Below are 49,121 nucleotides of genomic sequence, written 5' to 3' on the forward strand. Positions count from 1 at the left end.
CCGGCACCGGACCCGGCCACGAGGACACGGCCTCAAAGGCCCCGCCGCCTCTTTGTCGCCGCCAAGAAACCCGCGCCACGCACTGCCCGAGAGCCGAGAACCAAACCCCGACCGCCCTCTCACCCTGCGGTCGCCGCCAGAAGACCGCGACCACGCACCGCCCGAAAGTCGAAGACCCACCCCCGGCCACGTTCCTAGATCGGACCCGGAACGGCATCACCCGAAGGTGGGAGAAATGACACGCATTCCCCTGCGGGACCAGGAAACACGAGCCATTCTCAACCATCAACCCCTCGGCTGCCAGCGGAACCGCTTCGCCGCCGCCCAGCACACCGCCGCGGCCACACCCGCGCCGATCGCCAGCGCCAGCACGACCTCGCCCGTCCAGTCCACCGGGCCGTCCCAGCCGGCCCGCGCCAGCGCCGTCGGCGCCGCCCCAGGGATGAGCAGCGGCAGCGGTCCCAGCGACGCCGCATCGGTCACCTGCACCCACGACATGCCGACCATGAGCACCACGAAACCGGGCATCACCGTGTACTGGGCCGCCTCCGGAGTCGAGGTGAACGCCGCGGTCAGGAACCCGAAGCCGATCATCGTCACCGACGACAGCGCGAACGAGGCCGCCAGCACCGGCGGCGACGCCGGCGACGTGCCGTTCACCGCCGCCGACGCCGCGTACACCAGCACCGTCTGCACCCCGGTGAGCGCCACCAGCGGCACCGTCAGGCCCGCGACGATCCCCGCCGTCGAGACCGGCGAGGTCCGCAGCCGCTTGAGGTACAGCCCGCCCCTTCGGGCCGCGAGGGTCATCGTCGCGGTCATGTACACCCCGAACAGCTGCAGGAACATCATCTGCATCGCCGCCAGCGCCCCCGGCGCGCCCACGAGGTACCCGACGTCGAAGAAGATCAGGCCCAGACCGAACGCGGCCGGGATCACCGCCGCCGACAGCAGCACCGTCCGGTTGCGCACGATCAATCGGGCCTCGGCGCGCGCCAGCAGCCACCAGGCCGGTCCTCCCGCCGGCCGCGCCGTCCGGTCGTCCTCCACGGTGGTCGTCCTCATCGCTCCATCCCCGTCTCCAGTTCGGCGAACACCTCGTCCAGCGACGCCGGCCGGGCCGTCAGGCCCTCCAGCTCGATGCCCTGAAAGTCGGCCCACGTCAGCAGCCGGTGCATGTCCCGCTGCAGCTGGGCGGTGCGGACGCTCAGCAGGCCGTCGGCGAGGGTCGGCCGCCCGTCGAGCACCGGCAGGTCCAGGCCGGTCACGGTGCGCGGCACCCGCGCGGTGATCGCGGCCTCGTGCTCAGCGGTGATCTCCTCGACGGTCCCGAAACGCACCAGTGCGCCGCCGTCCATGATCGCGACCCGGTCGGCCAGCTCGGCCACCTCGTCCAGGTAGTGCGAGGTCAGCAGCACGGTGGTCCCGGCGTCGACCAGCTCCCGCAGTAGCGTCCACGCCGTGCGGCGCGATTTCGGATCGAGGCCGGTGGTCGGCTCGTCGGCGAACAGGACGCGCGGGCGCACGGCCAGCGCCATCGCCAGATCGAGGCGGCGCCGCTCCCCGCCCGACAGGGCGCCCACGCGCTTGCCCGCGCCGCCGGAGAGGTCGACCCGGTCCAGCAGCGCCCCGGGGTCGCCGCGCCGCCCGTGCAGGTCGTTCCACAGCCGCAGGGTCTCCAGTGCGGTGAGCTCCTCGGCGAATCCGCCCTCCTGGCCGATCACCGCGACCCGCGAGGCGAGGACCCGGCGGTCGCGGGCCGGGTCGCGGCCCAGTACCCGCACCGATCCGGCGTCGGGGCGGCGGGCGCCGCAGCACGCGTCGATCGCGGTGGTCTTGCCGGCGCCGTTGGTGCCCAGCAGGGCGAACAGCTCGCCCTCGGCCACTTCGAAGGAGACGCCGTCTACGGCGGTGAACGTCCCGTACCGGCACGTCAGGTCCCGGGCGGCCACTGCCGAGCCCTCCGGTGCGGCGGGGCCGCTTCGCGTTGCGATGCTCATGCCACCAGCATCGCCGCCGCGGGGGCCGGTCCGGTAGTGCCGAAACAGCACCGGGCGGTGTGCGAATGTGAGGCGGCGGGATGACTTTTGTCATTTCGGGCTCGCGGGTGGTTCAATCTTCCCGTGCTCCGCGACCCGTCCCCGCCCACTCGCGACCTGGTCCGCATCCACCGCTTCACGTACTGGACGGTGCTGGCCACCGGCCCGCTCGTGCTGTTCACCGGCATGCTCTTCCTGGTCGGCGACGCCGCCGCCGACGGTTACGGCCCGGCCGCGATCGTCTCGGCGGTGCTCCTGCTCGCCGCCGGCGTCCTGGGCACCGCGGCATTGTGGGTGTTCCTGGAACGGACCGGGTCGCGGACGATGCGCCGGCTGCTGGCGGCCGGATGGGTCACCGTCGCCGCCGGTCTCGCCATCGGGGCCGTCGAGCGGGACATCAGCGGCGCCTGGGTGTCCTCGGCCGTGATCCTCGAGGCGGCGCGGCTGCTCCAGTACGGGCGCGGCCGCCACCTGCGGTCGTCGCTGCTGTCCAGCGGCGTGATCATTCTGGCCTCGATCGCGATCGCCGCCGCTGGACTGGCCGACGGCTCCATGGTCGTCTTCAGTCTCCTGTTCACCCCCTCGGTGCTGGGCGGCGTCATCGGGCAGTGGTGGTTCTACGAGATCGCCGAACGCCTCGACGACGCCCGCGCCGTCGCCGGGGAGCTGGCCGTCGCCGAGGAACGGCTCCGCTTCGCCTCCGAGCTGCACGACATCCAAGGCGGGCACCTCCAGGCCATCGCCCTCAAAGCGCAGCTCGCGCGCCGCCTGGTCGAGCGCGAACCGGCCCGCGCCGAGGCTGAGCTCGAGCAGGTCGAGGCCCTCGCCCGCCAAGCCCTCGACGACACTCGCGAGGTCGTCTCGGGCTACCGGAAGGTCTCGCTCGCCGACGAGATCGACTCCGCGGGCCGCGTCCTGCGTTCGGCCGGCATCCAAACGATCGTCCGCGCCGATGCGCCCCGGCTGCGGGCCGGCGCCGAGCGCCTCCTCGGGCTCCTCGTGCGCGAGGCGACCACGAACATGCTGCGCCACTCCCGCGCCCGCGCCGCGGAACTGGCCGTCGCCGCCGACGGCACGGCCGTCACCGCGACCGTCGCCAACGACGGCGCCGCCGAAGCCGAGCATCCCTCCGGCAACGGCATCGCCATGCTCGCCGAACGGTTCGCCGAAGCCGGCGGCACCGTCACCGCCGCGCTCGAGGGCAGGCGGTTCACCCTCACCGGCACCCTCCCGCTCGACATCGAGGAACAGCCGTGATCGAACTGCTCATCGCCGACGACGAGACCCTCATCCGCGACGCGCTCGCCGCGCTGCTGGAACTCGAGGACGACATCACCGTCGTCGCCCAGGCCTCCAGCAGCACCGAAGCGGTCGCCCTCGCCGAGATCCACGCTCCCCACATCGCCGTCCTCGACCTCGAAATGCCGCCCCAAGACGGCCTGTGGGCCGCCGAGCGCATCCGCCGGGCCCGCCCCGGCACCAACGTCATGCTCGTGACCCGCCACGCCCGCCCCGGCGTCCTGCGCCGCGCCCTCGCCGCCGGCGCGGCCGGTTTCGTCCCCAAGACCGCGCCCGCCGAGCAGCTCGCCCGCATCATCCGCGACATCGACGCCGGCAAGCGGTACATCGACCCCGAGATCGCCGCCTCGGCGCTCACCGAAGACGAATCGCCGCTGACGGCCAGAGAACTCGAACTCCTCCGCGCCACCCGCGGCGGCGGCACCATCGACCAGATCGCCGCCGAACTCCACCTCGCTCCCGGCACCGTCCGCAACTACCTGTCCACCGCCATGCGCAAACTCGGCAAACGCACCCGGCACGCCGCCGCCCAGCACGCCTGGGAACAAGGCTGGATCTGAACCGAATCGGCGGCCTCGCCGGGTAGCGAGCCCGCCCCCGATCTGCGACCATGAGGGCATGAAGGTTCCCGGGAGCGGCCTCATCAGCGGTCTCGCCGCCACCGCCCGCACCGCCACGCGCCGCACGGTCACCGGCCAGTACCCCGAGCAGCGCCCCGACCTGCCCGAACGCACCCGCGGCGTCATCGCGCTCCTCGAACCGAACTGCACCTCCTGCATGCTCTGCGCCCGCGAATGCCCCGACTGGTGCATCTACATCGACTCCCACAAGGAGACCGTCGAGGAGGAGGGCGCCGCGCGGTCCCGCCAAGTCAACGTCCTCGACCGGTTCGACATCGACTTCTCCCTGTGCATGTACTGCGGCATCTGCGTCGACGTCTGCCCCTTCGACGCCCTGTTCTGGGCCCCCGACTTCGACTACGCCGAAGGCGACATCCGCGACCTCCTCCACGACAAGGAGCACCTCGGCGAATGGATGGACACCGTCCCCGAATCGGCGCTGCCCGACTCCGGCGGTGACCGGTGACCCTCACCGACCTCCTCCTGACCGCCTTCGGCCTGGTCGCGCTCGGCGCCGGCCTCGCCGTGGTCACCACCCGCCGCATCGTCCGCGCCGGGCTCTGGCTCGCCGTCGCCTTCGCGGGGATCGCCGGCGCCGCCCTGGTCCTCACCGCCGAATTCCTCGCCTGGGTCCTCGTCCTCATCTACGTCGGCGCCATCGTCGTCCTCCTGCTGTTCGCCACCATGCTCACCCACGCCCCCACCGACCCCTCCGACGAACTCGACCGCGCCCGGACCCCCGGCGCGCTCATCGCCGGCGGCGCCGGACTCGGCCTCGCCGCCGTCCTCACCGGCGCCTTCGGCTGGACCCGCATCAGCCTCGCCGAACGCGGCCGCGGCGACGCCGCCGCCGTCGGCGAAGCGGTCTTCGCCGACTGGGTCCTGCCGTTCGAAGTGCTCTCCCTGCTGCTGCTGGCCGCGCTGGTCGGCGCCGTGGCCCTCTCCACCCGCCGCACCGCCCGCGACGAACACGCCACCGACCGGCACTAGCCGGGCGGTAAGCTAGGGGCCATGACGTCACCGATTTTCGCGCTGGCCGACGAGTACATCACCTCGTTCGCCCGGCTGCACCCCATGGCCGCCGGCATGCTCGGGATCAAGGGCGACTTCGGCGTCGCCTCCGATCTGGGCCCCGGCGCCGAGGCCGAGCGGGCCGAATCGGCCCGCCGGACCTTGGAGCGCCTGCGAGGACTCGAGTCGACCGGGCCCGAAGACGATCTCGCGAGACTCCACATGGCCGAGCGCCTGGAGACGGAGCTGGCGCTGTACGACGCCGGCGAGTGGCGCCGGGCACTGCGGGTTCCGTACGGCCTCATCCAGAGCCTGTGCTCGTACGTCGACCTGGCGCCCAGGGGCACCGAGGACCAGTGGCGCACCGTCGTCGCGCGAGTGCGCGCCATCCCCGAGATGCTCGCCACCTGGCGCGAGACGATGAACGCCGGCGTCGAGGCCGGCCAGACCGTCGCGATCCGGCAGGTCCTCGAAGGGGCCGTGCAGGCCCGCCGCAACGCCGACTCCCGCGTGTTCGACAAGCACCTGGCCGCCTACGGCGACGGCCCGCAGTCGCGCGACCTGAGCGAGGCGGTCGCGGCCGCCTACGCCGCGTTCGGCGCCACCGCCGAATACCTCGAGAACGACTACGCTCCCCACGCCGAGAGCGCCGACGCGGTGGGGGAGGAGCGCTACCTGCTCCACGCCCGCCGCACCCTCGGCGCCGAACTCGACCCGCACGAGGCCTACCGGTGGGGCTGGGAGGAGCTGCACCGCATCGAGGACGAGATGGCCGCCGAAGCCGCCCGGATCCTCCCCGGAGCGGACCTCGACGAGGTCGTCGCCCACCTCGACCGCACCGAGGCGCTGGCCGACGACGAGGCCTACCTCGCCTGGCTGACCGAGCAGCACCACCGGGCGCTCGAAGCGCTCGACGGCGTCCACTTCGACATCGACCCGCGCCTGATGAAGCTCGACGTCGAGCTCGTCCACGGATCCTCGGCCGGCTCGGCCTACTACACCGGCCCCAGCGAGGACCTCTCACGGCCGGGCCGCACCTGGTGGCCGGTCGCCGAGCGCGAGCGCTTCACCGTGTGGGGCGAGCTGACCACCGTCTTCCACGAAGGGGTCCCGGGCCACCACCTCCAGATCGGCCAGACCAAGGTCGCCGGGGACCGGCTCAGCCGGTTCGCGAAGGTCCACGGCTCGCTGTCGGGCCACGCCGAAGGCTGGGCGCTGTACGCCGAGCGCCTCGCCGACGAACTGGGCTGGCACTCCAGCCCGGCCACCCGCTTGGGCATGCTCAAGGGATCGGCGCTGCGGGCGGCCAGGGTCGTCATCGACATCGGCTGGCACCTGGACCTGCCGCTGCCGCCGGCCGAGGCGAAGCGGCACGGCGAGCGGTGGAACTTCGAGGTGGCCCTCGAGGTGCTGCGCGAGCGGGGCCGCATCGCCGAGCACCGGGCGCACCCGGAGATCGTCCGCTACGCCGGCTGGCCGGGGCAGGCGATCTGCTACAAGCTCGGCGAGCGCGCCTGGATCGCCGCCCGCGACGAGGCCAGGGCCCGCGCCGGAGCGGACTTCGACCTCAAGGCCTGGCACACCAGGGCGCTGAACCTCGGGCCGATCGGGCTCGACAATCTCGCCGCGGTGCTGCGCGAGGAGTGACCGGGGGAGCCGCTCAGCGCCACAGCCGCGCCATCGCAGCGGCGGCCTCGTCGACCGTTTCGCTCAGCTCGAGCAGTTCGCGCCGTTCGAGGTCGAGCAGTCCGGCGGTGAGGCGCTCGGCCCGGTCGGCCGCGGGCAGCCGCAGCAGCCAGTTCCTGGCGATGGCCGACAGCCGGTACCGGCCGAGCAGGCGTTCGAGGTCGGTGACCGGGATGAGCAGGTCGTCGACGGCCCGGCCGAGCGCGGGGCGGACGGTCGCGGCCAGGTCGTGGGCTTCGCGGGCGGCCTCGCGGGTCCGCTCGCGGGCCGCTTCCAGGTCGAGGGCGTGTCCTTGGCCGGCGTGGGCGTCGAGCAGGCGGTGTTTGGCGCGGGTGAGGACTCCGATGAGCGATGAGGCCGGTTTGAGGCCGTCGGGCGCGAAGCGGGCGTGGTCGGCGAACAGCCGCACCTGCTCCAGGAGTACGGCGACCCAGGCCTGGGAGCTGATCCGGTCGACCTCGCGGTAGCCGTCGGTCCGGGCCGATTCGAGCGCGTGGTGCCAGCGCGGGTACTCGCCGGCGGCCAGGCCGGCCTGCGCGAACCGGTCGGTGAAGTGGTCGCGGAGCGCCTCGAGGTCTTCGGCGTGTTTGAGTGCGGCCTGGAGGCGGTCGAGTTCGGGTCCGCCGCGCGGGGAGTCGATGAACAGGTGCCGGAATCCGCGGACGGCGGTGCGGATGCGGTGGACGATGGCGCAGGTTCGGCCGACCGATCCGGTCTCGTGCCGTTCGGTGAGCGCGATCGCGCGGCCGAGGGCGTCGATCTGGTCGCCGATGTGGGAGCGGACGACGAAGCCGGCGCGGGTGGCGGCGTCCATCGGTTCGCCGCGGGCCGTGCCGGTCGGTGCTGCCGTTGACATGGCTCCTCCCCCCGAGTGCGCCTGCGTTCAGTATCGCAGTGCGTCCCCGAGAGGAGGAGCCGAAATGTGATGATTATTCGTTGATTTCGGTCAGGCCATGCAGTCCAGTTCCGGCATCTGCGTGAGCGATCCGTTCACGTTGAAGCCGAAGTCGATCGACTGGCCGGCGGCGACGCTGGCGTTCCAGTCGACCGGGCCGGCCATCTGCATGTCGCCCTGGCCCGAGAGCTCGGCGTTCCAGGAGTTGGTGACCGTGATCCCCGAGTCGGGCGGCCACATCCAGTGGATCATCCAGTCGTTCAGGGCCGAGGCGCCGTTGTTGGTGACCGTGATGGTGACCGTGGCGCCCGAGCCCCAGCTGTTGACGCTGGCGGTGGCGGTGCATTCGGCGTCGCTCGGGTCGGTCGGGTCGGGTTCGGTCGGGTCGGGTTCGGTCGGGTCCGGCTCGGTGGGGTCGGGCTCGGTCGGGTCCGGGTCGGTCACGCCGCCGTCGTTGCCGGGCAGGTTCGCGCCCGGGCGGATGCCGCTGATCTCGCCGTTGCCGCCGTCGAAGACCAGGTCTGAGCACGAGTAGAAGTTCTCGGTCGAGTCCGACCGCACCCAGTGGGTGAAGATGATGTGCTCGCCCGAGCGCTGCGGCAGGGTGAGGCTGCCGTAGTAGTAGTTCCCGTCGACTCCGGGGCCGCCGTTCTGGGGCGGGTCCTGGAAGGTGTGGAACTTCTCGAGGTCGCCCCAGCCGAGCGGCTGGTTCGGGTTCCAGCCGGGCTTGGTGATGTACAGGTCGAACCGGCCCGGGTGGGCCGCCCAGTTGTTGTGGCGCCATTCATAGGTCGCGCCGCTGGTCACGTGGGTCTTCGGCCAGTTGCCCGGGGTGTTGAACGCGGAGAAGTCGTACGGGCCCCTGCCGCCGCCGTCGCAGATGCGGCCGTCGGGGATGTACCCGGTGGTCTGGCCCGCGCCGTTGGAGTCGAGGTTGCCGAACCAGTTGTAGAAGGCGCCCGAGCCGCTCTGGTCGAGCGCCTGCTGGCACATCTCGTTGTACGGGTCGAGCCCACCGGTCTCGCTGAGCGCGTCGAAGTAGCAGAAGTACTGGCGCGATCCGGGGAAGACGTTGGCGCCGTGCGCTTCGGCGCGCTCCTGAGTGAAGACGGTCGACAGGGCGACCGCCAATGCCGATGCGACGGCAAGCGCCAGTATCGCGATGAGCCTGCGGCGCTTACTGTGCAGGCCCACGGCTGTTGCTGTGGACATGAGGTTCTCCTCTGTCGTCATGGAGCGCTCCCAACCTGGCTCTGTCGAACCCGCGCCTTACTGCTGTACTGGATGTTCCGGTGTGGCGACCCACACCGTACATGGCCATTGTAATATTCGAGTCTATCGATATAAACGGGGTATCCGCAAACGACCCCGCGTCCCGATGCGAGCACTGGCTAGACTGGCTTCCATGGATATCGGCGACACCGTCCCGGACTTCACGCTCCCGGACGAGACCGGCAAGCGGCGCAGCCTCGGCGAACTGGTCAGCGACGGGCCGGTGGTCCTGTTCTTCTACCCGGCGGCGATGACCAAGGGCTGCACGGCCGAGGCCTGCCATTTCCGCGACCTCGCGGCCGACCTGGCCGAGGCCGGCGCCTCACCGGTCGGCGTCTCCGCCGACGAGGTCGCCAAGCAGGCCGAGTTCGCCTCCAAGCACTCCCTGGGCTATCCGCTGCTGTCCGACGCCGACGGCGAGGTCGCCGAGATCTTCGGCGTCAACCGCAGACTCGGGATCATGCCCGCCCGGCGCCAGACCTTCGTCATCGGCGCCGACCGGACCGTCCTGGGCGTGGTCAAGAGCGAAGTGAACATGAACGCCCACGCCGACAAGGCCTTGGAGATCCTCAGAGGATCGCGCCCCTGACCGCGTCGACCAGCCTCATGGTGGGGCGGCCGATCAGGTCGGTCAGGTCCGTGGAGTTCGAGTCGAGGTCGCCGCGAGCGATGCCCTCGTCGGCGTCGGCGATCGCCGTGGCCGCCTCCAGCGGCAGGCCCGCTTCGACCAGCGCGTGCCGGTAGGCGTCGGGGTCCATGTTCTGGTAGACCACGTCGGTGCCGGCCACCTCCCCGATCACCGCGGCCAGCTCGGCGTAGGTGAACGGCTCGTCGCCGCACAGCTCGAACACCTTGTCGATCCCGTGGTCCTCGGTCAGGAGCACCGCGGCGGCCTCGGCGTAGTCGTTGCGGGAGGCGGCGGCGACGCGGCCCTTGCCGGCCGCGCCGTAGAGCGTCCCCGACTCCACGACCTGGTCGATGTTGCCGGTGTAGTTCTCCAGGTACCAGCCGTTGCGGAGGATCAGGTGCCTCAGGCCCGAGTCGGCGATGCGGTGCTCGGTGGCGATGTGCTCGTCGGCGAGCGCGATCTGGGAGGTGTCGGCGTGGAGGATGCTGGTGTACAGCAGCAGGCCCACCTCGGTGCGCTCGGCGGCGTCGACGACGTTGCGGTGCTGGTCGAGCCGTTTGCCGATCTCGTTGCCGGAGATGAGCAGCAGGCGTTCGACGCCGGCGAGGGCCGGCTCGAGCGTCTCGGGCCGGTCGTAGTCGAACTGACGGATGTCGATGCCGCGGTCGGCGAGGTCGCCGGCCTGGTCGACGTTGCGGGCCAGGCCGACGATCCGCTGCGGCTCGACCTGGCGTTCCAGCAGGTGCTCGATGACCAGGCGGCCGAGATTGCCGGTCGCGCCGGTGACTGCGAACATGGTGCCTCCCCTCGACGGTGCCCCCGCCCATGACAGCACAGTCGGCCGCGCGGCGCGGGGCATACGGGAAGTCTCGGAGCGGGGCCGCTCAGATGCGGCTCGCGAGCTCCCTGAAGGCCCTGCCGCGGTGCGAGATGGCGTTCTTCTCGTCGGGGTCGAGTTCGGCGCTGGTGCGGTCGTGGCCGTCGGGGATGAACAGCGGGTCGTAGCCGAAGCCGTTCGCGCCGCGTTCGGCGCGGGCGATGCGGCCGTGCATCTCGCCGTGGACGACCAGGTGGCTCCCGTCGGGCCGCACGAGCGCGGCCGCGCACACGAACTTGGCGCCGCGACGCTCGTCGGGCAGGTCGGCGAGCTGGTCGAGCAGCAGCGCGTTGTTCGCCGCGTCGTCCTTCGCGCGCCCGGCCCAGCGGGCCGAGAGCACGCCCGGCATGCCGTTGAGCGCCTCCACGGCCAGCCCGGAGTCGTCGGCGATCGTCGCCAGGCCGGTGCGGCGGAGGCCGTCGCGGGCCTTGAGCAGCGCGTTGCCGGCGAACGTCAACTCGGTCTCGGGGGTCTCGGGGTAGGGGTCGACCGCGTCGAGGCCGACCAGGTCGACCGACGGCGCGGCCTCGGCGAGGATCCGGCGCAGCTCGGCGATCTTGCCCGCGTTGCGGGTGGCCAGCAGGACCTTCATCGCCGCTACGAGACCAGGGTCCGGGCCTGCAGCGAGGCGAGCTCCTTGCAGCCCTTGACGGCCAGGTCGAGCAGCTGGTCGAGCTCGGTGCGCGTGTAGGTCGACTCCTCGCCGGTGCCTTGGACCTCGACGAAGTCGCCTTCGCCGGTCAGGACCACGTTCATGTCGACCGCCGCGGCGACGTCCTCCTCGTACGGCAGGTCGAGCACGGGCGCGCCGCGGACGATGCCGACGCTGACGGCCGCCACCGAGGTGGTGAGGACCTTCTCGGGCTTGCGGGCGAGCTTCTGCTCCTTGAGCCAGGCGACCGCGTCGTGGAGGGCCACGTAGCCGCCGGTGATCGCGGCCGTGCGGGTGCCGCCGTCGGCCTGGAGCACATCGCAGTCGAGGGTGATGGTGTTCTCGCCGAGGGCCTTGAAGTCCACGCAGGCGCGCAGCGACCGGCCGATGAGCCGGGAGATCTCGTGCGTGCGGCCGCCGATCTTGCCGCGGATGGACTCCCGGTCCGACCGGGAGTGCGTCGAGCGGGGGAGCATCGAGTACTCGGCGGTGACCCAGCCCTCCCCGGTGCCGCGCCGCCAGCGGGGCACGCCCGGAGTGACCGAGGCGGTGCACAGCACCCGAGTGCGGCCGAACTCGACGAGGACGCTGCCCTCGGGGTGGTCGGTCCAGGAGCGAGTGAACTTCACTTGGCGCAGCTCGTCGGCGGCGCGCTTGTCGGGTCGAGTCATCATCCACCAGCCTACGGGAACGAACAGGCGTGTGACACACTGGTTGCTGCTCACCGGAGCGGTGCCGCGGGCGCGCCCCGGCGCGGTCGGCGAGCACGAGTGGCGGAACTGGCAGACGCGCAGGATTTAGGTTCCTGTGCCTTCGGGCGTGGGGGTTCGAGTCCCCCCTCGTGCACACAGGGTGATTGATATTCGCTTCAGCGGGTATTCATACCGCCATGGAAGTTGCTCCATTGGCCGCCGGATCGATGCCCGGGGCCGAGATGCTCGCGAGCGTCGCCGGCGTGGCGCTGCTGGCCGTCATCCTGTACGGCGCGGTCCACTCCATGATCCACCCGTGGCGCAAATGCCTCTGGTGCGGCGGCACCGGAAAACGCTTCTCATGGGTGTGGAAGCGCCGCTTCCACCCGTGTGTCTGCTGCCAGGGATCCGGCAAGCACCGCCGCTGGTTCCTGCGCCTGATGGAACGGCAGGGCCGCAAAGCCCAGCAGTGACGGGCCGATCAGTCGACGCCCAGCTCCCGCTTCAACCGCCCCACGTGACCGGTCGCCTTCACGTTGTACTGCGCCAGCGCGATCCGGCCCTCCTCGTCGATCACGAAGGTAGAACGGATCACGCCCTGCACCGTGCGCCCGTAGTTCTTCTTCTCGCCCCACGCCCCGTACTCCTCGAGCACCTTGTGCTCGGGGTCGGACAGCAGCGGGAAGGTCAGGCCGTCGCGGTCGACGAACTTCGCCAGCGAGGCCGGCTCGTCCGGGCTGATCCCCAACACCGCGTAACCGGCCGCCTGCAGGCCCGCGAGGCTGTCGCGGAAGTCGCAGGCCTCCTTCGTGCACCCCGGAGTCATCGCCCGCGGATACGCGTACAGGATGACCTTGCGACCCTGCAGGCTCGACAAGGTCACGGTGTCGCCGGTATCGGCCGTAAGCGTGAAGTCAGGTGCTGCGTCACCAGGCTGAAGTCGTACGTTCACGCAATGGACCCTACCGCCCGTCCCTGACAATCGCCTGGGAGCCGGATGGACACACGCTGCGACCGACCCCCACTGGACAAGCACCCCCTTGCTATTGCAAAATTATTGCAATAGCCCAACGGCGGGCTCCATTCCACCGCCGGCGCCCGGCATCCAGCCCGGCCCGGCACCACCCCGGTCGAAAGGCAGACAGTGTCCGACCTCGCGCTCCACATACCCAACGGGATCATCGACATCCCCACCTCACTGGCGTTCGCGGCCGCCGCCGTCCTCGCCGTCGCCGCCTGCGTCGCCGCGGCCCGCCGCGGCCTCGACGACCGGCTCGTCCCCCTCGCCGGCCTCGCCACCGCGTTCATCTTCGCCGCGCAGATGCTGAACTTCCCGGTCGCCGCCGGCGTCTCGGGACACCTCGTCGGCGGTGCGCTCGCCGCCGCCCTCCTCGGACCCTGGATGGCCGTGCTCTGCGTCACCGTGGTCGTCGCCGTGCAAGCGCTCCTGTTCGCCGACGGCGGTGTCACGGCCCTGGGCCTCAACATCGTCAACATGGCCGTGATCTCGACCGTCGCCGCCTGGGCCGTCATCGCCCTGGCCCTCAAGATCGCGCCGCGCACCCGCACCGGCCTCACCGTCGCCGTCTTCGCCGGCTCGGTCGTCGGCGTCGTGGCCGCCTCGGCCGGGTTCCTCCTCCAGTTCGCCATCGGCGGGGAAGCGATCGGGCAGTCGTTCGGCGCCATCGCCGGCGCCATCCTCGGCACCCACGTCCTCATCGGCATCGGCGAAGGCGTCATCAGCGCCGCCGCCGTCACCGCCGTCGCCCTCTCCCGCCCCGACCTCGTCCACGCCCTCCAAGGCGGCCGCCTCGACCGGCCCCAGGCCCGCCTCGCGAAGGAGACCGCCTAAATGAAGACCTCCAGGTTCGTCCTCGCCGGCCTCGCTCTCGCGCTCGTCCTCGCCGGCGGCGTGGCCCTGTACGCCTCCTCATCGCCCGACGGCCTCGAATCGGCCATGCTCGAAGGCTGCCAGACCGACGCCGACGGCGAGATCACCGGCGGCGCCTGCGTCGCCCAGAACGAAGCCGAGCACGAGATCGGCGGACCCCTGTCCGACTACGGCATGAGCTTCGTCGGCAACGACATGCTCGGCGGCTCCCTGTCCGGCATCATCGGCGTGGCGGTCGCGCTCGGCATCGCCTGGGGCCTGTTCCGGCTCCTGGCCCGCCGACGCGGCGCCGAAACCGGCGGCGAAGGCGCATGAGGGGCGCCGACGGGCTCCACCGCCCCGGCGACACGCCCCTGCACCGGCTCGCCCCGCAGGTGAAACTGGTAGCGCTCGTCGCGTTCACCTTCGCGGTCGTGGCCACGCCCCGCGAAGCGATGTGGGCCTTCGGCGGCTGCGCCGCCGCCCTGTTCGCCCTGTTCGCGATCGCGCGCATCCCACCGAAGTGGATCGCCACCCGCAGCCTGGTCGAGACGCCGTTCGTGCTCCTCGCGCTCGCCTTCCCGTTCGTCGCCGACGGCGAGACCGTCGCGTGGGCCGGGATGACGCTGTCGGTCGAAGGCCTGTGGGCCGGATGGAACCTCATCGCCAAGGCCACCCTCGGCGTCTGGGCGGCGCTCCTGCTCGCCGCCACCACCCCGGTGCCCGCCCTGCTCGCCGGACTCTCCCGGCTGCGCTGCCCCGAGATCCTCCTCCAGATCACCGCCTTCGCCGTCCGCTACGCCCACCTCACCGCCGCCGAAGTCGCCCAGATGCGCCGCGCCCGGCTCGCCCGCTGCGACGACCCCCGGTTCCTGTGGCAGGCCGGAGCGATCGCCGCCGGCCTCGGCACCGTGTTCATCCGCTCCTTCGAACGCGGCGAACGCGTCTGGCACGCCATGGCCGCCCGCGGCTACACCGGCCGACTGCCGTTCGACGTCGCACCCGATGGAGCCGGACCCGGCCAGTGGAGCGCCGCCATGGCCCCTCCAGCGCTCGCCGCCGGCCTCGCCGTCTGGGCGGCGGTCGCCGCATGAACGCCCTCGACATCACCGGACTCGGCCACGTCTACCCCGACGGCCACCGCGCCCTGGCCGGCATCGACCTCACCGTCGAACCCGGCGAACGCGTCGCCGTCCTCGGCCCCAACGGCGCCGGCAAGACCACCCTCATGCTCCACCTCGCCGGCCTCCTCGGCGCCACCGAAGGCGCCGTCACCGTCAGCGGCCTGAAGATCGGCAAACGGACACTCCCCGAGATCCGCCGCCGCGTCGGCATCGTCTTCCAAAGCCCCGACGACCAACTGTTCATGCCCACCGTCGCCGACGACGTCGGCTTCGGCCCGGCCAACCTCGGCCTCAAAGGCGACCGACTGCGCCGCCGCGTCGAAGCCGCCCTCACCGACGTCGGCCTGGCCGACCTGGCCGACCGGCCACCGCACCACCTCTCGGTCGGGCAGCAGCGCCGCGCCGCGCTGGCCGGGATCCTCGCGATGCGCCCCGACATCGTCGTCCTCGACGAGCCGAGCGCGGGCCTCGACCCGGCCGCCCGCCGCGAACTGGCCCATCTCCTGCGCGACCTCGCCCCCACGCTCATGCTGGTCACCCACGACCTGCCGTACGCGCTCCAGCTGTGCGAGCGGTCGGTGATCCTCGACGGCGGCCGGATCGTCGCCGACGGGCCGACCGCCGAGCTCCTCGCCGACCAGGACCTCCTCGAACGGCACCGGCTCGAACTGCCGTTCGGGTTCTCGCTCGAAGCGGCCCTGGCCGCGATGCGGTGAATCAGGACGCGGCCTCGATCGCCGCGTTCACCTCCTGGGCGAAATCGGCCAGTTCGACCGACTCGCCGTTCACCCTGGCCGTCGGCGTGCCCTGCACCCCCTGCCGGCCGGTGGCCGCCTCGGTGCCCTCGCGGACCCAGCCGTGGTAGGTCTCGCCGTCGACGCATCGCCGCCAGTCCGCGCCCAGGCCCGCCTCCTCCTCGCCGATCGACTTCAGTTCCTCATCGGACAGGCCGGGCGTGTTCTCCGCCGGCTGAGCCTCGTACAGCGCCACCGTGTAGTCAAGGAACTCCTGCTCGCCGACGTCGGCGGCGCACACGGCCGCCGAAGCGGCCCGCGTCGAATACTCGGTGCCCTGGCTGAGCCGGTCCAAGATCGCGATCGGGTGGTAGTTCACCGTCACCGAGCCCTCGTCGACCCACCCCTGGATGTCGTCGGCGTAGGCCTGCTCGAAATCCCTGCACGCCGGGCACAGGTAGTCGATGTACAGGTCGACGACCGTCGCGCCGTCGCCGATCCGCACCGCGTAGTCGTCGGTGGTCTCCGCGGCCGGGGTGTTGACCTCGTAGTCCGGCCCGCGGTTCATCCAGATCCCCAGCCCCAGCAGCCCTCCGATGAGGACCACCGCCGCGCCGATCGCGACGGCGAAGACGATCTTCCTGCGTCTGGCCTCGGCCTCCTGCCGCCTCCGCAGGGCCTCGGCGGCCTGCTTGCGCTGCGACTTTCCCATGTCGTTCAAACGCCTCCCTCAAACCATCGATCAAAACGCGAAACGGATTCGGTAATGTCGGCGGCGTGTCACGCCTCCGCCCCACCCGCCTCGCCTCCCTCTGCCTCGCAGCGGCGGCCACCGGCGCGCTCTGGGCCGCCCCCGCCTGGCCCCACGCCACCGCCACCGGCACCCAACCCGCCTCCGGCGACATCCTCGACACGCCACCGGACCAGGTCGTCGTCGAGTTCAACGAACCAGTCACGCCCGTAGACGCGGCGACCGGCGTCGTCGCTCCCAATGGTGACCGAGCCGACACCGGCATCGCCGACACCGACGATCCCGCCACCCTCACCATCGACCTCGACGCCGACCTCGAAGGCACCTACCTCGTCGGCTACCGCGTCGTCTCCCACGACGGCCACCCCATCGCCGGCACCTACACCTTCTCGGTCGGACACCAGACCGAACCGCCCGGCGCCGAAGCGCTCGACGCCGACACCGACGGCCTCGTCGGGGCCCTGCTCTACACCAACCGCTGGCTCGGCTACGCCGGCCTCGCCCTCGCCCTCGGCACCGGCGTCCTGGTCACCACCGGCGCCCGACCACGAGCCTTCGGCGCCCGCCTGATCGCCGCCGGACTCAGCGCCGTCGCCCTCACCGCCGTGGCCGGCATCGCCCTCCAAGCCGCCTACGAATCCGGCGTACCGCTCACCGGCCTCGAAGCGACCGCCCTCCAATCGGCAATGGAATCCAACGTCGGCATGGCAGCGCTGCTGCGCCTGCTCATCGTCCTGATCGCCCTCCCGCTGCTGCGCGGCCTCGTCACCGCCACCGAGACGCCCGGCCGCCCCGCCCAGGCCGCGCTGGCCGCCGTCGGCCTCGCCCTGACCGCCACCTGGCCGCTCTCGGGCCACCCCATGGCCTCCGAACCGGTCGCCGTCGCCTTCGCCGCCGACGGCCTCCACACCGCCGCCGGACTGACCTGGGCCGGGGGCATCACCGCACTGCTGGCCCACTCGCTCAAACGCGACGCCGACGTCCCCGAGCGCGCCCGCCGCGCCTGGACGGCGCTCGTGCCGTGGCTGCTGGCCACCCTCGTCGTCGCGGGGCTGGCCAGCGCGCTGCTGCACATCGACTCGCTCGAGGCGCTCACCGACACCCGCTACGGGAACCTCGTGGCCCTCAAGACCGCCGTCCTCGGCCTCATCGTCGCGGTCGGCCTGCTCACCCGCCGGGCCGTCCTGCGCGGCCCCGGAGCCGCGCCGGCCCTGCGGCGACTGCTCGGCGTCGAGATCGTCCTCGCCGGCGTCGTGCTGGCCGCCGTCGCGGTACTGGTGCAGGCGGTGCCGGCGAAGACCGCGCTGCTGGAGGGCGGCGAGGCGTCCCCGGTCGAGACCGGAGAGCTCGCCGCGCTGGTGACCACGGAGGCGTTCTCGGGCCAGCTGGTGCTCGAACCGGGACGTCCGGGCGCGAACGCGGTGCGGATCCTCGTCACCGGCGCCGACGGCGAACCGTTCGAGGCCGTCGCATGGGAGGCCGAGTGGGGCGCCGAGGGCGCCGAACCCGACACGCTGCGGCTCGTCGAACTGCGCGAAGGCGTCCTCGGCGGCCAGGTCAGCGTGCCCGAAGCCGGCCGGTACGTCTTCGCGTTCACGCTCACCGACGCAGGCGGCGACTCGGCGACCGCCGAGGCGGTCCTGGACCTCGAGTTACCGGTCGCCGAAGGCGCGGCGGGAGTTCTCGCCCAGCTGGAGGCACCACTTCTCGAGGTCGCGGCCGAGCAGCTCGGCCAGGAACCGGGCGGTGTGGGCGGTCAGGTCGGGCCGGTTGACCCGGCCGCGCACCGGCACCGGCGCCATGAACGGCGCGTCGGTCTCGACCAGCACGAGCTCGGCCGGTGCGACCGACGCCGCCGCGCGCAGCGGCTCGGCGTTCTTGAAGGTGACGTTCCCGGCGAAGCTCATGAAGAACCCGCGGCCGGCGCATTCGCGCGCGAACGCCTCGTCGCCCGAGAAGCAGTGCAGCACCACTCGCTCGGGCGCGCCCTCCTGGTCGAGGATCGCCAGGACGTCGGCGTGGGCGTCGCGGTCGTGGACGACGAGGGTCTTGCCGCGGCGTTTGGCGATCTCGATGTGGGCGCGCAGCGACCGCTGCTGGGCGTCGCGGCCGCTCTCGCCGGTGCGGAAGTAGTCCAGGCCCGTCTCGCCGAGCGCGGCGACCCGGTCGCGGGCGGCCAGCTCGTCGATCGCGGCCAGGGCCGCGTCGAGGTCGCCGACGAGCGGCGCCTCGTTCGGGTGCAGCGCCGCCGCGGCCAGGACCCTGCGGTCGAGTTCGGCCAGGTCGGCGGCCCACCGGGAGGAGTCGACGTCGGTGCCGACCTGCACCAGGTTCGCGACGCCGGCCGCCTCGGCCCGGTCGACCAGCGCGCGGATGGTCTCGTCGCCGGGCTCGGGGGTGACCGACGCGTCGGCGGGATGGCCGGAGGCCACGATGTCGAGATGGGTGTGACTGTCGCAGATCGGGGCCGGGAGCGGCTCGGGCGCGGGCGCTGGATCGGATCGTTTCACGCCTCAACCATGCCATGGCGACGCGCCCGCCTCGCTGCCGCTCAGGCGCGGTGCGACCCGTAACGTCGACTTCACATCGCTGACACGTGACGCTGACAGGCGGACCTTAGGTTGACGCTCAGCCGTATACCGGCCGTGCATACGAGACGTCGAATCGAGCCGCCCATGACACGTGACCTCGCGTCCCGTCGAAACCGAGCCGCGGCGCTGCAGCAGCGCCGCCCGGCCGCCTCCGCGGACGCCGACCGGCAGCCCGACATGGTGACCGTGGAGTGGCGCGGCGAGAAGTACCCCGCCGCGCCGCTGGCCGACGGCGCGGCCTGGGAGCTGTTCTCGCCGCTGCCGCGCCCCGACTTCGTCCACAATCCCCGCCCCGGCACCGAGTACCCGCACCGGTGGTTCGTCCCCGCCGGGGAGGTCCTGCGCGACGGGGTGCCGGTGAGCGTCGCCGACGACCGGTCGATGACGGTGCCGCTGGCACCCGGCCTGGACCTGGAGTACGTGCGGCGGCTGACCCAGACCCCGCACCTCGACCCGGCCGCGCGGGTGCTGCTCGACCGGGTGCGGGAGTCCTCGCCGCTGGCGGCCGGGGAGCTCATGGAGCGGCCGATGACCGCCGCGCAGGTCGCGCGGGTGCTGGAGACGGCCGCGGTCCCCGGCGGCTTCTGCTACCGGCGCAGGGACGTCGCGCATCTGCGCACACCCTCGACCCGCAGCGTGCTGGGCGGTGAGACCGAACCGGGCCAGCGGTGGGCGCTGGCGCTGCGGTGGGCCGTGGCCGCCGCCGGCGACTATGACGCGCCGGTCGCGCCCGACTACGAGGGCCTGACGTCGATGCCGTCGTCGGAGCGGCGCGGCATGCCGGTGCTGGGCACCGGGTTCGCGCTCTCGGCCGGGCACCTGCTGCCCGAATGGGTGACCGCCGACCTCGGGGACCTGCCGCTGCCAGAAGGGGCGGCGCTCGTGGCCTACGCCACCGACGGCAGCGAGATCGGCCTGTTCGAGTACGGCGACCAGTACTGGGCGCCGCTGTCGGCCGATCCGCGCATCGACGTGGCCGGCGTCGAGCCGGGCCGGCCGGTGCGGGTGCGGCGGGTGCTCAGGGAGTCGGCCAAGGCCGTGTGGAAGGGCGTGGCCGGTTCCCTGGTCGACGCCGACGAGGACTGGGCCCGGTTCCGGCTCTGCCGCCCCGGGCCCGAGACGATCGCGCGCACGGCCGCCGAAGCGGTGCGCCGGGGCGTCTACGAGAAGTGGGTGCCGCGAAGCGAACTCACACCGGCCCCCTGAAATCCTATAGGATATAGGATATTTCCTATAGGGTCGGCCGGGACCCCGCGGGCCCCGGCCCTGAGCACTACTCGCTGAGCCGCTCGATCTCCTCGTCCACGATCGACGGATCCAGCTTCGCGAACAGCGGCGTCGGCTTCGCCAACGGCGTCCCGGCCCGCACCGGCACCGACTCCCACTTCGGGACCGCCGAATAATCGCCGGTCAGGATCGGATACTCCCCGTCGGTCGCGCCACCGGAGTCGAGGTCGTCGACCTCCTCGATGCGCGGCATCGGCGCGAAGGTGCCCTCACCGCCGAGCAGCTCGTGGACCCGCTGCGAGGAATGCGGCAGGAACGGGCTCAGGACCGTCTTCAGATCGGACACGGCCTGCAGCACCGTGAACAGGACCGTGCCCTGCCGCTTCGGGTCCTCCTTGAGCTTCCACGGCACCGTGTCCGCCAAGTACTTGTTCGCCGAGGCCACCGTCTTCATCGCCTCGCCGATCGCCGCGCGGATCTTGTTCGACCCGATCAGGTCACCGACCGTGTCGAACGCCTCCCGCGTCGCCGTCAGCAGCTCCCGGTCGACCTCCTCCAGCTCCCCGGGCTCGGGGATCCGGCCGAAGTTCTTCGCCGCCATCGCGATCGACCGGTTCACCAGGTTCCCCCAGCCGGCCACCAACTCGTCATTGTTGCGGCGCAAGAACTCCGCCCACGTGAAGTCCGAGTCCTGGTTCTCCGGCCCCGCCGCGCAGATGTAGTAGCGCAACGCGTCCGGCGAATACCGCTCCAAGAAGTCCCGCACGTAGATCACCACGCGCCGCGACGAGGAGAACTGCTTGCCCTCCATCGTCAAGAACTCGCTCGAGACCACCTCGGTCGGCAGCTCCAGGCGCCCCAGCGCGCCCGGCTCGCCGCCGGCGGCGCCCTCGCCGTTGTTGCCCAGCAGCATCGCCGGCCAGATCTCGGAATGGAAGACGATGTTGTCCTTGCCCATGAAGTAGTACGAGACCGCCTCAGGATCGGACCACCACCGGCGCCACGCCTCCGGATCGCCCGAACGCCGCGCCCACTCGATCGACGCGCTCAGATAACCGACCACCGCGTCGAACCACACGTACAGGCGCTTGTCCGGCCGCTCCCGCCAGCCCTCGAGCGGAATCGGCACCCCCCAGTCCAGATCCCGCGAGATCGGCCGCGGCTGAATGTCGTCGAGAAGGTTCTTGGAGAACTTCACCACGTTCGTCCGCCAACCCGTCCGCGTGTCCAGCCACGAATGCAGCGCCTCGGCGAACGCCGGCAGATCCAGGAAGAAATGGTCCTCCTCGACGAACTTCGGCGTCTCCCCGTTGATCCGCGACACCGGGTCGACCAGGTCGGTCGGATCCAGCTGCCGACCGCAGTTGTCGCACTGGTCCCCCCGAGCCGACCCGAAACCGCAGTGCGGGCACGTGCCCTCGATATACCGGTCCGGCAGCGTCCGCCCCGTCGACGGACTGATCGCCCCCAGCGTCTTCCTCTGCAGGATGTACCCGTTCGCGTGCAGCGTCAGGAACAACTCCTGCACCGTCTTGTAGTGGTTCCCCGTCGTCGTCCGCGTGAACAGGTCGTACGACAACCCCAGCGCATGCAGGTCCTCGACGATCACCCGGTTGTACTTCGCCGCCGCCGCCCCCGGCGCCAGACCCTCACTGTCGGCCTGCACCAGAATCGGCGTCCCGTGCTCGTCGGTGCCCGACACCATCAGCACGTCATGACCGCGCATGCGCATGTAACGGGCGAAGACGTCGGCGGGAACCCCGAAACCTGCTACATGTCCGATGTGGCGAGGGCCGTTGGCATAAGGCCAGGCCAGCGCGGTCAATACGTGAGTCATGCGCCCCATGTTATCGGCACCGGCCCCGAGCCCTCCAACGTCCGCGCCCCACCGCCCGAGCCGACACGGCGAGTCTTCCCCGATTCCGCCCTGCAACGCCGTTCCAATGATGAAATACCCGTATGTCCCGAACACACCGCGCGACCGGCGCCGACACACCGGCGCCCCGTCTGGCCTCGCAGCGCAGCCCCATCGGCGCGCAGACCGACGGCATGGACGCCATCCGCGCGGTCTGGGAACGCGCCGCCGACACCGAACGCCACCGCACCCGGGGCCGGACGGCCCCGCGCAGACGACCACGCCGCCTCATCACCGCCCTGGCCGGCACCCTCGTCTGCGCCTGCCTGCTCATGTTCTTCGCCTGGGTCAGCGCGCCCGCCCTCTGGATCACCATGGGCCACAGCCACACCGGCACCGTCACCGTCACCTCCTGCAGCGGCGGCTTCGCCCCCGGCTGCACCGGCGAATTCACCACCGGCACCTGGACCAAGGAACTGCGCCTCACCGGCCACGTCACCGCCGGCGACATCGGCCGCGAACTCACCGCCCGCACCACCGGCCCCGACGCCTCCAGCGCCTACATCGGCGGCCACGCCGGCCTCCTCCTCCGCTGGGCCCCCTCCATGGCCCTGTTCATGGCCTCAGGATTCGCCCTCGCCGCCGCCAGCGGCGCCACCCGCCTCTACGAACGCCGCGGACCCGCCATCGGACTGTGCTGGGCCGCCACCGGAGCCGTCCTCGCCGCCGCACTCGCCTTCGCCTGGTGAACCGGCGCCTGTAATCGCGCACACGGACCGCCGACGCCCCGCCCGGGGCCCGCCGGCGGGTCGTAGAGTAAAGGCCGCCCCCGGTTCATGAGCTCGAAAGACTCGGCCCGCCGCGCCCCACTCCGCACCGGGGCGGCGGCCAACTGAATTTGACCGACCTTCCCCGCTTATAGGGCCCACGGGAGACAGCGTGAGTGCATCTTCGAAACCGGTGGCGCAGACCTGGTTCGGACCCATCACCGACGTTCAGCGCCGCGCCATGTTCGCGCTCGTGCCGGTGGCGGTCGCCTTCGGACTCGTCACCGGCCTGGCGTTCCTGCCGCTTGCCAGCGGCTTCGGCGGCGTCGCCAAAGTCGGCTCCGAATCCGTCCTCGAACTCCCCGAAGACCTCGTCCTGCCGCCCGCCCCCGAATCCTCCACCCTCTACGCCGCCGACGGCGAGACCGTCATCGCCACCTTCGGCGACCAGTACCGCGTCCAACTCGAATACGAGCAGATCCCCGACTCGGTCAAAGAGGCGCTCGTCGCCACCGAAGACGCCAACTTCTTCGAACACAACGGCGTCGACCCCGAAGGCGTCATGCGCGCCCTGGTCACCAACATCTCCTCCGGCGACACCTCCGAAGGCGCCTCCACCATCTCGATGCAGTACGTCCGCCAAGTCCTCTCCTACACCGCCACCAGCCCCGAAGAGGTCGCCGCGGCCAGCGAGGTCACCGTCGAACGCAAAGTCAGGGAGATGGGCTACGCGCTCGCCCTCGAAGAAGAGATGCCCAAAGAGGACATCCTCACCAACTACCTCAACACCGTCTACTTCGGCAACGGCGCCTACGGGATCGGCGCCGCCGCCCAGGTCTACTACGGCAAAGTCCCCGCCGAACTGACCGTCCCCGAAGCGGCCATGCTCGTCGGCCTCGTCCAGTCGCCCAGCCAGTACGACCCCATCAACGGCTCCTCCGAGGCCGCCAAGGCCCGCCGCGACCACGTCATCGGCCGCATGGTCGCCGTCGGCTTCCTCACCGCCGCCGAAGGCGCCGAAGCCAAAGCCACCGACCTCGCGCTCAACCCCCAGGACGCCAACAACACCTCCGGCGGCGCCATCGACGCCGAATACGGGTTCTTCGTCGACTACTTCGAGCGCTGGTGGGCCCGGCAGGAGGACTTCGGCGAATCCCCCGAGGAACGCAAGGCCCGCCTCTACCGCGGCGGCTACGAAATCGTCTCCACCCTCGACGTGCGACTGCAGGAGACCGCCGAGGACGCCATCGAAGCGCAGGAGCCGACCGGCTCCGAATACGCCCTCGGCTCGGTCGTCGTCGAACCCGGCACCGGCGCGATCCAGGTCATGGCCGTCAACCGCAACTACTCCAACGACATCTCCGACAACGGCCCCAACACCGCCGGAGAGGAGTACGGCAAGGGCACCTACCCCAACACCACCACCCCTCTGCTGAGCGGCAACTCAAGCTTCGCCGGCTACCCCGCCGGGTCCTCGTTCAAGATGTTCACCATGATCGCCGCCCTCGAAGCGGACATGCCCCTGTCGACCCACATCTACGCGCCCTTCCAGTACCAGTCGAACTACCGCACCGGTGGCGGCGAGACCTCCTGCGGCATCTACTGGTGCCCCAAGAACGCCTCCACCTCCGAAGTCGGCACCTACGACATGTGGACGGCCTTCGGCGAATCGGTCAACACCTACTTCGTGCAACTGGTCGAACGCGTCGGCGCCGACAAGGCCATCGACGTCGCCAAACGACTCGGCATCCAGTTCCGCCACGCCTCCGACCTCAAATTCACCCAAGGCGAATCGGCCGCCTACTACGGCCAGTTCACCCTCGGCGTCACCCAGACCGTCCCGCTCGACATGGCCGCCGCCTACGCCGCCCTGCCCGCCGACGGCACCTACTGCCGACCCGTGCCGGCCACCTCGGCCGTCACCGGCACCGGCAGCACCATCGCATTCGAGACCGCATGCGAACAGGTCCTCGAACCCGAGGTCGCCCGCGCCGCCGTCGACGCCGCCCGCTGCCCCACCGGCGACGGCGCCGCCGAAGGCCACTGCACCTGGGGCACCGCCGAACAGGTCGGCCGCGCCGTCGACGGACCCGTCGCCGGCAAGACCGGCACCACCGACAACAACGCCACCAACTGGTTCGTCGGCTTCACCCCGAACGCCGCCGCCGCCGCGTTCATCGCCGACCCCGACAACACCTACGGCAACCCCGTCGGCAGTGCCAGAACCGGCAAACCCGCCAACGCCGTCGCCGACATCCTCGCCGACCAATGGGACCGCGACGGCGAAGGCGACTTCACGCCCCCTACCGAACTGGTCCGCTGACCCCATAGACTCACCCCGGTGAGCGCCACCGCAGTCCGGCCCGCAGCGCCGCCCGCCGCATGGCGGCCGCCCCTGCCCGAAGGACCCACACCGAGCGTCCGGGCCCGCCTCGAATCCCGCCTGCCCGACGACCGCCGCCGCGCCGTCCTGGTGACCCTCGCCGTCACCGGCCTGGCCGCCGTGCTCCGGCTCATCGGCCTGAACCACCCCAAAGGCCTCGTCTTCGACGAGGTCTACTACGCCCAAGACGCCAAAGCCGTCCTCGAACACGGCGTCGAATGGAACGTCGACACCAACGGATCGGCCTACGTCGCCCACCCGCCGTTCGGGAAATGGCTCATCGCCGCCGGCGAAGGACTCCTCGGCTACGACGAGACCGGCTGGCGCATCAGCGCCGCCGCCGCCGGCATCATCGGCGTCGCCCTCCTCATCGTCCTCATGCGCCGCCTCACCGGATCGACCCTCCTGGGCGGCACCGCCGGACTCCTCCTCGCCGTCGAAGGCAGCCACTTCGTCCTCTCCCGGGCCTCACTGCTCGACATCTTCCTGGCCACCCTCATCCTCGCCGCCATGTACTGCGCCGTCAGAGACCGCGACTGGCGACGCGCCGACTGGCTGGCGGCCATCGAGAACGGCCTCGACCCCAGGCGCCGACGACCGCGGCTCGGCCTCCCCTGGTGGCGCATCACCACCGCCGTCCTCCTCGGCCTGGCGATGTCCACCAAATGGAGCGCCCTGTGGTACATCATCGCCTGCATCGCCCTGTTCATCATCTGGGACTGGCGGCTCCGCGTCGACGCCGGCGCCCGCAAACCCTTCCGCGACACTCTCATCTACGAATTCGTCCAGAACCTGTGGTTCGGCCTGCTCGCCATCGGCGCCTACCTCGCCACCTGGGCCGGCTGGTTCGCCAACGACCAAGGGTCCTACCGACACTGGCTCGCCGAACGCGGCCATGCCGAACCGCCCGTCGTCGGCGCGCTCGTCAACTGGTTCCAGTACCACATCAGCGTCTACGACTTCCACGCCGGACTCTCCTCCGAGCACTCCTACCAGTCGACCCCCTTCGAATGGCTCTTCAACCTCCGACCGGTCGTCTTCTACTGGAGCTCCGACGTCCCCTGCGACACCGGCCGCTGCGCCGCCGAGATCCTCCTCCTCGGCACCCCGCTGCTGTGGTGGACCTTCCTCCCGGCCACCGCCGCCGTCGCCGCCTGGGCGCTCTACAAACGCGACTGGCGCGCCTCCTTCCTCCTCGTCGGCATCGCCGCCGGCATCCTCCCCTGGTTCGCCTACCCCGACCGCACCATGTTCTTCTTCTACACCGCCCCCGCCGTGCCCTTCTTCATCGGAGCGGTCACCTGGGCCCTCGGCATGATCATCGGCCGCCACCGACCCGGCAGTCCCCCCACCGGATCACCCGAACGCCGACTCACCGGCGCACTCATCGCCGGCGCCTTCGTCGCCGTGGTCGTCCTGTGCTTCGCCTACTTCTGGCCCGTCTACACCGGCGAGCCGCTCAACTACGACGACTGGCGCTCCCGCATGTGGCTCGACTCCTGGATCTGATCGAGACCCGCGCCACAGTCCGGGCCCGCAAGGCGGCCTGCGCCCTGTGCTAAAGTTGTCGGCGCTCGGGGCTTTGGCGCAGTTGGTAGCGCGTCTCGTTCGCAATGAGAAGGTCAGGGGTTCGAATCCCCTAAGCTCCACAAACGGACATTGAGTATATTAGGGATCTTCATGTTGAGGATCCCTATTTTCTTGCCCTGCAAGGCAGCCAGCGCCTGTCGCACCATAAAGACGACCGAGAATCGCAGTACGGTCAAAACCTCATCTTTCGGAATGCCGACGGGTTCGAGAAGGGGCGGCCATGCCGAGGAAGCGTTTGAACATCCGGGTGTCGAGTACGTTGCGGGAGAACATCGACCCGCATCAAGTCGCCGGAGTCCTGTTGGATTGGTACGCACAGGAACTGAAGTCCGGGCGCATCACACCAACATGCCACCAGAACCACCGCCTGACCAGCGAGTGCACCTGCGACCGGTCCGGGGACGAGGAGACCACTGCGGCAATTAACGACCGCGTGGGTGGCTGAGCCTCTTCTCGATCGTCGAAGGGTTGGCCCACAGCGGCATCGCGGCTCGGGCATCGCAAAATCGGATCTCAGGCGGTACAAAGGAGAGATGGATGAATCCACGCCTCTCTGGGAGACGACCGATCTACCAGTCCTCCGTGCCGCCTGCCAAGCCCTCGATCGAAGCGGTCGCGCTGTCGGTATCGACGCCGTGCATCCTCTCGTGCCGTCGGTACCTCGCGAGGAAGTGCCAGCCGCCCTGGCCAGGTTGGCCTCTACCGGCTATATCGAGGATGAACGAGGCTTCAACGGCAGCATCGCCTGGATTAAGAGCATCACCGAAAAGGGGCGCCAACTGGTCTCGGGATATCCGGCGGCGAGAATCGAGGCGTCAGTGCCGCAGCTCGACGACCTTGGAGAGCAGCTTGGGGACGTCCTTGCCCAGGTATTGATTGCGCTGCAGGTGCAGCCGAACCACCCTGAGGCCTCGAAATGGAGGCGATTCCTTACGGCGGCAATAGATGTGGGCGTCGACTTCGGCTCGAAATTCTCCGCCGAGATCGCGAAAGCGCACCTTGGCCTACCGCCACCAAATTAGGCTGGCGCTCAACAGGCGGATCGCCGTCGCCGCGGAACGGCCCTGAAAATTGATCGCCAAGTCGGGCATGATCTATGTCTCGGCAAGACCGGCGTCGCCTTCGGCTCCGCAGTCCAGCCTTCGGCCGTCGAACATCAGTAGGCCAACTGGCTGCCAGGCGCAGATCCTCGGGCCTCAGCGCTGGCAATGGACTTCCTTCTGGAACTCGATCGCTCTCTCCCACATCTCAAACGGGAGCTTCCAAGGCTCACGGATCAACTGGCGGGTGCGGTACTGGGTAAGTCCGAGATGGTCTGCGGTCGCGCGCGCCTGATCCTCCCAGTCCGGGCGCCCCCACCATCGCGACCCGGCGGTGCCGCCCCAACTGGCGAGCGCCCTCGCCGTGTAGCCCGCCTTCTCGCACTGCCTGACCTCGGCGGCGATGCGGCGGGCGATGGAGGGCCAGGCCGGGCCGATTGCGTCGTGCGCAGGGACGCCAGGGAGAACCAGACGGTCGGGGTCGCAGAGGATCTGTTCGATGGCGGCGAAATCGGGCTGGTTCGTCGCGGGGTTCATATGCGGGATGATGTCGCGGGTCGCGATGAAGCTCATCCACGACATCTGGGCGTCGGTGAACAGGTAGTGCCAGGGCTCGAGGAGGTTCCGCCACGAGGTCACGACCATGCCGACCGCGGCAATCGAGGCCAAGACATCGTCAGGGACGCCCAACTCGGCGACGGCCGCGTCCGTGCGGTCAAGATGCTCCCGCAGGAACTCTGGGACAGCCTTCTCGGTTTCGGGCAGCGCCGGCGCATGCTCGGTGGTCAGCTCGTTCAAGAACTCCTGAAGTTCTTCAAAGGCGTCCTCGGCGAACTGGGACTTGCCTTGCTCGACGGCCTTCATATACTCGATCACTGCCGGGTCGCTGCCTGCCTCCTCATGGCGCCTGCGCCTGGCCCAGGCGTACATGCGCAGGTCTGAACAGAGGGCGTAGTCCCGGATGCGGTCGAGGATCGCTTCGGCTGCGAACACAGCCTGATGGGTGGTGGCTGTCAGCTCTTCGAGCGGCCCTCCGATATTGCGTTCAATTGCCCCGGCGATCTGGTTGACCTGAGCGCCCACAGCATCGACGGCCTCGTGCAGTTCGGTGGTGGTGTGGTGGAACCGGGTGGCGAATGTGCTGGCTTCCCGGTCGAGGTAGACCTTGAGCAGTTCGTCATCGGTCATCGCGCGCGTGGACCGACCCTGGCGCGTTTGTCGCCGTCCTTGGCCGTCGTGGTGCGGTGCCATGGTGGGCCGCACCTCGACCCGAAGAAACGGGTGTTCCTCGTCGACAGCCTCCTCGACGATGAACAGGTCCACCGGAATCGGGTATGTACAGCTAGAGACATCCAGAAGCCTCGCAACCGACTTCTCGAGCCCTTTCGATAGGCCGTACACAACGCCGAACGTCAGTCCGGTCGCCCGGTCCGTCACCTCTTCCACCCCGACAAGCAGATGGGCGACCTCACGGGAGGGGTCAAGTGCCACCCAGTTCGACAATGCTGCCAGCGTCGCTGACTCGACCGCTTTCGCATCGCGCTTGTACTCAATACCCGCGGACTCGCCTGCTGCGAGAAGCGCTTCAGCGTCGGCGCTGGTGTGTCGGTAGCGCGTTGGACGCGCAGATTCATCCATTCAACGGTTGTAGCAGAGCGGTGCGACAGCACCTCAGCGTCGCCCTTCGCCGCGACGTGCCGCAGCGCCCTACGCTCTCGGCGAGACCAGCGTCGCCTTCGGCGCTGAGGTGCACCTTCCAAAACCGGACATCCATAGCACCGGCCGAGGCAGGCAGGGCCTGCTGCACAGAGCTCTTTGAGATCCAGGATGATCCGGAGTAGACCACCAACATGTCGAGGAGGCGCGGGCGATGCGAGTGAGTTGGTCACGGTACAGCGGTGAGGACGTCGAGCACACCGTCGCGATGCTTCTGGCCCGGCGTTACCCCAACGCAACGAGGATCAGGCCCTCCCAGGGCGATGGCGGCATCGACATCCTGGTGCCTGTCGACACGGGCTACGCGGTGTGGCAAGTGAAGCGGTTCGCCGAGAACCTGAGCTCAAACCAAAAGACCCAGATCGAGAACTCGATCGCCCACCTGCAGGAATTCATCGAGCAGCGAGGCCTCCCCGTCCTCGAATGGCGCCTGATCATGCCCCTCGACCCGACACACGAAAACCGTGAATGGCTCGACGACCTTCTCCGTAACGCCGATTTCAACCACTACTGGCACGGATTGGTGGTGGTCGACGACCTCGCGGCGGAATACCCGGACGTCATCGACTACTACCTCCGAGACGGCAAAGACCGTTTGAATGCCGCGATGACCAACCTCGGTGCCGCAATGAGTCTGCAAGGAGCCCGGCCGCCGTTCACCGCCGGGGACGCCACAATGGGCCTGACAGGAATTTTCGAGACGTTGAATCAGACCGACCCGCACTACAGGTATGAGTTCGACGTTTCAGCTGAGCGACGCGATCCGCCGATCAGCCCTGGGTTGGCTCTCGCCTTCGTGAAAGGACATCGCGGCGCCTATGTGACCTACCGCGTCTATGCGCGAACCAGCGAGTCGCTCGTGCGGGGACACTCGAACATTAAGGTGCTTTTGGCCTGCCGCACGGTGGACCTTGAGCGGGACCCACGACTGACCAGCCTGCTGCACGGTGACCCGTCGGCCGAGCGCGTTCGGCTCAGCGAGCTTCCCGCCGAAGACGTCAAGGTACACCTTGCCGCGCACCATCTGCATGTGCCTTCCGCGGATGTGCTCGAGCTGCTGCGCACACCGCTGCACCTGTGGGTGTATTGCCGCCTTGACGAGGCCGCCCGCGACCAGCCGTTCAGAACCTTGCCCGACCTATACGAGCAGTTCACAGCAGACGTACGGCGGCGCCTCGAACTCCGAGTCGGGGACGTCGCGTGGGACGCGATCACGAGCACGCTCGTTACCTTCATGAGCGAGCACGAAGTGCTCACTGCCCCAGCCGCCTGTCTCGATCCTGCCCGACTCACGGACGTCGGCGCGTTGGAGTCGGAATCGATCCTGGAGCGCTTCGACAACGGCTTCGCTTTCTTTCACCAGTCGTACTTCGACTACCTGTTCGCTCGAGCGTTCATCCGAGATGGCGATGACCTGCATCGGTTCCTGGCTGAGTCTGGCCAATTCCTCTTCCGTCGAGCACAGACTCGCCAAGTCCTCGACCACCTCGCCGCCGTCAACCGCTCCGACTTCCGGCAGACGGTGCGTCAGCTCCTGGCTTCCGAAGCCATCCGGTTCCACCTCAAGGACATCATCGTCACCGACCTGCGGCAACTGAAACCCACCGCCGAAGACTGGGCCGCGATCGAGCCCCTCGCCTGGGGCGCGTTGCCGATCGCACCGAAACTGCGGTCACTGCTCAGCGCCCCTGGCTGGTTCGATGCCGCCGACGACCTCGGGCGATGGGAAACCTGGCTCGCCGACCGCGAACGCCTCGACGCGGTATTCATGCCACTTGTCATAGTCGCGAAAGACCGCCCCAAGCGCGTGGCGGAACTGCTCCGCCCTTACATCGGCGCAGGCGACCGCTGGCGGGAGCGACTCATCACCCTCATCAATTGGTCGCTCCCGCCGGGCCTGGTCGACTTCACCGTTGACCTGATCGAGCACGACTTGCTCGAGGCACCGGACACGTCGGCGACTCCCGTAGAGCTCTGGCCATTGCTCTATCAGCTCAAGGCCACCGACCCTGATGGCGCGGCCCGCCTGGTCGGCGCTCACCTTCGCCGCAGCCTCGACCGTGCGCGTGAGCATGGACGCGCCGACCCGTTCGACGCCGGCCGCCTGGACCGCCACGAATCATCGGCAAGCATCATCCAGGAGATCGCCGAGTCAGCCCCTGCGGCCTTCATCAGGGAAGTCCTGCCCTTCGTTATCGACATCGCGCTGACTGACCAGCGAACCCCTGAAGCCCGCCTGCCGTACGGGATCCGATGGAAGAACTACTACGAGATCGCGCCCGCAGGCGTCGACGACATCGTCTTCACCGCGACCGAGACGGCCCTGACCAGACTCACCGCCCAAGACCGCGAAAAGGCCAACGCATCGCTGGCGACACTAGGCACCGCCGACAGCCAGGAACTGCGGTTCCTCGCGTGCCGGGCACTGACCGAAGCCGGCGAAGCCGACGAGGCCATCGAGTGGCTCGTGTCGGATGATCGCAATCTCCTCCTGGGTTGGACAGGCGACCCCTACTGGGCTGCCGCGCGACTCATCGAAGCCCATTCGCCCCACTGCTCAGGCGACCAACTCGGGCGACTCGAGCAGAAGCTGCTGGCCCATACGTCACCGGTCGAGACGCGACGCGGCCACGGATACGGCCAGTACATCCTCTTGACCGCACTTGACCAGCAACGGACCTCTGAGGTAGTGCGCAAGCGCCTTGACGAACTCCAACGCCGATTCCCGAACGACCCTCCCTCCGGGCCCCGCTGGCAACTTGACGAGCACGAAGAGCAGCGGTTCGGACCGGAGGCCACGAAGCACATGTCCGATGACCACTGGCTGCGGGCGTTCCGGAAACACTATGACCCAGAAACCGGTCGCCACCGTGGACTTGGCGCTGGGCATGCCTTGCGCCTCGCCGAGTTGCTGGGAAAACACACCACAGAGGAACCCGAGCGATTCGCGCGTCTCGCCCTCCGGTTCGACACCACCATCCCCGCCGCAGCGGTCGAGCATGTTATTCGCAGCCTCGCCCACCAGGTTGATTTTGACCTGTTCGCTGATGTCTGCGAGCACGCCACGCGAATCTACGGCGAAGTTGTCGGTCATGCCATCGGCTTCGCGATGCATGACCTCAAGGCGAGGAACGAGCGCATCGTCGACCTCATCGACTGGTGCGCCAGGTCCGCTGACCCGGGGCCGGATACGGAATTTGGTTTCCCAAACGAGGCATATGAGCGGTTCGAGAGCAACGGGCGACTGGTGGACTTCGGATTCAACACCACGCGCGGCCAAGCCGCCTTCGCCGCGACTTCCACGCTGATCCACATGCCAGACCTCGTCGAGAACCTCGCGCCGATCATCGTCAGGCTCGCCGTCGACGACCACTTGGCGGTCCGCGCCTGTGCCGCGCAAGCCGTCCGCGCCCTCATCAAGCACCACCCGGACCAGGCGCTGGACCTAGCCGACGCGCTCTTCACTGCCTTGCCCGACGTACTCGATGCGGCTACGACCGAACAACTTCTCGCCACGGCGATCTTTCGCGCTCCGGAACGGTTCGCCAGCCACCTCGAACGAGCGCTCAACGGGTCACCGGCAGTGGTAGGGCGCGCAGGACGTATCTGGGCCGCGGCGGCCCACCGAGGGGCCCTCACCGCACCGGTGACCACCGACGTCAACGCGTTGCCGACCGCTGCCCGCCTCGGCGCTGCGGCGATGTTCGCCGAACATTCCGTAGACGGCCTCCCCTGGCTGCCTTCTCTGTTCAATGACCCTGATGTCGAAGTGCGCGCCCGAGCCGCTATTGCCATGCGGCAGCTCAAGGGCATTTCGTCGACCGACCTGGATCGGTACCTCCAGCAGTTCGCCCAGAGCGCCGCCTTCGACGACCACTTGGAACACGCGGTCTACGGCATGGCCAAACTCGATTCAAGGCTCCCGCCACCAGCTCTTGCCACCTGCGCAAAGGCTGCCGATGTCGCCGGCAGCAACCTCGGCGACATCCGAACTGCACACAGCGCCGCCTCGCGGCACCTCATCACAGTCGTCCTGCGCCTCTACCGCCAAGGGGACGGCGCAACTCGAACGCAATGCCTCGACATCATCGACAAGCTCTGCGAGTCCAACGCCTACGGACTCGCCGAAGCACTCGCCGATGAGCGATGAGCTGCACGGTGTCTCACCGGTACCGTCATTCCCCGTGTGGAACGGCAGGTCACGATCCGCCCTTCTGAGAGGTCATCCACAAATCGCGCATCACAGTGGCAGCTTGTATCGAGGATGGCCCTAGACGCCGCGTACCGGGTCCTGAGTTAGCCGTTCAAGGATCTGTGTCGGAAGCACGTTCTGGTCCCAAAGGATGCGGGCCGCCTCAGGACGCAGCGTTTCGACTGGCACACCGGGCCCGACCCCACGGAGCTTCTTCCACGCGCGCACGGCATCGTCTGCGATACCGAAGACGAGCTCGGGAGATACCAGATGGACATGGGCTTCCGCAATTGGAACGGCGTCGGGATCTACGACTTTCCGTGGTGACACGATGACGGATGCGCTGCCTTCTGGTGGCACGTCCACTTCACGGTCTCCGGCAACGGAGGCAAGATGAGTATTGGCTTGCCGGATGTAGTCCATGCTAAGCATGCCTCCGGTCTCCTGCTCACTCTTGGCCTCGACTGTGATCCACAGCGAATCCCAGATCCAAACTGCGTCGGCTCGTCCTTTGCGTTGGGGTTTGAATGACTCGGCCCCGATGAACTCACCGAGAGCGACGAGTGCTTGCTCGAATATTGTGGCGTCCTTCTGGTTCAAGTCCGCTAGCATTCTTGCTGACTCATGGGCGAACTTGACCTGCGACTTGAATCTGCCATTCAAGAGCTCAACTATGCGATCGACCCCTTCCTCGTCGACCGGTTCAGCGTCCACCGTCGTGGCCGGGAGCGGTTGAACCTCCTTGAGCCAGGTCGTTCCACTTGCTGCCTTGTGAGCTATGCGGAGAAGCTCGGCGCTTCGTGCTGCCGCCGCGTTGCTTTCGGAGGCGGCCTGCGAATACCATGCACTAGCAAGGTAAGCCCACAATGCACGGTATGAGCGCAGTCCGGGCGCCGTGAGATGCTCGAGCACCTCGACAGCCGCCAGTGCGGCGTCCTCCCAACGTTCTTGCCATGCTAGGTTCCAGGCTTGGACCTCGCGAGCAGCGCTCTCGGCAAGTTCAGTTACATTGGGCAATGGCGCGCGAATTGCTTTCCGCCGCAAGTTTGCCAGCTCAGGTTCGGCGTCCTCGCGCCAGACTTCGTCCTGACTCAGCGCGCTCTCAGCGAGTCCGACCAGGTCGTCGGCGGCAGTTTCGCTCTGGTCAAGCCCGAAGGTGATCTCCGCTTGCAGCTCCACCGGTAGCGATCCCCGGATTTCGGATCGGGAGAGAAACCGCAACATGTCCTCTCCTGTCACTATGACTACAGCCCAGTCCTTTGGTCCTCGCGTACACCTTCCAGCACCCTGCAATACGCGGGTACGGATTCGTTCCTGAAGCACCTCCGAAGCACGCAGCTTGGTATCAAGGAAACGATCCTGCAAGTGCGTGGCAGTCGGAAGACCGTCCATAAGCATCATCCGACAAGATTCAGCCGCGAGATCCATGCCGTCGTACCGGTTCGCTGCCAGGAGCGTCCCCGTTTCGGCGTCGATGAACGGCTGGATCCCAAGGTTGGCATCCTTGGCGGTGAAGCGCTCATCGGCCGGAACTCCGAGTACTTGGGCTATGCCGTTTGCGCGGTCGTCGTCGGGCGTTAGCACGAGCCGCTTTGCGGCGAGACCGAGCAGTTCGGTGATCAATTCGGTGTCTGAACCGGCGGTTTCATCGCTTGCCATTGTCGGATGGGTGGCAGGAGACGCGAGTTCCGGGAATACAAAGAAGCGGCGACCGCTGCCAGCCCGATCCCATGCGGTTGGTACGGGAACCCGTTCGATCCCTGTCCGTCCGAATGCTCGTTCTAGTTCGCCAGCGTCGCCGAGAGTCGCAGAAAGATAGAGGCGCTGCGCTGGCTTGGTGAATGGATCATGCTCGAATGTCGGAGGGATCATCGGTCGTATATAGATTTCGCGCCAGGAGACAAAGAACAGGCAAGAAACAAGGTTTGATCGCAACATCCGGAACCGGTACGAAGCATCCCCCTTGACGCTAGCAAGTACCTGCTCGATGTCATCCGCATGTCTGGCGATGGCGCTGATTGGGAGGAGACGGACGGTGCTCCGGTCGGCTACCGGTCCGTCAGGGGCGAGCATCCGAGTTGCGAATGAGGACTCGACCGTATCTCCAAGCGCGTCGAAGAGGCGTTCGTAGGCGTCATCCTCACGACGTACGCTCATGGCCCATGCTTCAGCTACGAAGCCTTCTGCAGCATGGGCGTCGTCGAATACTAGTGTCTGGGCATCGTTGAGATGGGAGTTGAGATTGAAGATTGCGCTGTAGGTGCTGATCACGATGGCCTTGCCCAGGGTATAGCGAGTGAGTTCTGCTGGGTTCCAGTTCCGGTGCGATCCAATGAGCAGTACGGCGGGGATGCCTTCGTTGATCGCCTTATCGAGCACTTGCCGCGCGAGCTGCGTCGTCGGGCACACATAGGCAACTCGTTGGCCGAGGGTGCGGCGCCTCCATTCAGCGATGAGCAGGCCCACGAGGGTCTTTCCGGAGCCGGTTGGGAGCTCAAGCGCAACATCTGGCGTCTCGCGATGCTTCTCGGCATAGGTGCGAAGCTGGTCGGCTTGGTGCGACCACAACGCAGCGACGCCGTTGGGAGTCCGAGGCAGCTCGCCGAACAGGGTCTCTGGGTCAGTAGCGCCGACCTCGGGTGCTGCGTGCTTTTTGAAGCGGGGCCGTGCCCGCTCGCTGTCATCGAGTGTAGCCATCATCACATTCTCTCGTATGCGGAGAGTAGTGGACACGCGGATGACCATTGAAGGCAACACTGAGATGAGACTCGACGCTACGACCAGCGACATGACCGTGCGCTCAGTGCAGTTCATGACCTGCGTGGCACATCTAGCCTCGGACGGCGTATTTACGAGCGCCGGCATCGCGAAGGATAGTCTTGACGCTGGAGAGGCCGATGGCGTACCGCGTGGCGAGGTCCTTCTGGAGGGCCCCTGCGAGGTACTCTGCAATGAGTCGTTGGCGGTCCTCAGGGGCCAGCCTTTTACGGAGCGGACGCTGTTCTCTCCGAACACAAGATTTGGGTGCAGCACTGCTCATCTGGCCTTTCATGTCGGGTTTTACATGATTTGCCAGGTCAGTTCGCAACGCTTTGACCAGCGTAAACGTGTTCGGATAAGCGTTCAGTACCTCCACAACACGCAAGGGCCGGTTCCCCTCCACGGGAGACCGGCCCTTTTTCGACCCGTACGGCAGCCAAACCGGCAACCCCAGTCGCATTGCCTTGACGGGTCGGGAACGCGGGCGACGGGCGGGCCGCTCCTACATTCCATCGGTCGCGTCGGCGAGCGCCTTGCGGCCGGTCACGATCAGCAGCAGGTCCTTGGCGGGCAGGTGCAACTCCTCGCCGTCCCCGACCACCGCGTCCGCATCGGTCGCCACCAGACGCCGCCGTTCGAGATCGACGCCGAAGTAGGCGAAGTTGCGCGACCCGGCCCCGCCCAGGACCAGACCGATCCGCTCGGCCGGAGGCGCGGGCAGCCCCAGCGGCTCGGTGATGTCGAGCCCGTGAACGACCTCGTGCGAGAGCGCTCCTGCCGGCCCGCCCCCCGGCGGACGCCACGGATGGGCGACGTTGGACCGGTAGAGCGCGGCCAGCTCCCCATCGGTCATCGCCGCCGTCGCCCGCCGGGCGTCGCGGTCGGCGAATGCGTCGAACCGGAACCGCGCTCGCACCATCCCGCCGAAGAACCTCGGCCCGGAGAGGCGAAACGGCATCGTCATATGCGCCAGCACCTCGCGGACGCGCCAGCCCTCGCACAGCGAGTATGCCGACCACTGCGCGGGCGCCAAGTCGTCGAAGATCGCCGAGAGCCGCTCGCGCTCGGCGCGGGTCTGCTCCGCAAACCGGGGATCGTCACGTTCCATGCCTGTGTCCTTCCTGGTTCGGTCACGCTTCACCACTTGTACGACCGGACCGGCGCGGACTCATCGCTCCAGGCGATCCGGAAGCCCGAATTCCGCGAACCGCTCGCCCGAGCCGAGGAAGGTGACGGTCTCGGACACCCGCCCGCCCCGCAGCTCGACCAGGACGACCGCGAACGGAACCAGGTGGCCCTCGCGGCCCGGCCGGTACTGCCCGAAACCGGCCGAGCCGTTGACCGCGGTCGGGACCAGCCGGGCCCCAGCGCACGCCTCGCCGTCACCCATCAGCGCCGCGATCCGCGCACCGCCGCGGACCCACCAGGCGAACGGCGGCATCGAGGTCGCCGCATCCTCACGCAGCAGCGCGGTAAGGGCCGCCACGTCGTGCGACTCGAAGGCCGCGACGTATCGCCGCAGCAACTCCCGCTGACCGGCATCAGCCGGATCGAAGACGTCGGCCGGCTCGGGACGATCGGACTCGAGCGCGACACGGGCGCGCTGCAGCGAGCTGTTGACCGACGCGACCGTGGTATCGAGGATCTCGGCGGTCTCCCGCGCCGAGAACGAGAGGATCTCACGCAGCACCAGGGCCGCGCGCTGACGGGGCGTAAGCCTCTGCAGCATGGCGACGAACGCCAGACGGACCGTCTCCCGCTCCTGGACGACCTCGCCGGGGTCCGCCGCGCCGAACAGGCGCCGGTCGGGCATCGGGTCGATGAACCGCTCGGGCGGCAGCGGCGCGCCGAGATCGCCGCCCTCGGCGGCCGGACCGAAGTCGAACGCGAGGGCCCGGCGCCGGGCGCCGCGGAGCATGTCGATGCAGACGTTCGTGGCGATCCGGTGGACCCAGGTGGTCAGCCGGGCGCGGGCAGGGTCGTAGCGGTCGGCATTGCGGACCGCGCGGACGAGCGTCTCCTGCACCGCGTCGTCGGTGTCCGCGGCCGATCCCAGCAGGCGGTAGCAGTAGCGCGTCAGCGGCGCGCGGAGCGATTCGAGCTCCTCGACCGCGACGGCCCTGCCGTTCGTCGGGTCCATACGTCCTCCAGAGCCATGGTCCACGCCGGCGGCGACTTCAGCGTCGACCCGGCTGCGGTTCGGCCCGAACCGAGTCGACGATCGTGCCAGAGTAGGCCCGATCATCGCCATAGATGCGGCGCTTCGGACCGAATCCGCCCTAGGCGGCCACGCCCTTCCACGCCCACCACAGGCCCGCGTACGCCCCGCCGGCCGCCAGCAGCTCGGCATGCGAGCCCTCCTCGGCGACACGGCCGTCCCGCACCACCGCGATCCGGTCCGCCGCCTCGGCCGCCTGCAACTGGTGCGCGATCGCGATGACCGTCCTCCCCCGCAGCGCCGCCGCCAGCGAAGCCTCCACATTGCCCGCGCTCCCCGGATCGATGCCCGCGGTCGCCTCGTCGAGGATCACCACCTCCGGATCGGCCAGAATGACCCGCGCCAGCGCCAACTGCTGCGCCTCGGCCAAATCCAGCTCGAGATGCTCCTCGCCGAGCATCGTGTCCAGCCCTTCCGGCAGATCCGCCGCCCACCGGGCGTCGACCATCGCCAGCGCCGCGACCAGGTCCTCATCGGCGGCGTCGGGCGCCGCCAGCCGCAAGTTCTCCCGCAACGTCGCCGAGAACACATAGTGCTCCTGCGTCACCAGAATCACCCTGCGCCGCAACGCCTCGAGACCGATATCGGCCACCGGTACCCCGCCGAGCGTCACCGAACCCGACCGCGGACGGTCGATCCCCGCGATCAGTCGCGCGATCGTCGACTTCCCCGCCCCCGACGGCCCCACGACGACCAGACGCTCACCCGGACGCGGATGCAGGCTCAGGCCGTGCAGCACGTCCGGGCCGTCCCCGTAACCGAACCGCACCTCGTCCAGCCGCACCTCGGCGCCCTTCGGCGAGGCGTCCCGCTCATCACCCGGCATGAGATGCACGCCCTCTACACGGGCCAGTGCCGCCCCGCCCATCTGGAACTCGCTGAGCGACATCATCGACCGGAACACCGGCCCGTCCAGACGCAACGCCAACATGGCCACCGCCACGACCTCACCGACCGACACGCCGCCGTCCAGATGCCACAGACCGCCGACGATCGTGACCACCACCGCCGGAGTCAGGAACGACAGGTCGGTGGCCGGGAAGAACCACGTCTGCAACCGCACGATGCCCTTCAACCGGCCCAAATGCGTCGCGGCCCGCTCCCGGCCCGCCGCCCGGCGCTCGCCCTGAAGCCGATACGCCGCCACCGTCTGCGCCCCGGCCGCCGACGCGGTGAGGGTCTCGGCGATCTCGCTCATCGCAGCCCGCTCGGTCAAGAACACCGGGCTCGCCAGCCGCATGTAGCGGCGGCCGGCGATCACCAGCGCCGGCGAACCGATCAGAAACAGCAACCCCAGCTTCGGGTTCACCACGAACGCCGCGACCGTGATCACCACGACCTCGATCGCGGCCACCGCGACCTCCGGGCCGGTCTTGCGCAGCAGCTCCGCAACCGCCCCCACGTCGCCGGACGTTCGGGTCGCCAGATCACCGGTGCCGGCCCGCTCCACGACACCGAGCGGCAACCCCAGCACCCGATCGATGAACGACTCCCGCAGCCGCGCCGCGGCCCGCTCCCCGAGCCGGTAACCCAGGCGACGCCCGGCACGCATGAGCACCAACTGCGCGACCACGCAGCCGACGATCGCACCGCAGACCAGATCCACCCGGGAAGCCGTCCAGCCCGTCCCGATGCCGTCGATGACCTCACCGAGCATCACCGGCAGCGCCGCGCCCGCGCCCGCCGCGGCGATGTACAGCGCCAGCACCGCGGCGAAAGCGGCCTTGTCGTCCAAGACCAGCCGCCCCACCGCTCGCATCATGTCGGCACGGTCGGCGATCGGCAGCCTCGAACCGGCCGGGCTCTGCACGCTCATCGGGACTCCTGTCGAGACGTAAGACTGCGGTATTCGCTCACACACGCGAGTTCGGCATGGGTCCCCGAGGCGCGGACCTTCCCGTCCACCATCCAGACGACCCGGTCGGCGCGGGCCAGCCACAGCGGCGATGCGGTCACCACCGCCGTCGTGCGCCCGCCGCGGGCCGCGGCCACCCGCTCGGCGATGAGCGACTCGGTGTGAGCGTCCACCGCCGACGTCGGCTCCACCGCCAGGAGATACTCGGCCCCGGCCGCCAGCGCCCGCGCCAGACGGAGCCGCTGGCGCTGGCCCCCGGACAGATTCCGCCCGCCGTTGGTGATCTCGGCGTCCAGATCCGACCCGAGGCTGCTGTAGACGTCTTGGGCGCACGCGACCTCGATGGCGCGCAGCGCCGCCGCGGCATCGACCCTGAGCGTCTCGGCGAGACTCTGCGCGAACAGGTAGTCGTCCCGCAGCAGGAGGATGCGCTCACGCACCTCTTCGAGATCGACTTCGGCGAGCGGAACCGAACCCCACTGGGCCTGCGAGTCGCAGAAGCGGGCGAGCCGCTCGAACGCGGCCGCTGCGGGCTTCCCCTCGGCGCTCACCACCACGGTCAGCATCCCCGGCTCCACCACCAGCCCCGTCTCCGGGTCCCGGAGCGCCCCGCCGGCCCCGCGCCGCTCCCCGGAGACCTCGATGTCGTTCGAGGTCTTGAAGAACGCGGTGAGCCGCCGGGCGGAGACCCGCGCGGTGATGAACGACTGGGCCAACCCGATCAGCGAACCGGCGTGCTGAGCCAGGAGCGCGGTCATGCCGAAGGCCGCCGACAGCTCGCCGATCGAAATTGCCCCATCCAGTGCCTGCCGCGCCCCCACCCACGTGACGGCCGCGATCAGCGCCAGCGGCAGGCTGGCGCGCAGGGCCTGCACCCACGAGTCGGCGGTGGCGACGCGGTAGCCCGCATCTCGCAGCCCCGTCGAAGCCGTCCGATATCGATCCGAGAACTGGGCCTCCCCGCCGACACCGCGAAGCACCCGAAGGCCGCCGACCACATCGGCTGCCTGGCTGGTCAAGGTCGCGACGCTCGCCCGGTACGCGATCTGGTGATGCTGGAGGCGGCTGAGCGTCGGCCCCACCAGGAACCCGATGACGAACACTCCGAGCGCGGCCACGGCCCCGAGCGTGGGATCGATGTTCCACAGCACCCCGGTACCGACCCCGAGCATGACCAGGCCCATCCACCCGAACCCCAGCTGGAAGATGAACGACCCGGTCTTATGCGCATCCTCAGTGGAGAGGTTGACCATCTCACCGGGCGAGATCGCCCCGCGCACGCCCGTTCCGGCGGTGTTGAGGTGGTCGGTGAGCTCCTCGACGGTGTTCACCCTGGAGTGCGACTCGGCCATGAACAGGAACCGGTACCCCGCCACGAAGATCCACGAGCTGGCGATCGCGGTGACTATCAGGGCGATCGACCACGGCAGGAGCCGTTCGGTCGTTCCGGCCACGAGCACGTCGTCGACGACTTTGGAGATCACCCACGGCAGCAGGATCCAGGCGGTGCCCGAGATGCTCAATGACAGGAACCCGAGCGCGACCCAGGCGGTCTGGGCGCGGGCGACTCGCCACAGGTACCGCCATGGAGTGGTGGGGATCGCTGACGGGGGAGGCGGGGAGGGCCGCAGCGGGTTGGGCTTCACAACTCTTAAACGTATGCGCGGCCCTCATCGGGCGGCAATGCGTTTTTCCGACGAGGCCTCCTGTGATCTGGGCCCAGGTGATCGTCCCGGCGTGGGGCGGGCCAGCGTCGTCTCTTCGTGCGGCATCAGGAGTTGCGGGATTTGGTCGGGTGTGGGAGGGTCGGTCGGCTTGTCGCGATCAAGCCGACCGACCCTCTCTTTCCCGCGGGCCTCTGCAGGCGCCGCGCGCGGGGGCGGCCCGCGCGCGGACTTCGTGGCGGTGTCCGCGGACCCCACTTGCACCGCCGGCCTGCAGAGGCGAATCAAGCCTCAATCGGTTTTTTCAACGATCATCGCCGTTGCCGAACGGACAGTGCAACAAAACTTTCCACGCCTGTGGACAACTTCCGACCGAATTTGGGTTCTGGATGTTTCTGCGCAGGTCAAGGTCGGTGTCTTGGGGGCGGAGCGCTTGTGGATAACGTGCCTTGGCGTTCGGTTACTGCTGTGCTCGCACCAGCGCCTCGGCCGCGGCGTGGAGTCCGGCCGTGAATCTCGGGTTGGCGCTCATCGCCGGTTCGGCCCTGGCGATCGCACGCCAGGCGTCGTCCTTATAGGTCTCCTCGCCGGTCGCCCGCCAGGCTTCCAACAGCGCCGCCGCCGCCAGTGCCCAGCCGGAGGCGGTGGGGCCGTCGTGCACGTCCGCCGGGCGGGTTACCAGGGCCTCGGCGTCGGCCGCGGTGTCGTAGAAGCCGCCTTCGCCGTCGCTGAAGTGGTCGCGGATCTGCTGCAGCAGCGTCGTGGCGCGGTCGGTCCATTCGCCGCCCAGCCGCAGGAAGCCCAGCGCCACCGCCGCGTAGTCCTCGAGGATGCCCGGCGCCTCCGAGGCCGAGCCGCCAAGCGACGCTCGTGCGAGGCGGCCGTCCTCGTTCAGGTGGACCCGGGCGAGCGCTTCGGCGGCGCGTTCGGCCGCCAGGAGCGAATCGCGGTGCCCGGTGCGGGCGCTGTACTCCGCCAGCGCCGCGATCGCCAGGCCGTTCCAGGCGGCCACGATCTTGTCGTCGCGGGCCGGTTGGGGTCGTTGCCTGCGGGCGGCCAGGAGCCGGTGTCGTACGGCCGCGAGTCTGGCGTCGTCGTCGGGGTCGCGGGGGAGCAGCAGGACGTTGGCGCCGTGTTCGAAGTTGGGTCGGGCCGGGTCGATGCCGAACGCTTCGGCGGCCCAGGCCGCGTCGTCGCCGAGGGTGTCGGTGAGTTCGTCGTAGGTCCAGACGTAGGTGAGGCCTTCTTCGCCGTCGGTGTCGGCGTCGAATGCCGCGGCGAAGCCGCCTTCGGGGGTGGAGAAGTGTTCGAGGATGAAGGCGGCCGTTTCGTCGGCGACGCGGGCGAACAGGGTCTGTTCGCCTGAGAGTCGCGAGTAGAGCCACAGCAGCTCGGCGTTGTCGTAGAGCATCTTTTCGAAGTGGGGCACGGTCCAGGCCTCGTCGACGCTGTAGCGGGCGAAGCCGCCTTCGAGTTGGTCGTAGATGCCGCCTCGTGCCATGTGTTCGGCGGTGCGGGTGACGTGGTCGAGCGCGGCCTGGTCGCCGGTGCGGACGTAGTGGTCGCACAGGAAGCGGAGGGTGGGGACGCTGGGGAATTTGGGTGCGGTGCCGAAGCCGCCGTTGACGGGGTCGGCGGCTTGGAGCAGTGCGGTGGCGGCGGCGTCGAGGGCCTCGGTGCGGATCGGCGGGGCCGGTGGGCAGGGGCCGTCGAGGGGGCAGGCGACGGTGATGTCGGCGAACGCCGGGCCGCTTCGCGCGCCGGCCTGTACGACGGCGGCGCCTTGGTGGCGCAGTTCGTCGCGTTGGTCGGTCCAGGCGGTGTGGACGGCGTCGAGGAGTCGCAGGAAGTGGGGTTTGGGGAAGTAGGTGCCGGCGAAGAAGGGGGTGCCGTCGGGGAAGGCGAAGACGGTCATGGGCCAGCCGCCTTGGCCGGTGATGGCCATGGTGGCCTGCATGTAGACGGCGTCGAGGTCGGGGCGTTCCTCGCGGTCGACTTTGACGGGGGTGAACCGGTCGTTCATGGCGGCGGCGACGGTGTGGTCTTCGAAGGATTCGTGGGCCATGACGTGGCACCAGTGGCAGGTCGAGTAGCCGATGCTGATGAGCAGGGGGACGTCGCGGTGTTCGGCGTCGGCCAGTGCCGCGGGGCCCCATTGCCGCCAGGCCACCGGGTTGTCGGCGTGCTGTCGCAGGTACGGCGAGAGGGCGTCGGCGAGCTCGTTCATCCTTCCAGCCTGTCACATGGCGCCGGCCGGGGAGCGGGGTCGGCGAGGCGGGTGTCGGGGTCGGGTACCGCTGGCGGTACCGGGGGGCGGGGGTCTGCCGGACGGTGAAGTGGGGTGCTCGCGTCAATGCGGCATCGCGCGGCGGCGGCGAGGCTTGCTGCATGGTTTTGTTTGCGCCCCTGCGTGACAGGGATAGTGTGCTGCGGCGGTTGTCGGTGGTCGGGTTCGGCGGGGTCGGGCTGGGTCTGGTCGCGATGGTGGTCTTGCATGCCACGTCGGGTCTGGATCCGGCGTTCGATGTCATCAGCGTGACGTTGTATTCGCCGTTGGGGTGGCTGCTGCCGGTGTCGCTGGGGTTGTTCGCGGTGGGAGGTGGCGCGTTCGGTCTGGTGGCGCGGGCGTCGCGGGCGCCGGGCTGGGTGGCGGTGCTGTTGTTCGCGTGGAGCGGGTGTCTGCTGCTGGTGGCGCTGTTTCCGACCGATCCGCCGTCGGCGTCGGATTTCTCGGTGGTGCATTTCGTGCACCGGTATGCGGCGTTCGCGGCGTTCTGTGTGATGGCGGGTCTGGGGATCGGGTTCGGTCGGTGGCTGGGCGGGGTGTCGTGGTGCGGGACGGTGGCGGCGGTGTGCGGTTGGTCGGCGCTGGCGGCGTTGTCGGTGACCGCGGTGCCTTATGTGCTGGAGTTCGCGGGGGCCCAGGCGCCGGGGTGGACGGCCGCGGTGGGGCTGAACCAGCGGTTGACGGTCGGTTCGGAGCTGGTGGCGTTGGCGGTGTTGGGCTTGTGGCTGCGCCGGGACGTATCGGTGCCGTCGGAGCGGCCGGTCCGGTCCGAGCCGGCGCCGGTGCTTTGACGGCGGCGCCGGCGCCGCCGCAGGTGGAGTGCCAGGGCGCCGATCCAGGAGACGGCGATGACGGCCGCGGCGGCCCAGCGGACCTCGTCGGCGTATTGGCCGGGGTAGATGACGCCTTCGATGTAGGTGTCGATGAATCCGGTCGGTTCGAGCCCGGACTGGCCGGCGCGGCGCCGCCAGCGGTCTTCGAGTGGCGTGAGGGGGCAGACGATGCTGTAGACGGTGATGATGAGGCCGTAGAGGGCGACGGCGGCGTGCGGGAACCAGGCTTTGGGGTAACGCCAGGCGAGGAAGCCGCCGAGGACGACGTAGGCGACGAACAGGAAGTGGACGACCATGGCGGCGTCGGCGAGGATGCGGTAGATCACCTGGCACCTCCGTGGGTGCGGATTCGGGCTCCCTTCAATTGTCGCAGCCGCGGGAGCTCAGTACCAGCCGACACGCTCCGAATGCTCCCACGCCGAGCAGGGTGTGCCGTATCGGCCTTCGATATAGCCCAGTCCCCATCTGATCTGGGTGACCGGGTTGGTCTCCCAGTCGTCGCCTTCGGTGGACATCTTGGAGCCGGGGAGGGCCTGGGGGATGCCGTAGGCGCCGATGGAGTTGGCGGCGTATTCGTTCCAGCCGGATTCTCGGGTCCAGAGCGCTTCGAGGCAGCCGAACTGTTCGAGGTCGAAGCCCCATTCGAGGTTGATGGCGCAGCCGGTGGCGCGGTTGCCGGAGAACTCGTCGCAGCTGGAGGGGATGTCGACGGAGGTGGGGTTGGTGTTCATCGCGGCCAGCTCGGCGGCCTCTTCGGCGGCCTGCCGGGCGGCTTCCTCGGCGTCGTTGAGGCCGTCGGCCTTGTCGACGGCGTAGGCGGCGACGGCTTCGGCTTTGGTGGTGACGTCGGCGCCAGCGGTCGCGGCGATGTAGTTGACGTGCATGGTGCGCGCCTCTTCGTAGGCGGCTTCGGCTTCGGCCTGCTGTTCGGCGGCGGCCTGGCTGGGGTGCTGCGCGTCGAGTTCGGCGGGGTCGTCGGTGGCGGCATTGACGGCGATGACCGCTCCGAGTGCGAGGACGAGTACGGCAGCGAGTTTCGAGCCGTACCGGGTCAGCAGTGGGATCATCTCTCAGGCTCCTGTGTCGCGGGCGCGCGTTCGAGGCGCACCCGCGACACAGCATGCCAGAGTCGGCCGGTCAGCCCTCGAGCAGGTTGGTGACCATCTCCGCGATCTCGGAACGTTCACTGCGGGTGAGGGTGACGTGCGCGAACAGTGGGTGTCCTTTGAGGGCTTCGATGACGGAGGCGATGCCGTCGTGGCGCCCGACCCGCAGGTTGTCGCGTTGAGCGACATCGTGGGTGAGCACGACCTTCGAGCCCTGTCCGATGCGGGAGAGCACCGTCAGCAGGACGCCGCGTTCGAGCGACTGTGCCTCGTCGACGATGACGAACGCGTCGTGGAGGCTGCGTCCGCGGATGTGGGTGAGCGGCAGGACTTCGAGCATGCCCCGTTCGAGGACCTCGTCGACGACGTTGTCGTTGGTGACCGCTCCGAGGGTGTCGAACACGGCCTGCGCCCACGGGCTCATCTTCTCGCCCTCGGTGCCGGGCAGGTAGCCGAGCTGCTGGCCGCCGACGGCGTACAGCGGCCGGAACACGATGACTCGTTTGTGGACTTCGCGTTCGAGGACCTGCTCGAGTCCCGCGCACAGGGCCAGCGCCGATTTGCCGGTGCCGGCCTTGCCGCCGAGGGAGACGATGCCGACCTCGGGGTCGAGGAGCAGGTCGAGTGCGACGCGTTGTTCGGCGGAGCGGCCGTGGATGCCGAAGGCGTCGCGGCCGCGAACGAGTTTGATGCGTTTGTCGGCGGTGACGCGTCCGAGTGCGGAGGCGCCGGCGCCGGTGAGGACGAGGCCGGTGTGGCAGGGCAGGTCCACTTCAGGCGGGAGGTCGAGTCCGTCGCCGTTGTAGAGGCCGTCGAGTTCTTCGTCGGCGACGGCCAGTTCGCTCATGCCCGACCAGGTGGGGTCGACGGCTTGGCCGTGTCGGTATTCCTCGGTGGGGACGCCGATGGTGGCGGCTTTGACGCGCAGCGGTACGTCCTTGGTGACCAGTACGGTGCCGGCGTGGCCGGATTCGGCGTGTTCGTCGGCGAGGTTGTTGGCGACGGCGAGGATGCGGGAGTCGTTGGAGTCGACGGCGAAGCCGGCCGGGAGGCCGGAGGTGTCGACGTGGTTGAGTTCGACTCGGAAGGTGCCGCCGGCGTCGCCGATGGGGATGGGCTGGTCGAGGCGTCCGTGTTTGATGCGGAGTTCGTCGAGGCGTCTGAGGCATTCGCGGGCGAACCAGCCGAGTTCGGGATGGTGCCGCTTGGCTTCGAGTTCGCCGACGACGACGAGCGGTATGACCACGTGGTGTTCGTCGAACCGTGAGAACGCTCCTGGGTCCGATAGTAGGACCGAGGTATCGAGGACGTAGGTGCGCTGTTCCAGCACGGTCGCCTCCCGGATGTCGATGTGTGGGGGCCTGGCCCCGTTGGTACTCACACTGTAGTTGGGATGTGTGTCACTTCGCTACCGTTAAATGCGTTGAAACGGTGACTGCATGTCACCGGAGCGTCGGGAATCCGACAAAGCAGACACGCCGAGTAATCGTTCTACCACGGAATGTGGGCATGCGCTCGGTGAGAATGAACATCGTGTCCACCGTGAGCGTCGCCGAACTCAAGACGGCCATCGCCGCCGCCCTCCAGCAGGTCCGCGACGGCCAGGCCGCCATCACCGCCGCCAGAGACCACGTCGAGACCGCCGGCCGCACCCTCGGCGCGGTCACCGCCGGTTCCGGCCACGAGGCGGTCACCACCGCCCATGCCGCCCTCGCGCAGGCCTCCTCACAGCTCGATCAGTCCCTCGCCGCGACCTTCGCCGCCGCCGAGCGGGCCGAAGCCTACGCGGCGACCCTCTGAGAACGGAGACCGCCGTGGACGTCGCCGCCCTCGCCGGACGCCTCCGCGCCCTCGCCGCCGACCTGCCCGCGTCCGCCGTCGACACCGCCGATGCCCACCTCGAGCGCGCCGCGGCCGGCCTCGAGGAGGCCGGGCGCGAATCGAACGCCGAGATCGGGCGCGACCTGTTCGGCCACGCCCGGATCCGGCTCGCCCGGGCCCGCGCCGGCCTCGCCGCAGCCGCAGGCGCCGTCGACGACTACCTCGACGCCATCGGCGCCGGCCGGGCCCACGGCGGCCCGGGCCCGGCCCGGCCGGTGACGGCCGCGCCCGCGCCGGTCCACCCCGACCAGTGGTGGACCGACCGGATCAACGCGCTGTGCCGCCGCACCGGCGCCGCCCGGCCCGACCGCCCCGCCCCCACCAGGCTGTTCAACGACCTGCTGCGCGACGCCGCCGGAGCCGACCCGGCCGCCTACCATCGGCGCCTGCGCGACGCCGGCCCCGAGACCGGCGTCAAACTCGCCGCCCTGGCCTGGCCGCTGGTCCGCAGCCTCGCCTCCGAGCACCTGGGCCGCACCCCCGCCGCCCGCGACGTGCCGGTCCTGCGCGGACGCACCGCCGACGCCGTCCGCGCCCTCGTCCCCGGCGCCGAGAACGACCACCTCGACACCGCCCTGGCCGCCGCGTGCACCCTCACCGGTACCGGCGCCGACCGCGCCGACGCGGCCGCGACCGCCGCGATCGGGCCGGCCCTGGTCGCCGCCCTCCACCGGCTGCCCCGCCGCGCCCGGCAGGCCCGCACATGAGCGCTGAGACCGAGTGGAAAGGACGACCATGAGCAGCTGGCAGCGGCGCCTCGTAGCCGCCCTCGCCGACGACCTCGACGCCGCCCGCGGCGAAGCGCGCCTGCTCGCCGAACGCGCCGCCGCCGAAGCCGAGACCGTCCGCGCCCGCGCCCGCGAGCGGATCGAACGCGCCGGGCGGCGTCGCGGCAGACTCACCGCCATTCACCGGCGCATGACCGCGACCCTCCAGGCCCGCCGCGAGGCCGCCCTCGAAGGCACTTCCTGCGCCGTGGCCGAGGCCGTCGAGGCGGCCGCGCCCG

At 69.4% G+C, this 49,121-nt stretch carries 40 protein-coding genes, 2 tRNA genes and 3 pseudogenes; 24 read left to right on the forward strand and 21 right to left on the reverse strand.

The annotated features are described in order from the left end of the window. Positions 1-285 precede the first annotated feature (285 nt). Both ACYVL2_RS17825 and ACYVL2_RS17830 read right to left on the reverse strand, forming a co-directional pair. The gene (locus ACYVL2_RS17825; RefSeq protein ID WP_460545823.1) at positions 286-1,065 is read right to left on the reverse strand and encodes a hypothetical protein; all 780 of its coding nucleotides are present in this window, start codon (positions 1,063-1,065) and stop codon (positions 286-288) included. Then, positions 1,062-2,000, reverse strand: coding sequence for an ABC transporter ATP-binding protein (locus tag ACYVL2_RS17830; protein WP_460545824.1), 939 nt, complete (start codon positions 1,998-2,000; stop codon positions 1,062-1,064). The genes ACYVL2_RS17825 and ACYVL2_RS17830 overlap by 4 nt, the downstream gene beginning before the upstream one ends. A 123-nt stretch (positions 2,001-2,123) precedes the next feature. Between ACYVL2_RS17830 and ACYVL2_RS17835 the strand changes: the two genes are divergently transcribed. Genes ACYVL2_RS17835 through ACYVL2_RS17855 form a run of 5 tightly spaced genes read left to right on the forward strand, consistent with a single transcriptional unit; the run spans position 2,124 to position 6,616 of the window. Then, on the forward strand, positions 2,124-3,296 hold the full coding sequence (locus ACYVL2_RS17835; protein WP_460545826.1) for a sensor histidine kinase: 1,173 nt from the start codon (positions 2,124-2,126) through the stop codon (positions 3,294-3,296). Next, positions 3,293-3,898 (forward strand): response regulator transcription factor, encoded by a 606-nt coding sequence (locus ACYVL2_RS17840; protein WP_460545828.1) that lies wholly within the window; start codon positions 3,293-3,295, stop codon positions 3,896-3,898. Before ACYVL2_RS17835 ends, ACYVL2_RS17840 begins: the two co-directional genes overlap by 4 nt. 58 nt (positions 3,899-3,956) lie before the next feature. Continuing rightward, positions 3,957-4,424: a 4Fe-4S binding protein gene (locus ACYVL2_RS17845; protein ID WP_460545830.1), complete on the forward strand. Its 468-nt coding sequence runs from the start codon at positions 3,957-3,959 to the stop codon at positions 4,422-4,424. Then, positions 4,421-4,948 (forward strand): NADH-quinone oxidoreductase subunit J family protein, encoded by a 528-nt coding sequence (locus ACYVL2_RS17850; protein ID WP_460545832.1) that lies wholly within the window; start codon positions 4,421-4,423, stop codon positions 4,946-4,948. Before ACYVL2_RS17845 ends, ACYVL2_RS17850 begins: the two co-directional genes overlap by 4 nt. Positions 4,949-4,969: 21 nt before the next feature. Further along, complete coding sequence (locus ACYVL2_RS17855; RefSeq protein WP_460545834.1) at positions 4,970-6,616, forward strand: DUF885 domain-containing protein; 1,647 nt, start codon at positions 4,970-4,972, stop codon at positions 6,614-6,616. A 13-nt stretch (positions 6,617-6,629) separates the two neighbouring features. Here ACYVL2_RS17855 and ACYVL2_RS17860 read toward each other — a convergent pair whose 3' ends face one another. Both ACYVL2_RS17860 and ACYVL2_RS17865 read right to left on the reverse strand, forming a co-directional pair. Next, the gene (locus ACYVL2_RS17860) at positions 6,630-7,511 is read right to left on the reverse strand and encodes a hypothetical protein (protein WP_460545836.1); all 882 of its coding nucleotides are present in this window, start codon (positions 7,509-7,511) and stop codon (positions 6,630-6,632) included. A 90-nt stretch (positions 7,512-7,601) separates the two neighbouring features. Continuing rightward, positions 7,602-8,762 (reverse strand): lytic polysaccharide monooxygenase, encoded by a 1,161-nt coding sequence (locus ACYVL2_RS17865; protein ID WP_460545838.1) that lies wholly within the window; start codon positions 8,760-8,762, stop codon positions 7,602-7,604. Positions 8,763-8,955: 193 nt separating this feature from the next. Here ACYVL2_RS17865 and ACYVL2_RS17870 point away from each other — a divergent pair, with 193 nt between their 5' ends. Further along, positions 8,956-9,411 carry a peroxiredoxin gene (locus ACYVL2_RS17870; RefSeq protein WP_460545840.1) on the forward strand — a complete coding sequence of 152 codons (456 nt, stop codon included), beginning with the start codon at positions 8,956-8,958 and terminating at the stop codon, positions 9,409-9,411. On the opposite strand, the gene ACYVL2_RS17875 is transcribed toward ACYVL2_RS17870, so the two are convergent. The 3 genes from ACYVL2_RS17875 to rph form a co-directional block, all read right to left on the reverse strand. Further along, positions 9,392-10,246, reverse strand: coding sequence for an SDR family oxidoreductase (locus ACYVL2_RS17875; RefSeq protein WP_460545842.1), 855 nt, complete (start codon positions 10,244-10,246; stop codon positions 9,392-9,394). The two genes, ACYVL2_RS17870 and ACYVL2_RS17875, sit on opposite strands and share 20 nt — an antisense overlap. Before the next feature lie 88 nt (positions 10,247-10,334). Next, positions 10,335-10,919, reverse strand: a complete 585-nt coding sequence (gene rdgB, locus ACYVL2_RS17880) for a non-canonical purine NTP pyrophosphatase (protein ID WP_460545844.1) — start codon at positions 10,917-10,919, stop codon at positions 10,335-10,337. 5 nt (positions 10,920-10,924) lie between these two features. After that, positions 10,925-11,650 carry a ribonuclease PH gene (gene rph / locus ACYVL2_RS17885; RefSeq protein WP_460545846.1) on the reverse strand — a complete coding sequence of 242 codons (726 nt, stop codon included), beginning with the start codon at positions 11,648-11,650 and terminating at the stop codon, positions 10,925-10,927. 93 nt (positions 11,651-11,743) lie between these two features. On the opposite strand from rph, the gene ACYVL2_RS17890 reads away from it, so the two are divergent. Both ACYVL2_RS17890 and ACYVL2_RS17895 read left to right on the forward strand, forming a co-directional pair. Beyond that, positions 11,744-11,825, forward strand: a tRNA-Leu gene (locus ACYVL2_RS17890). Between the two features lie 43 nt (positions 11,826-11,868). Further along, complete coding sequence (locus ACYVL2_RS17895) at positions 11,869-12,144, forward strand: hypothetical protein (RefSeq protein WP_460545848.1); 276 nt, start codon at positions 11,869-11,871, stop codon at positions 12,142-12,144. 8 nt (positions 12,145-12,152) lie between these two features. Here the strand turns inward: ACYVL2_RS17895 and bcp are convergent, their stop codons facing one another. Then, positions 12,153-12,623 carry a peroxiredoxin gene (gene bcp, locus ACYVL2_RS17900; protein ID WP_460545850.1) on the reverse strand — a complete coding sequence of 157 codons (471 nt, stop codon included), beginning with the start codon at positions 12,621-12,623 and terminating at the stop codon, positions 12,153-12,155. Positions 12,624-12,815: 192 nt separating this feature from the next. Here bcp and ACYVL2_RS17905 point away from each other — a divergent pair, with 192 nt between their 5' ends. Genes ACYVL2_RS17905 through ACYVL2_RS17920 form a run of 4 tightly spaced genes read left to right on the forward strand, consistent with a single transcriptional unit; the run spans position 12,816 to position 15,381 of the window. Beyond that, positions 12,816-13,523 carry an energy-coupling factor ABC transporter permease gene (locus tag ACYVL2_RS17905; RefSeq protein ID WP_460545852.1) on the forward strand — a complete coding sequence of 236 codons (708 nt, stop codon included), beginning with the start codon at positions 12,816-12,818 and terminating at the stop codon, positions 13,521-13,523. After that, positions 13,524-13,877 (forward strand): PDGLE domain-containing protein, encoded by a 354-nt coding sequence (locus tag ACYVL2_RS17910; RefSeq protein ID WP_460545854.1) that lies wholly within the window; start codon positions 13,524-13,526, stop codon positions 13,875-13,877. Then, positions 13,874-14,635, forward strand: a complete 762-nt coding sequence (cbiQ, locus tag ACYVL2_RS17915; protein WP_460545856.1) for an energy-coupling factor transporter transmembrane component T family protein — start codon at positions 13,874-13,876, stop codon at positions 14,633-14,635. Before ACYVL2_RS17910 ends, cbiQ begins: the two co-directional genes overlap by 4 nt. After that, positions 14,632-15,381, forward strand: a complete 750-nt coding sequence (locus ACYVL2_RS17920; RefSeq protein ID WP_460545858.1) for an energy-coupling factor ABC transporter ATP-binding protein — start codon at positions 14,632-14,634, stop codon at positions 15,379-15,381. The genes cbiQ and ACYVL2_RS17920 overlap by 4 nt, the downstream gene beginning before the upstream one ends. A gap of 1 nt (position 15,382) precedes the next feature. Here the strand turns inward: ACYVL2_RS17920 and ACYVL2_RS17925 are convergent, their stop codons facing one another. Next, positions 15,383-16,111, reverse strand: coding sequence for a DsbA family protein (locus ACYVL2_RS17925; protein WP_460545860.1), 729 nt, complete (start codon positions 16,109-16,111; stop codon positions 15,383-15,385). Positions 16,112-16,176: 65 nt separating this feature from the next. On the opposite strand from ACYVL2_RS17925, the pseudogene ACYVL2_RS17930 reads away from it, so the two are divergent. After that, a pseudogene (locus tag ACYVL2_RS17930) lies at positions 16,177-17,415 on the forward strand (copper resistance CopC/CopD family protein); the annotation flags it as partial. A 387-nt stretch (positions 17,416-17,802) separates the two neighbouring features. Here ACYVL2_RS17930 and ACYVL2_RS17935 read toward each other — a convergent pair. Then, positions 17,803-18,660, reverse strand: coding sequence for a TatD family hydrolase (locus tag ACYVL2_RS17935; protein ID WP_460545896.1), 858 nt, complete (start codon positions 18,658-18,660; stop codon positions 17,803-17,805). A gap of 165 nt (positions 18,661-18,825) precedes the next feature. On the opposite strand from ACYVL2_RS17935, the gene ACYVL2_RS17940 reads away from it, so the two are divergent. Next, positions 18,826-19,947, forward strand: coding sequence for a hypothetical protein (locus ACYVL2_RS17940; protein ID WP_460545862.1), 1,122 nt, complete (start codon positions 18,826-18,828; stop codon positions 19,945-19,947). Positions 19,948-20,014: 67 nt separating this feature from the next. On the opposite strand, the gene metG is transcribed toward ACYVL2_RS17940, so the two are convergent. Continuing rightward, positions 20,015-21,805, reverse strand: coding sequence for a methionine--tRNA ligase (gene metG, locus ACYVL2_RS17945; RefSeq protein WP_460545865.1), 1,791 nt, complete (start codon positions 21,803-21,805; stop codon positions 20,015-20,017). Between the two features lie 122 nt (positions 21,806-21,927). On the opposite strand from metG, the gene ACYVL2_RS17950 reads away from it, so the two are divergent. From ACYVL2_RS17950 to ACYVL2_RS17970, 5 genes are all read left to right on the forward strand, one after another. Further along, entirely contained in the window at positions 21,928-22,572 is a 645-nt protein-coding gene (locus tag ACYVL2_RS17950) for a hypothetical protein (protein WP_460545867.1), read from the forward strand. A 190-nt stretch (positions 22,573-22,762) separates the two neighbouring features. Then, on the forward strand, positions 22,763-24,913 hold the full coding sequence (locus tag ACYVL2_RS17955; RefSeq protein ID WP_460545868.1) for a transglycosylase domain-containing protein: 2,151 nt from the start codon (positions 22,763-22,765) through the stop codon (positions 24,911-24,913). An 18-nt stretch (positions 24,914-24,931) separates the two neighbouring features. Beyond that, the gene (locus ACYVL2_RS17960; RefSeq protein ID WP_460545870.1) at positions 24,932-26,482 is read left to right on the forward strand and encodes a dolichyl-phosphate-mannose--protein mannosyltransferase; all 1,551 of its coding nucleotides are present in this window, start codon (positions 24,932-24,934) and stop codon (positions 26,480-26,482) included. 67 nt (positions 26,483-26,549) lie between these two features. Then, positions 26,550-26,622: transfer RNA gene (locus ACYVL2_RS17965), tRNA-Ala, on the forward strand. Between the two features lie 474 nt (positions 26,623-27,096). After that, positions 27,097-27,585: a hypothetical protein gene (locus tag ACYVL2_RS17970; protein WP_460545872.1), complete on the forward strand. Its 489-nt coding sequence runs from the start codon at positions 27,097-27,099 to the stop codon at positions 27,583-27,585. Positions 27,586-27,759: 174 nt separating this feature from the next. Here ACYVL2_RS17970 and ACYVL2_RS17975 read toward each other — a convergent pair whose 3' ends face one another. Further along, positions 27,760-29,241, reverse strand: a complete 1,482-nt coding sequence (locus tag ACYVL2_RS17975; protein ID WP_460545874.1) for an AlbA family DNA-binding domain-containing protein — start codon at positions 29,239-29,241, stop codon at positions 27,760-27,762. 238 nt (positions 29,242-29,479) lie between these two features. Here ACYVL2_RS17975 and ACYVL2_RS17980 point away from each other — a divergent pair, with 238 nt between their 5' ends. Further along, positions 29,480-33,469, forward strand: a complete 3,990-nt coding sequence (locus ACYVL2_RS17980; RefSeq protein ID WP_460545876.1) for an NACHT domain-containing protein — start codon at positions 29,480-29,482, stop codon at positions 33,467-33,469. A 120-nt stretch (positions 33,470-33,589) separates the two neighbouring features. Here ACYVL2_RS17980 and ACYVL2_RS17985 read toward each other — a convergent pair whose 3' ends face one another. From ACYVL2_RS17985 to ACYVL2_RS18010, 6 genes are all read right to left on the reverse strand, one after another. Beyond that, the gene (locus ACYVL2_RS17985; protein ID WP_460545878.1) at positions 33,590-36,208 is read right to left on the reverse strand and encodes a DEAD/DEAH box helicase; all 2,619 of its coding nucleotides are present in this window, start codon (positions 36,206-36,208) and stop codon (positions 33,590-33,592) included. A gap of 565 nt (positions 36,209-36,773) precedes the next feature. Beyond that, positions 36,774-37,379 carry a maleylpyruvate isomerase family mycothiol-dependent enzyme gene (locus ACYVL2_RS17990; RefSeq protein WP_460545880.1) on the reverse strand — a complete coding sequence of 202 codons (606 nt, stop codon included), beginning with the start codon at positions 37,377-37,379 and terminating at the stop codon, positions 36,774-36,776. Between the two features lie 60 nt (positions 37,380-37,439). Continuing rightward, positions 37,440-38,411, reverse strand: a complete 972-nt coding sequence (locus tag ACYVL2_RS17995; RefSeq protein WP_460545882.1) for an RNA polymerase subunit sigma-70 — start codon at positions 38,409-38,411, stop codon at positions 37,440-37,442. Positions 38,412-38,550: 139 nt separating this feature from the next. Then, the gene (locus tag ACYVL2_RS18000) at positions 38,551-40,305 is read right to left on the reverse strand and encodes an ABC transporter ATP-binding protein (RefSeq protein WP_460545884.1); all 1,755 of its coding nucleotides are present in this window, start codon (positions 40,303-40,305) and stop codon (positions 38,551-38,553) included. Next, on the reverse strand, positions 40,302-41,990 hold the full coding sequence (locus ACYVL2_RS18005; RefSeq protein WP_460545886.1) for an ABC transporter ATP-binding protein: 1,689 nt from the start codon (positions 41,988-41,990) through the stop codon (positions 40,302-40,304). The genes ACYVL2_RS18000 and ACYVL2_RS18005 overlap by 4 nt, the downstream gene beginning before the upstream one ends. A gap of 478 nt (positions 41,991-42,468) precedes the next feature. Further along, the gene (locus ACYVL2_RS18010) at positions 42,469-44,235 is read right to left on the reverse strand and encodes a thioredoxin domain-containing protein (protein WP_460545888.1); all 1,767 of its coding nucleotides are present in this window, start codon (positions 44,233-44,235) and stop codon (positions 42,469-42,471) included. A gap of 254 nt (positions 44,236-44,489) precedes the next feature. On the opposite strand from ACYVL2_RS18010, the gene ACYVL2_RS18015 reads away from it, so the two are divergent. After that, a complete protein-coding gene (locus ACYVL2_RS18015; protein ID WP_460545898.1) occupies positions 44,490-45,086 on the forward strand; it encodes a DUF998 domain-containing protein in 597 nt (198 codons plus the stop codon). A 47-nt stretch (positions 45,087-45,133) separates the two neighbouring features. On the opposite strand, the pseudogene ACYVL2_RS18020 reads toward ACYVL2_RS18015, so the two are convergent. The 3 genes and pseudogenes from ACYVL2_RS18020 to ACYVL2_RS18030 all read right to left on the reverse strand — a co-directional run. After that, positions 45,134-45,454, reverse strand: a pseudogene (locus tag ACYVL2_RS18020) (DUF2784 domain-containing protein); the annotation flags it as partial. A gap of 57 nt (positions 45,455-45,511) precedes the next feature. Continuing rightward, positions 45,512-46,195 carry a lysozyme family protein gene (locus ACYVL2_RS18025; protein WP_460545890.1) on the reverse strand — a complete coding sequence of 228 codons (684 nt, stop codon included), beginning with the start codon at positions 46,193-46,195 and terminating at the stop codon, positions 45,512-45,514. A 70-nt stretch (positions 46,196-46,265) separates the two neighbouring features. Then, positions 46,266-47,585 carry a PhoH family protein gene (locus ACYVL2_RS18030; RefSeq protein WP_460545900.1) on the reverse strand — a complete coding sequence of 440 codons (1,320 nt, stop codon included), beginning with the start codon at positions 47,583-47,585 and terminating at the stop codon, positions 46,266-46,268. Positions 47,586-47,767: 182 nt separating this feature from the next. On the opposite strand from ACYVL2_RS18030, the gene ACYVL2_RS18035 reads away from it, so the two are divergent. From ACYVL2_RS18035 to ACYVL2_RS18045, 3 genes and pseudogenes are all read left to right on the forward strand, one after another. Continuing rightward, positions 47,768-48,034: a hypothetical protein gene (locus tag ACYVL2_RS18035; protein WP_460545892.1), complete on the forward strand. Its 267-nt coding sequence runs from the start codon at positions 47,768-47,770 to the stop codon at positions 48,032-48,034. 14 nt (positions 48,035-48,048) lie between these two features. Then, positions 48,049-48,822: a hypothetical protein gene (locus ACYVL2_RS18040; RefSeq protein WP_460545894.1), complete on the forward strand. Its 774-nt coding sequence runs from the start codon at positions 48,049-48,051 to the stop codon at positions 48,820-48,822. 28 nt (positions 48,823-48,850) lie between these two features. Next, positions 48,851-49,121, forward strand: a pseudogene (locus tag ACYVL2_RS18045) (hypothetical protein); the annotation flags it as partial.

This window comes from Glycomyces halotolerans (assembly GCF_054779575.1).

Coding starts and splice junctions, on each gene's coding strand:
- ACYVL2_RS17895 (WP_460545848.1), top strand. CDS start 11,869: ATGGAAGTTGCTCCATTGGCCGCCGGATCGATGCCCGGGGCCGAGATG.
- ACYVL2_RS17910 (WP_460545854.1), top strand. CDS start 13,524: ATGAAGACCTCCAGGTTCGTCCTCGCCGGCCTCGCTCTCGCGCTCGTC.
- ACYVL2_RS18000 (WP_460545884.1), bottom strand. CDS start 40,305: ATGAGCGTGCAGAGCCCGGCCGGTTCGAGGCTGCCGATCGCCGACCGT.
- ACYVL2_RS18025 (WP_460545890.1), bottom strand. CDS start 46,195: ATGATCCCACTGCTGACCCGGTACGGCTCGAAACTCGCTGCCGTACTC.
- ACYVL2_RS17990 (WP_460545880.1), bottom strand. CDS start 37,379: ATGGAACGTGACGATCCCCGGTTTGCGGAGCAGACCCGCGCCGAGCGC.
- rdgB (WP_460545844.1), bottom strand. CDS start 10,919: ATGAAGGTCCTGCTGGCCACCCGCAACGCGGGCAAGATCGCCGAGCTG.
- ACYVL2_RS18015 (WP_460545898.1), top strand. CDS start 44,490: ATGGTGGTCTTGCATGCCACGTCGGGTCTGGATCCGGCGTTCGATGTC.
- ACYVL2_RS17825 (WP_460545823.1), bottom strand. CDS start 1,065: ATGAGGACGACCACCGTGGAGGACGACCGGACGGCGCGGCCGGCGGGA.
- ACYVL2_RS17995 (WP_460545882.1), bottom strand. CDS start 38,411: ATGGACCCGACGAACGGCAGGGCCGTCGCGGTCGAGGAGCTCGAATCG.
- ACYVL2_RS17920 (WP_460545858.1), top strand. CDS start 14,632: ATGAACGCCCTCGACATCACCGGACTCGGCCACGTCTACCCCGACGGC.
- metG (WP_460545865.1), bottom strand. CDS start 21,805: ATGACTCACGTATTGACCGCGCTGGCCTGGCCTTATGCCAACGGCCCT.
- ACYVL2_RS18010 (WP_460545888.1), bottom strand. CDS start 44,235: ATGAACGAGCTCGCCGACGCCCTCTCGCCGTACCTGCGACAGCACGCC.
- ACYVL2_RS17940 (WP_460545862.1), top strand. CDS start 18,826: ATGACACGTGACCTCGCGTCCCGTCGAAACCGAGCCGCGGCGCTGCAG.
- rph (WP_460545846.1), bottom strand. CDS start 11,650: ATGACTCGACCCGACAAGCGCGCCGCCGACGAGCTGCGCCAAGTGAAG.
- ACYVL2_RS17875 (WP_460545842.1), bottom strand. CDS start 10,246: ATGTTCGCAGTCACCGGCGCGACCGGCAATCTCGGCCGCCTGGTCATC.
- ACYVL2_RS17950 (WP_460545867.1), top strand. CDS start 21,928: ATGTCCCGAACACACCGCGCGACCGGCGCCGACACACCGGCGCCCCGT.
- ACYVL2_RS17870 (WP_460545840.1), top strand. CDS start 8,956: ATGGATATCGGCGACACCGTCCCGGACTTCACGCTCCCGGACGAGACC.
- ACYVL2_RS17845 (WP_460545830.1), top strand. CDS start 3,957: ATGAAGGTTCCCGGGAGCGGCCTCATCAGCGGTCTCGCCGCCACCGCC.
- ACYVL2_RS17975 (WP_460545874.1), bottom strand. CDS start 29,241: ATGGATGAATCTGCGCGTCCAACGCGCTACCGACACACCAGCGCCGAC.
- ACYVL2_RS17830 (WP_460545824.1), bottom strand. CDS start 2,000: ATGAGCATCGCAACGCGAAGCGGCCCCGCCGCACCGGAGGGCTCGGCA.
- ACYVL2_RS17970 (WP_460545872.1), top strand. CDS start 27,097: ATGGATGAATCCACGCCTCTCTGGGAGACGACCGATCTACCAGTCCTC.
- ACYVL2_RS17865 (WP_460545838.1), bottom strand. CDS start 8,762: ATGTCCACAGCAACAGCCGTGGGCCTGCACAGTAAGCGCCGCAGGCTC.
- cbiQ (WP_460545856.1), top strand. CDS start 13,874: ATGAGGGGCGCCGACGGGCTCCACCGCCCCGGCGACACGCCCCTGCAC.
- ACYVL2_RS17985 (WP_460545878.1), bottom strand. CDS start 36,208: ATGGCTACACTCGATGACAGCGAGCGGGCACGGCCCCGCTTCAAAAAG.
- ACYVL2_RS17860 (WP_460545836.1), bottom strand. CDS start 7,511: ATGTCAACGGCAGCACCGACCGGCACGGCCCGCGGCGAACCGATGGAC.
- ACYVL2_RS17925 (WP_460545860.1), bottom strand. CDS start 16,111: ATGGGAAAGTCGCAGCGCAAGCAGGCCGCCGAGGCCCTGCGGAGGCGG.
- ACYVL2_RS17855 (WP_460545834.1), top strand. CDS start 4,970: ATGACGTCACCGATTTTCGCGCTGGCCGACGAGTACATCACCTCGTTC.